At 70.0% G+C, this 47392-nt stretch carries 49 protein-coding genes and 1 pseudogene; 23 read left to right on the top strand and 27 right to left on the bottom strand.

Annotation, left to right across the window (positions count from 1 at the left end; translation table 11 throughout):
* Positions 1–35 precede the first annotated feature (35 nt).
* Positions 36–1076 (top strand): type III polyketide synthase, encoded by a 1041-nt coding sequence (locus ABTZ89_RS02615; protein WP_351039250.1) that lies wholly within the window; start codon positions 36–38, stop codon positions 1074–1076.
* Positions 1073–1780 carry a YqjF family protein gene (locus ABTZ89_RS02610; RefSeq protein ID WP_351039244.1) on the top strand — a complete coding sequence of 236 codons (708 nt, stop codon included), beginning with the start codon at positions 1073–1075 and terminating at the stop codon, positions 1778–1780. Before ABTZ89_RS02615 ends, ABTZ89_RS02610 begins: the two co-directional genes overlap by 4 nt.
* Positions 1781–1956: 176 nt before the next feature.
* Here the strand turns inward: ABTZ89_RS02610 and tnpA (ABTZ89_RS02605) are convergent.
* Positions 1957–2235 (bottom strand): annotated as a pseudogene (gene tnpA / locus ABTZ89_RS02605) (IS200/IS605 family transposase); the annotation flags it as partial.
* Here tnpA (ABTZ89_RS02605) and ABTZ89_RS02600 point away from each other — a divergent pair.
* On the top strand, positions 2186–3460 hold the full coding sequence (locus ABTZ89_RS02600) for an RNA-guided endonuclease InsQ/TnpB family protein (RefSeq protein WP_351039238.1): 1275 nt from the start codon (positions 2186–2188) through the stop codon (positions 3458–3460). The pseudogene tnpA (ABTZ89_RS02605) and the gene ABTZ89_RS02600 overlap by 50 nt on opposite strands.
* A 71-nt stretch (positions 3461–3531) precedes the next feature.
* Here ABTZ89_RS02600 and ABTZ89_RS02595 read toward each other — a convergent pair whose 3' ends face one another.
* Together ABTZ89_RS02595 and ABTZ89_RS02590 are read right to left on the bottom strand one after the other, a co-directional pair.
* A complete protein-coding gene (locus tag ABTZ89_RS02595) occupies positions 3532–4053 on the bottom strand; it encodes a lytic polysaccharide monooxygenase auxiliary activity family 9 protein (RefSeq protein ID WP_351039235.1) in 522 nt (173 codons plus the stop codon).
* 239 nt (positions 4054–4292) lie between these two features.
* Positions 4293–5063, bottom strand: coding sequence for an AraC family transcriptional regulator (locus ABTZ89_RS02590; protein ID WP_270950376.1), 771 nt, complete (start codon positions 5061–5063; stop codon positions 4293–4295).
* A gap of 58 nt (positions 5064–5121) precedes the next feature.
* Between ABTZ89_RS02590 and ABTZ89_RS02585 the strand changes: the two genes are divergently transcribed.
* Complete coding sequence (locus tag ABTZ89_RS02585; RefSeq protein ID WP_351039247.1) at positions 5122–6276, top strand: MFS transporter; 1155 nt, start codon at positions 5122–5124, stop codon at positions 6274–6276.
* Between the two features lies 1 nt (position 6277).
* Here ABTZ89_RS02585 and ligD read toward each other — a convergent pair whose 3' ends face one another.
* Complete coding sequence (ligD, locus tag ABTZ89_RS02580; protein ID WP_351039231.1) at positions 6278–7840, bottom strand: non-homologous end-joining DNA ligase; 1563 nt, start codon at positions 7838–7840, stop codon at positions 6278–6280.
* A 104-nt stretch (positions 7841–7944) separates the two neighbouring features.
* Between ligD and ABTZ89_RS02575 the strand changes: the two genes are divergently transcribed.
* A complete protein-coding gene (locus ABTZ89_RS02575) occupies positions 7945–9057 on the top strand; it encodes an NAD(P)/FAD-dependent oxidoreductase (protein ID WP_351039229.1) in 1113 nt (370 codons plus the stop codon).
* Between the two features lie 44 nt (positions 9058–9101).
* Here ABTZ89_RS02575 and ABTZ89_RS02570 read toward each other — a convergent pair whose 3' ends face one another.
* Together ABTZ89_RS02570 and ABTZ89_RS02565 are read right to left on the bottom strand one after the other, a co-directional pair.
* Positions 9102–9275, bottom strand: a complete 174-nt coding sequence (locus tag ABTZ89_RS02570; protein ID WP_351039226.1) for a DUF397 domain-containing protein — start codon at positions 9273–9275, stop codon at positions 9102–9104.
* A gap of 3 nt (positions 9276–9278) precedes the next feature.
* On the bottom strand, positions 9279–10010 hold the full coding sequence (locus ABTZ89_RS02565) for a helix-turn-helix domain-containing protein (protein WP_351039223.1): 732 nt from the start codon (positions 10008–10010) through the stop codon (positions 9279–9281).
* A 250-nt stretch (positions 10011–10260) separates the two neighbouring features.
* Between ABTZ89_RS02565 and ABTZ89_RS02560 the strand changes: the two genes are divergently transcribed.
* A complete protein-coding gene (locus tag ABTZ89_RS02560; RefSeq protein WP_351039220.1) occupies positions 10261–10764 on the top strand; it encodes a hypothetical protein in 504 nt (167 codons plus the stop codon).
* Positions 10765–10784: 20 nt separating this feature from the next.
* Here the strand turns inward: ABTZ89_RS02560 and ABTZ89_RS02555 are convergent, their stop codons facing one another.
* Positions 10785–11267: a YbaK/EbsC family protein gene (locus ABTZ89_RS02555; protein WP_351039217.1), complete on the bottom strand. Its 483-nt coding sequence runs from the start codon at positions 11265–11267 to the stop codon at positions 10785–10787.
* 143 nt (positions 11268–11410) lie between these two features.
* Between ABTZ89_RS02555 and ABTZ89_RS02550 the strand changes: the two genes are divergently transcribed.
* Positions 11411–12160: a lipoate--protein ligase family protein gene (locus tag ABTZ89_RS02550; protein ID WP_351039214.1), complete on the top strand. Its 750-nt coding sequence runs from the start codon at positions 11411–11413 to the stop codon at positions 12158–12160.
* Positions 12161–12225: 65 nt separating this feature from the next.
* Here ABTZ89_RS02550 and ABTZ89_RS02545 read toward each other — a convergent pair whose 3' ends face one another.
* Positions 12226–12705, bottom strand: a complete 480-nt coding sequence (locus ABTZ89_RS02545; protein ID WP_351039212.1) for a DinB family protein — start codon at positions 12703–12705, stop codon at positions 12226–12228.
* 13 nt (positions 12706–12718) lie between these two features.
* Positions 12719–13345: a class I SAM-dependent methyltransferase gene (locus ABTZ89_RS02540; RefSeq protein WP_351039209.1), complete on the bottom strand. Its 627-nt coding sequence runs from the start codon at positions 13343–13345 to the stop codon at positions 12719–12721.
* 87 nt (positions 13346–13432) lie between these two features.
* Between ABTZ89_RS02540 and ABTZ89_RS02535 the strand changes: the two genes are divergently transcribed.
* The 4 genes from ABTZ89_RS02535 (at position 13433) to ABTZ89_RS02520 (ending at position 16220) form a co-directional block, all read left to right on the top strand.
* Positions 13433–14038, top strand: coding sequence for a helix-turn-helix domain-containing protein (locus tag ABTZ89_RS02535; protein WP_351039206.1), 606 nt, complete (start codon positions 13433–13435; stop codon positions 14036–14038).
* A gap of 109 nt (positions 14039–14147) precedes the next feature.
* Positions 14148–14828: an MFS transporter gene (locus ABTZ89_RS02530; RefSeq protein WP_351039203.1), complete on the top strand. Its 681-nt coding sequence runs from the start codon at positions 14148–14150 to the stop codon at positions 14826–14828.
* Positions 14759–15271, top strand: a complete 513-nt coding sequence (locus tag ABTZ89_RS02525; RefSeq protein ID WP_351039201.1) for an MFS transporter — start codon at positions 14759–14761, stop codon at positions 15269–15271. Before ABTZ89_RS02530 ends, ABTZ89_RS02525 begins: the two co-directional genes overlap by 70 nt.
* 175 nt (positions 15272–15446) lie before the next feature.
* The gene (locus tag ABTZ89_RS02520) at positions 15447–16220 is read left to right on the top strand and encodes an endonuclease I family protein (RefSeq protein ID WP_270950387.1); all 774 of its coding nucleotides are present in this window, start codon (positions 15447–15449) and stop codon (positions 16218–16220) included.
* Positions 16221–16275: 55 nt separating this feature from the next.
* Here ABTZ89_RS02520 and ABTZ89_RS02515 read toward each other — a convergent pair whose 3' ends face one another.
* The 6 genes from ABTZ89_RS02515 to ABTZ89_RS02490 form a co-directional block, all read right to left on the bottom strand.
* Positions 16276–17118 (bottom strand): alpha/beta fold hydrolase, encoded by an 843-nt coding sequence (locus ABTZ89_RS02515; RefSeq protein ID WP_351039197.1) that lies wholly within the window; start codon positions 17116–17118, stop codon positions 16276–16278.
* Positions 17119–17156: 38 nt separating this feature from the next.
* Positions 17157–17702, bottom strand: a complete 546-nt coding sequence (locus tag ABTZ89_RS02510) for a PadR family transcriptional regulator (protein ID WP_270950389.1) — start codon at positions 17700–17702, stop codon at positions 17157–17159.
* A 63-nt stretch (positions 17703–17765) separates the two neighbouring features.
* The gene (locus tag ABTZ89_RS02505) at positions 17766–18746 is read right to left on the bottom strand and encodes an NAD(P)H-dependent flavin oxidoreductase (protein ID WP_351039194.1); all 981 of its coding nucleotides are present in this window, start codon (positions 18744–18746) and stop codon (positions 17766–17768) included.
* A 149-nt stretch (positions 18747–18895) separates the two neighbouring features.
* Positions 18896–19663, bottom strand: coding sequence for an SDR family NAD(P)-dependent oxidoreductase (locus ABTZ89_RS02500; RefSeq protein WP_351039191.1), 768 nt, complete (start codon positions 19661–19663; stop codon positions 18896–18898).
* A 9-nt stretch (positions 19664–19672) separates the two neighbouring features.
* The gene (locus ABTZ89_RS02495) at positions 19673–21238 is read right to left on the bottom strand and encodes a long-chain-fatty-acid--CoA ligase (RefSeq protein WP_351039188.1); all 1566 of its coding nucleotides are present in this window, start codon (positions 21236–21238) and stop codon (positions 19673–19675) included.
* A 76-nt stretch (positions 21239–21314) separates the two neighbouring features.
* The gene (locus ABTZ89_RS02490) at positions 21315–21941 is read right to left on the bottom strand and encodes a TetR/AcrR family transcriptional regulator (RefSeq protein WP_351039185.1); all 627 of its coding nucleotides are present in this window, start codon (positions 21939–21941) and stop codon (positions 21315–21317) included.
* Positions 21942–22098: 157 nt separating this feature from the next.
* Between ABTZ89_RS02490 and ABTZ89_RS02485 the strand changes: the two genes are divergently transcribed.
* The 4 genes from ABTZ89_RS02485 to ABTZ89_RS02470 all read left to right on the top strand — a co-directional run bounded on the left by ABTZ89_RS02485 (position 22099) and on the right by ABTZ89_RS02470 (position 26519).
* The gene (locus tag ABTZ89_RS02485) at positions 22099–23298 is read left to right on the top strand and encodes an acyl-CoA dehydrogenase family protein (RefSeq protein WP_351039182.1); all 1200 of its coding nucleotides are present in this window, start codon (positions 22099–22101) and stop codon (positions 23296–23298) included.
* Positions 23299–23348: 50 nt separating this feature from the next.
* Positions 23349–24428: an acyl-CoA dehydrogenase family protein gene (locus tag ABTZ89_RS02480; protein ID WP_351039180.1), complete on the top strand. Its 1080-nt coding sequence runs from the start codon at positions 23349–23351 to the stop codon at positions 24426–24428.
* Between the two features lie 136 nt (positions 24429–24564).
* Entirely contained in the window at positions 24565–25761 is a 1197-nt protein-coding gene (locus ABTZ89_RS02475; RefSeq protein ID WP_270950397.1) for an MFS transporter, read from the top strand.
* A gap of 101 nt (positions 25762–25862) precedes the next feature.
* On the top strand, positions 25863–26519 hold the full coding sequence (locus tag ABTZ89_RS02470) for an HNH endonuclease family protein (RefSeq protein ID WP_270950398.1): 657 nt from the start codon (positions 25863–25865) through the stop codon (positions 26517–26519).
* On the opposite strand, the gene ABTZ89_RS02465 is transcribed toward ABTZ89_RS02470, so the two are convergent.
* Positions 26491–27417: a DMT family transporter gene (locus ABTZ89_RS02465; protein WP_351039176.1), complete on the bottom strand. Its 927-nt coding sequence runs from the start codon at positions 27415–27417 to the stop codon at positions 26491–26493. The genes ABTZ89_RS02470 and ABTZ89_RS02465 overlap by 29 nt on opposite strands.
* A gap of 171 nt (positions 27418–27588) precedes the next feature.
* Between ABTZ89_RS02465 and ABTZ89_RS02460 the strand changes: the two genes are divergently transcribed.
* Together ABTZ89_RS02460 and ABTZ89_RS02455 are read left to right on the top strand one after the other, a co-directional pair.
* Positions 27589–28209, top strand: a complete 621-nt coding sequence (locus tag ABTZ89_RS02460) for an L-threonylcarbamoyladenylate synthase (protein WP_270950400.1) — start codon at positions 27589–27591, stop codon at positions 28207–28209.
* Positions 28210–28562: 353 nt separating this feature from the next.
* Positions 28563–28766, top strand: coding sequence for a cold-shock protein (locus ABTZ89_RS02455; protein ID WP_270950401.1), 204 nt, complete (start codon positions 28563–28565; stop codon positions 28764–28766).
* Between the two features lie 175 nt (positions 28767–28941).
* On the opposite strand, the gene ABTZ89_RS02450 is transcribed toward ABTZ89_RS02455, so the two are convergent.
* From ABTZ89_RS02450 to ABTZ89_RS02440, 3 genes are all read right to left on the bottom strand, one after another.
* Positions 28942–30378, bottom strand: a complete 1437-nt coding sequence (locus ABTZ89_RS02450; protein ID WP_351039173.1) for an MFS transporter — start codon at positions 30376–30378, stop codon at positions 28942–28944.
* A gap of 24 nt (positions 30379–30402) precedes the next feature.
* Positions 30403–30855, bottom strand: a complete 453-nt coding sequence (locus tag ABTZ89_RS02445) for a MarR family winged helix-turn-helix transcriptional regulator (protein ID WP_270950403.1) — start codon at positions 30853–30855, stop codon at positions 30403–30405.
* Between the two features lie 65 nt (positions 30856–30920).
* Positions 30921–31472: a heme-binding beta-barrel domain-containing protein gene (locus tag ABTZ89_RS02440; protein ID WP_270950405.1), complete on the bottom strand. Its 552-nt coding sequence runs from the start codon at positions 31470–31472 to the stop codon at positions 30921–30923.
* A 105-nt stretch (positions 31473–31577) separates the two neighbouring features.
* On the opposite strand from ABTZ89_RS02440, the gene ABTZ89_RS02435 reads away from it, so the two are divergent.
* Positions 31578–32207: a VOC family protein gene (locus ABTZ89_RS02435; RefSeq protein ID WP_351039168.1), complete on the top strand. Its 630-nt coding sequence runs from the start codon at positions 31578–31580 to the stop codon at positions 32205–32207.
* Between the two features lie 209 nt (positions 32208–32416).
* Positions 32417–32539, top strand: a complete 123-nt coding sequence (locus ABTZ89_RS02430; protein WP_270950407.1) for a hypothetical protein — start codon at positions 32417–32419, stop codon at positions 32537–32539.
* A gap of 13 nt (positions 32540–32552) precedes the next feature.
* Here ABTZ89_RS02430 and ABTZ89_RS02425 read toward each other — a convergent pair whose 3' ends face one another.
* Positions 32553–33461, bottom strand: coding sequence for a LysR family transcriptional regulator (locus tag ABTZ89_RS02425; RefSeq protein ID WP_270950408.1), 909 nt, complete (start codon positions 33459–33461; stop codon positions 32553–32555).
* Positions 33462–33569: 108 nt separating this feature from the next.
* Between ABTZ89_RS02425 and mdlC the strand changes: the two genes are divergently transcribed.
* From mdlC to ABTZ89_RS02410, 3 genes are read left to right on the top strand one after another with little or no spacing between them, the layout of a single operon-like run.
* Positions 33570–35156, top strand: a complete 1587-nt coding sequence (mdlC, locus tag ABTZ89_RS02420; protein ID WP_351039164.1) for a benzoylformate decarboxylase — start codon at positions 33570–33572, stop codon at positions 35154–35156.
* A gap of 38 nt (positions 35157–35194) precedes the next feature.
* The gene (locus tag ABTZ89_RS02415; RefSeq protein WP_351039161.1) at positions 35195–36526 is read left to right on the top strand and encodes an MFS transporter; all 1332 of its coding nucleotides are present in this window, start codon (positions 35195–35197) and stop codon (positions 36524–36526) included.
* A 14-nt stretch (positions 36527–36540) separates the two neighbouring features.
* Complete coding sequence (locus tag ABTZ89_RS02410) at positions 36541–38001, top strand: benzaldehyde dehydrogenase (protein ID WP_351039158.1); 1461 nt, start codon at positions 36541–36543, stop codon at positions 37999–38001.
* Between the two features lie 39 nt (positions 38002–38040).
* Here the strand turns inward: ABTZ89_RS02410 and ABTZ89_RS02405 are convergent, their stop codons facing one another.
* The 4 genes from ABTZ89_RS02405 to tnpA (ABTZ89_RS02390) all read right to left on the bottom strand — a co-directional run bounded on the left by ABTZ89_RS02405 (position 38041) and on the right by tnpA (ABTZ89_RS02390) (position 42849).
* The gene (locus ABTZ89_RS02405; protein ID WP_351039156.1) at positions 38041–39591 is read right to left on the bottom strand and encodes a WD40 repeat domain-containing protein; all 1551 of its coding nucleotides are present in this window, start codon (positions 39589–39591) and stop codon (positions 38041–38043) included.
* 74 nt (positions 39592–39665) lie between these two features.
* Entirely contained in the window at positions 39666–41573 is a 1908-nt protein-coding gene (locus tag ABTZ89_RS02400; protein WP_351039153.1) for a protein kinase domain-containing protein, read from the bottom strand.
* Between the two features lie 27 nt (positions 41574–41600).
* The gene (locus tag ABTZ89_RS02395) at positions 41601–42257 is read right to left on the bottom strand and encodes a DUF7019 family protein (RefSeq protein WP_270950444.1); all 657 of its coding nucleotides are present in this window, start codon (positions 42255–42257) and stop codon (positions 41601–41603) included.
* Positions 42258–42405: 148 nt separating this feature from the next.
* Complete coding sequence (gene tnpA / locus ABTZ89_RS02390) at positions 42406–42849, bottom strand: IS200/IS605 family transposase (RefSeq protein ID WP_351039150.1); 444 nt, start codon at positions 42847–42849, stop codon at positions 42406–42408.
* 23 nt (positions 42850–42872) lie between these two features.
* Here tnpA (ABTZ89_RS02390) and ABTZ89_RS02385 point away from each other — a divergent pair, with 23 nt between their 5' ends.
* Positions 42873–44027 (top strand): RNA-guided endonuclease InsQ/TnpB family protein, encoded by a 1155-nt coding sequence (locus ABTZ89_RS02385; protein WP_351039147.1) that lies wholly within the window; start codon positions 42873–42875, stop codon positions 44025–44027.
* A gap of 105 nt (positions 44028–44132) precedes the next feature.
* On the opposite strand, the gene ABTZ89_RS02380 is transcribed toward ABTZ89_RS02385, so the two are convergent.
* The 3 genes from ABTZ89_RS02380 to ABTZ89_RS02370 all read right to left on the bottom strand — a co-directional run bounded on the left by ABTZ89_RS02380 (position 44133) and on the right by ABTZ89_RS02370 (position 47277).
* Entirely contained in the window at positions 44133–45302 is a 1170-nt protein-coding gene (locus ABTZ89_RS02380) for a 4-hydroxybenzoate 3-monooxygenase (RefSeq protein WP_270950419.1), read from the bottom strand.
* Between the two features lie 235 nt (positions 45303–45537).
* Positions 45538–46341 (bottom strand): IclR family transcriptional regulator, encoded by an 804-nt coding sequence (locus ABTZ89_RS02375; protein WP_270950422.1) that lies wholly within the window; start codon positions 46339–46341, stop codon positions 45538–45540.
* Positions 46342–46401: 60 nt separating this feature from the next.
* On the bottom strand, positions 46402–47277 hold the full coding sequence (locus ABTZ89_RS02370) for a nuclease (protein ID WP_351039143.1): 876 nt from the start codon (positions 47275–47277) through the stop codon (positions 46402–46404).
* Positions 47278–47392 lie beyond the last annotated feature (115 nt).

The raw sequence follows: 47392 nt of genomic DNA, 5'->3' as shown, positions 1-47392 counted from the left end.
GGCGGCGATCCCGACCACGACACCGAAGCGCCGCGGTGGTGATCCCGGCGATCGTCGGATTCGGCTCGGCGCTGCCGCACTCCGCCGAGCAGCGAGAACTGTGGGACGGCTTCTTCGCGGCCCACTTCGGCGGCAGCGCCCTGGCACATCGGCTGTTCTCCGCGGTCGGCGTGCGCCGCAGGCACACGGTGGTGAACCCGGTCGAGGAAGACCTGTCCGGATGGACCACGGCGGCGCGGATGCGCCGGTTCGACGAACACGCGCCACCTCTGGGCCACGAAGCGGTGCGTGCGGCGCTGGACGACGCGGGCCTGGATCCGCAGGACGTCCGGCTGCTCACCGTTGCGTCCTGCACCGGCTACGGGACCCCTGGCCTGGACATCAAGCTCGCCGGGTCGCTGGGGCTTCGCTCCGACCTGCGACGGCTGTTCGTCGGGCACATGGGCTGCTACGCGGCCCTTCCGGCGCTCGGCGGTGTCGCGGACTTCGTCGCCGCGCGCGGACAGCCCGCTGTCCTCCTGTGCCTGGAGCTGACCTCGCTGCACATCCAGCCGCCCACCGCCGACCCCCAGCAGATCGTCTCGCACGCGTTGTTCGGTGACGCGGCGGTGGCAGTGGTCGTGGACCCGAGCGCTGCCGGGCTTGCCGTGGTCGACCTCGAGGCGTTCACCGACACCAGCGGACTCGACCACATGACCTGGGACATCACCGATCTCGGCTTCCGGATGGGCCTTTCCCCGCGTGTTCCCGACGTGCTGGGCCGCCACCTCGGTGCGGTGATCGGCGACCTGATCGGCCGCAACGGCCTGCGCCTGGCGGACATCGACGGTTGGGCGGTGCACCCCGGCGGGCCACGTATCCTCGACACGGTGGAGACGACGTTGGGCTTGCCCGCGACGGCGTTGCAGCCATCGCGGAACGTGCTGGCAGAGCGCGGGAACTGCTCCTCGGCGACGCTGCTGCTGGTGCTCGAAGAGCTGGTCTCCGACGGGCTGCGAGCCGGGAGCCACGTGGTGGCAATGGCTTTCGGGCCAGGTCTGACGCTCTACGCGACTTTGCTGCGGGTGACCGCATGACCGAACCGCTGACGCTCGCCGCCCCGCACCGGGTCCGCTGCTCCCTGACCGACCAGGTCTGGCGCGACGTCGTGTTCGCCCACTGGCCGTGCGATCCCGCCCTGCTCCAGCCGATGCTGCCGCGCGGTACCCGGCCCGACCTGTTCGCCGGATCCGGCTGGATCGGTCTGATCGGGCTGCGGATGACGGTCAGCTCGGTGCTGGGAGTGCCGACGCCGCCCGCATTCCGCGACTTCAACGAGCTCAACGTCCGGACCTACGCCGTGGACGAGCGGGGCCGCCGAGGGCTGGTGTTCCTGAGCATGGAGGCGTCCAACCGGGCATTCGTGCGGATCGCACGCGGTTCGGTGGAGCTGCCTTACCGGTACGCGCAGGTGGAGTTCACCCACCGCGGAAGCGAATTCGGTTACCAGGTGCGGCGAGGCGACGTCGGGCTGGAACTGCGGGTGCGGCGCGGTCCGCGCATCGCGGCGGGAGAGGCCGAGCGGTTCGACACCTCGCGCTGGCGGATGTTCTCCACCTGGCGAGGACGCGCCCTGCACACCCCGGCCGAGCACGAACCGTGGGCCCTGCACAGCGCAGAACCGCTGTCCTGCGCGGATTTCGGCCTGATCGCCGAACTCGGCCTGCCCGCTCCGGATCAGGTTTCGGCGCTGGTGGCGTCCAGAGTGGACGCCCGGTTCGGCTTGCCGAGCAGGCTCTGACGGGCGGCGGGCCCGCCTCCGGGAGCTGGAGTGCGGGCCCGCCTTGTCACCAGAGGTGGTCATCGGGGGGAGCGTAGCGCGGATGCCCCGTCCTCAGGGCGGGGAGGAAGCGCGACAACTCTCCGCCCGGCTGTTACGTCACAGGACGGGCCTGCCGCTCGATGTACTGGCGCACCGCGTAACAGTCGGGACGAGACGCCTTTCAGGCTGTTGATCAGCTTCGATACCGTGATCTTGGGTGGGAAGATGACCAGCAGGTGTACGTGGTTGGTTTCGCCGTTGAACCCTTCCGGCTCGGTTTCGAACTGGGCGTACACGCCGCACATGATCTCTTCTATGCGCCGGAGGTGAGTGTTCGGTGAACACGGGTGCCGGTACTTGGTGACGAAAACCAAGTGTGCGTGCATGAGAAACACCACGTGCCGACCTGTACGGAACCCGTTGCTGATCTCCATAAATCAACGCCCTATGGTGATTGTCATGCGAGCTGGTGGTAAGACGGATATCGGGCACGCCCGGTACACCTACCGTCTTCGCCTGTCCGCCACCGCCCGCCGATCGTTGGTGGCGGAGTGGGATCGGTGCCGGTGGGTGTGGAACCAATGCGTGGCAGAGTCCCGCCGCGCTCACCAGGCTGGGGAGAAGTGTGGACCCGCGTACTTGGACAAGCTCCTGACCGGATGGCGAGCGGAACGTTGCTGGCTGCGCCAGGGCGGTTCGGTGCCGCAGCAGCAGATCATCCGTGATTTCGCTAAGAGTCGTGCCAAGGCTCTGAAGGACATCAAGAACCGGCTTCCGATCAAGCAGCGGGCTGGGATGCCACGCTTTAAGAAGAAGGCTCTGGCGCGTCCGTCGTTGAACTACACCCAGCGCGGATTCCGGCTCACCGACGGTTGCCTGCATCTCGCGTGTGGCATTGCCGTCACCGTGGTGTGGTCCCGCTTCCTCCCGTCTCAGCCGTCCTCGGTGCGGATCTACCAAGACGCCTTGGGCCACTGGTATGCCTCGTTCGTGGTCGCTACCGAGGTCGAGCCACTTCCCGAAACCGGGCGCGTGATCGGTATCGACTGGGGCGTGGCCGAAACCGCTACCACCACCAGCGATGACCATGACCTGCCCCACGCGCAGCACGGCAAGAACGCTGCTGTTGGACTAGCGCGGTATCAGCGGATGATGGCCCGACGCCGCCCGCCCAAGGGGAAACCCGCGTCGAAGCGGTATCGCAAAGCCCAGAAGCAGGCAGCGCGGGCGCACGCGAAGGTCGTTCGGCAACGTCAGGATGATGCCCGGAAGTGGGCCAAGCGAGTGGTTGCCGACCACGATGCGATTGCAGTGGAGGACTTCCGGCCCAAGTTCCTAGCGAAGACCACGATGGCGCGGAAAGCTGCTGATGCGGCGATCAGCGCTACCAAGAACGAACTGATCAGCATGGGACGCAAGCACGGCCGCCTGGTGGTGCTTGTCGATCCCAAGCACACGACGATGGACTGCGGAACGTGCGGAGCGAGAACCAAGCACGCGCTACCGCTGTCAGAACGTACCTACATCTGCACCGCATGCGGCCGTGTGTCCCCGAGAGACAAAAACAGTGCGCATGTGATGCTGGTCCGGGCTGGGCTGTACCCGGCTGGTGTTGAGAGCACAAGACCCGACCGTCCGCAGGACGGTCGGGCAGCTTGAGCCAGGAATCCCCATCAACGCACTGCACGGCGAGGGACGAAGAATCCCCCCGCCTTCAGGCGGGGGAGCAGTCAATTGCCGCCGACGTTGAGGTCGACGCAGGCGTAGAAGGCGTTCGCGGTGTCGGCGACGTTCCACACCGCCAGCACCTTCTGCGGGCCGCTGACGCCACCGAGGTCCACGGTGTGCGACAGCTGGTTCGGCGGCTGCTTGCCGCCCTCGTCGAAGACCGCCACGCGGTTGCCGCCGATGAAGTACTCCCAGGTGCTGGTGGCGTGCGCCGCGGTGAGCGTCCAGTTGAACGTCACCGAGTTGCCGACCGGGGTGGCCGTCCAGCCCTTGCTGTCGTCGTCGAGCTCGGCGAAGGCCTCGTTGCCGCCGCTGCAGCTGGTCAGGCCCTTGGGGCCCTCGACGCTCTGCGGCTCGTACTTGATCGGCCCGCACGGGACGGTGCCCGCGGCGCACTGCGCCTGGCGGCTGGGCGGGGTGTCGATGTAGCCGTGCGCGCTGGCGGTGCTGGTCGGGATCGCCACCAGGAACGGCGCGATCGCGGCACCGACAGCGGCTGCGGCGAGCTTCGGCTTCTTGTTCATGTCAGCTCCTTGGGGGAGACCGCGCCCAGGAACGCCGGACGTCCTGGTGGCGGCGCTGGTGGAACATGGCCGAGGAAGGGGAGAGGGGGCATTCCGACGACCGCTGGTTCATCGACTCTTCACCGAGCCGTGGTCTGGACCATAAGTGCACGATTTGCCCGGGGTCAAGAATGTCCGATGCCCGGAAGCGGAACGCGATTTTCCCAAGCAGATTCCCGTTTTTCCCGAACGGGAGCTGATTACTGGCCGACGTCCGGCGGGTCGATGCTACCGGTGGGCGGCTTTCCCGGGGTGTGCCCGAACGTCCGGCGGAACACCTCGATGAACGCGCTGGCCGAGGACCAACCCGTCCGGTGCGCCACTGACGTGACCGCTTCGCCTTCGGCGAGCAGGCGAAGCGCGTGGCACAGCCGCAGCTGCGTGCGCCACTGCGGGAACGTCATCCGCATCTCGGCCCGGAACAGGCGGCTCAACGTGCGCTCGCTCGCCCCGACCTGCGCCCCCAACGAGGTCAGAGTCCGCTGGTCGGCGGGATCCTCGTCGAGGAGCGCGCAGACCTCCGCCAGGCGCGGATCCTTCGGGGTGGGCAGGCGAATCGGCTGCTGCGAGGTGCGGCGCAGCTGGTCGAGCAGGACGGAGTGCAGCCGCAGCCGTTCGGCGTCGTCGGCGAACTCGTTGCGGGTGCAGGCCAGGATCAGCTCCCGCAGCAGCGGGCTGACCGCCAGCACGGCCGGTGCCACCGGCAGGGAAGGATTTTCGGTCGTGGGCACGCCGACGGTGTGCAGATCGGTTTCGCCGTAGGCGCGGTGCTCGTGCACGACCCCCGCCGGGATCCACAGCGCCCGGGTGCCCGGTGCGATCCAGGTGCCGGCTTCGGTCGTGATCTGGAGGACGCCGCGTCCGGCGTAGACGATCTGGTGGTCGTCGTGCACGTGCGCATCCACCCCGGAACCGGGCGGCAGGCGGACCAGTGTGGTGGCGGCTCGCGGGGTGTGGCGGATTTTCGACACGAGGTGGCAGTTTATCGGAAGCGGGACAGCCGCTGCTCGTTCGAAGATCTCCTGCGTGATGCAGAAGGTGAACCGGCCCGTCGGCCTGCTCGCGGTCGGCCACGCCGGTGTGGACGTCTACCAGGGCGCGGTACCTGCGGTGATCCCGTTCCTGGTGTTCGAACGCCACTACGGCTACGTCGCGGTGTCCGGGATCGTGCTGGCCGCGACGTTGCTGTCGTCGGTGGTGCAGCCGCTTTTCGGTGCGCTCACCGACCGGTTCCGGATGCCGTGGCTGGTTCCGGTGAGCATGACGACCGCAGGGCTCGGCGTGGCGTTGAGCGGTGTTGGCGACTCCTACCCGCTGACCTGGCTCGCGGTCGCGTTGTCCGGGCTCGGGGTGGCGGCCTACCACCCGGAGGCGGCTCGGCTGGCGCGCGCGGCTTCGGGAGGTAGCCACCTGGCGATGAGCTGGTTCTCGCTCGGCGGCAACATCGGTTTCGCGCTGGCGCCGATCGTCGTCGCACCGATCCTGTCCGCAGGAGGGCTGGGCGCCACTCCGTGGCTGTTCGTTCCCGCGCTGCTGGGCGGATCGGTGACGGTGATCGCGCTCCGCTCGATCACCGCGGTCGGTCCCACGACGTCCGCGTCCAAGCGGGGCGTCGACGACTGGCCGGTGTTCCTGCGCCTGACCGCCGTCATCGTCTTCCGCTCCATCGTCTACATCGGACTGAGCGCTTTCGTCGCGCTGTGGGCGCAACAACGGGTCGGTGGCGGCGAGTTCACCGGAGCGGTGGCGTTGTTCGTGCTCTTCGCCGGGGGAGCGGTCGGCACCCTGCTCGGCGGCAGGCTCGCCACGTCCTGGGGTCGAATCCGGACGATGCGGATCGCGTACGCGGCGACGATCCCAGCGCTGGTCGGCGTGGTCTACGCGCCGGGTGCCCTGGTCCACGTCTTCGTCGCGCTCGTCGCGGTGCTGCTCTACATCCCGTTCTCGCTGCACGTCACGCTCGGGCAGGACTACCTGCCCAACCGCATCGGCACCGCCAGCGGGGTGACGCTCGGTGTGGCGGTGAGCGTGGGTGGCGTCGCCACGCCGTTGCTCGGCCTGATCGCGGAGCGGACCGACCTGCGGACGGCGCTGGGGTCCTTGCTGGTGTTCCCGGTGCTGGCCTGGCTGCTTGCCCGGACGCTGCCCGAGCCGGCAGCCCTGGAAACCGCGGCGAACCGATGAGTCACACCGGTGGGAGCTGCTGCTGCACTTCGAGCAGCGGGGCGAACGGGTCGCCGACCCGGGCCACGCGGTCCAGCACCGTTCGGATGGTCCAGCGGTCCGGGGCCAGGTCCGGGTCGTCGAGCTCGTCCCACTCCAGCGGGACCGACACCGGGGCCCCCGGTCGCGGTCGCGCGCTGTAGGGGGCGACGAGGGTCTTGTTGATGACGTTCTGGGTGTAGTCCAAGCGGGCCAGCCCGCGCCGCTCGGACTTCGTCCACGCCCAGCTGACCAGCTCCGGAACGGTGTTGCCGACCGCCCGCGACACCTGCTGCACCCAGGCGCGGGTCTCGACGTAGGTGTAGCGCGGTTCCACCGGGGCCCAGATCTGGATGCCGCGCTGGCCGGTGACCTTCGGCCGCGCCACCACCCCGAGGTGCTCCATCGCGGTGCGGTGCAACCGGGCCAGCACCAGCACTTCCTCGAAGGTGGTCCGGCTGCCCGGATCGATGTCGAACAGCGCCCACGTCGGGTGCTGCACGTCGGCGGCGCGCGAGGTCCAGGCGTGCAGCTCCAGCGCCGCGTAGTTGGCGAGCCAGGCCAGCGCGGCGACGCTGTCCGGGATCAGGTACCACTGGGTGTCGCCCGGGTCGGCGTCGGGATAGCGCCAGCGCTGCAACCAGTCCGGGGCGTGGCCGGGCACCTCCTTGTGCCAGAAGCCGGGTTCGGTGACGCCGTTGGGGAACCGGTGCGAGTTCAGCGGCCGCCCGTCGAGGTAGGGCAGCATCACCGGGGCGATCTGCGCGTAGTAGCGGATCAGATCGCGCTTGGTCACCGCCGCTTCGCCGGCCCGACCCGGGAAGAGCACTTTGTCCAGATTGGTCAGCGCGAGGTCGCGGCCGTCCACCCGCCATCGACCTTTGGCGCCGAGCTCGTCCAGCGCGGCGATTTCGGCTTCGCTGGGCGCTTTCCAGCCTCCGAGGTGGATCTCGGCCTGGGCGGGTGGGAGATCGCCGCGCCACATCGCCTCCGGTGCGGCGGCGACCTCTTCGTTGGTGCGCCCGGACTTCACCGACCGCGGATGCTCCTCCGGATCCCAGCCCGCCTGGGCGTGCTCGTCCTTCTTGTGCAGCAGCAGCCACTGCGTCTCACCGCGCCGCACCAGCACGAACCGGCCCACGAGCTTCTCGCCGCGCAGGTCGAAGTGCAGCGTTCCGGCCTCGATCGCGGCGGCCGGATCGTCCTCGCCGGGCGTCCAGGTGCCGCGGTCCCAGACGATGACGTCCCCGCCGCCGTACTCGCCGGCCGGGATGGTGCCCTCGAAGTCGGCGTACTCCAGCGGGTGGTCCTCGACGTGCACGGCCATCCGCCGGACCGAGGGATCCAGCGTCGGCCCCTTGGGCACCGCCCAGCTGACCAGCACCCCGTCCAGCTCCAGCCGCAGGTCGTAGTGGCGGCGCCGGGCCCGGTGGCGCTGCACGACGAACCGGTTCCCAGCGCCGGCGGTCGTCGTGGCACCGCGAGGCTCGGCGGTGCGGGTGAAGTCCCGCATCTCCCGGTACTTCGCCAGGCGCTCCTCGGCCACCACTCCCACCCCGGCTCGATCGGTGACGTGGGACACATGTTGTCACAGTTCGGCGGGGTGTTCCGTTCAACGACCACGAGGCATCGAACGGAGAGGACGGGGCCATGGCGCAGCAGATCGTGGTCGTCGGAGCGGGCTACACCGGACTGGCCGCTGCCAAGCTGGCAGCGCGGTGGACCGGTGCCCGGGTAACGCTGATCAACGCGGGGGACCGGTTCGTCGAGCGCGTCCGCCTGCACCAGCTCGCGGCAGGGCAGCACCTGCGCGACCTGCCGCTGGCGGACCTGGTCGAGGGCACCGGGGTGGAGCTGATCGTCGACCGGGTGGCCGACATCGACGCTTCGGCTCGGACCCTGCGGCTGGCGGGCACGTCCCGCGACGTCGGCTACGACCGCCTGATCTACGCCGTCGGCAGTGCTGCGGACACGACCTCGGTCCCCGGTGTCGCCGAGCACGCCTTCAGCGTCGCCACCAGCGACGATGCCCTGAGCCTGAAGCAGCGCCTGGCGGACAGCGAGGTCGTCGCCGTCGTCGGTGGCGGGCTGACCGGCATCGAAGCCGCGGCGGAGCTGGCCGAGACGCACCCGGCGCTGAAGGTTCGGCTGCTCACCAGGGGCGACCTCGGCGCCGGGCTTTCCGAGCTGGGGAAGGACCACCTGCGGTGCACCTTCGCCCGCCTGGGCGTCGAGATCCGCGAGAACGCGAGCGCGTCGGAGGTGCGCGCGGACGGACTGCTGCTGGCCGACGGCGCGCACGTCGCCGCCGACACCGTGGTGTGGACGGCGGGGTTCCGGGTGCCGGACCTGGCGGAGCGGGCGGGTTTCGCGGTCGACGACAGCGGTCGGGTGATCGTGGACGGCGAGTTCCGCTCGATCTCCCACCCGGAGGTGACGGCGATCGGTGACGCGGCAGCAGGCCGCACGCGCACCGGCCAGGAACTCCGCATGGCCTGCGCAACGGGCCTGCCCTCGACCCAGCACGCGGTCCGCGCGCTCGCCGCCCGCCTCGCCGGACGCGAACCCCGCCGGCTGCGTTTCCGCTACCTCAACCAGTGCATCAGCCTCGGCCGCAAGGACGCCCTCGTCCAGTTCACCCACGCCGACGACACCCCGAAGGAATCGGTCCTCACCGGCCGAAAAGCGGCCCTCTACAAGGAAATGATCGTCCGGGGAACGATCGTCTTCGAACGCCACCCCACCATCCCGACCTCGCTCTGAGAACCGATCGGCCCCGAGGTCCGGTCCTCGGGGCCGCTTTCTCTTCACCGATCGAACCGGCCGTCCTTGACCGCCCGGATGAGCACAGCAGCGTCGATCTGGATCCAGGGGCCGTCGGGGTCCTTGGAATCGCGGACCAGACCACGTGGACGGGACAGCTCAACGCAGTTCCCGTTCGGACCGGTGTAGCTGGACTTCTGCCAGGAATACCTGATCACTCTTCAACTCTCCCACTTCGCCTTCGCCTTCATGATGAACTCGACGGATTCCTCCTTGTCCAAGGCCAAGCTCTCGATCTGCTGGATTGCGCTGCGGTACTCGTTGACGTCGTGCTCGGTCGGGATGAAGGCACCAGAGCTGTAGTGCTCGAAGTGAACGACCGGCGTGATGTCGTCGAACTCGTACAGGACGAACGGCCCTAGGAGCCCTGGGTGCCAGCCCGCGCGAAGCGGTACGACACGTACAGCTACATTGCTCCGGCCTGCGAGCTCGGCGAGTTGGTCGAGTTGCTCGACCATGACGTCAGCCGATCCGATGGGCTCGAACAGCGCTGCCTCACCGATGAAGGCGTTGAAGCTGACCGGGGCGTTTCTGCGCACGATGACCTCGCGTCTGCTCGCGCTCAACATCACCCGGAGTTCCGTATCGGCTTCGGAGAGGCCGCTGGCCTTCTTCATCGATCGGTTGTAATCCAGCGTTTGGAGCAGGCCCGGCACCAGCATCGGTGCCCATTCGGCTATCGCAGATGCGGCTCGTTCGCACTCGACTGCTCCGGCGAGCTGCTGCGGAATGCCGTTCAGCCCGACTGTGAGCCAGTTCGGTTCGTGCACGTTGCGGGCTAGGTCGAGGATTCGATCACGTTCCGCTGCCGTGACGCGCAGCGTTGCGAGGATGGCCGCGACGGTCTCGATCTTCGGAACGCGCTTTCCGGTCTCCCAGTTCGAGATCTCCACGTGGGTGTACGAGTAGTCGACCCAGTTCGCGAACGCCGATTCCGGAGGAGACCCGGGCTTCTCGTAGCGCGGCCGACAATGCTCGCGCCCGTGGCGTACCTGCTGTGGCAGCCATGAAACACATCCCATCAGTAGCTGAAAGTCAATTGATCACCCGATTCGAGGAGTGGTGGAGCTGTCGTGCTACCAGACACGCTAACTCCTGTCTGAGGTCTGGTAGCACTACCAACATTGGGGAGAAGAAGTCGCGATGTGCAAGGAAGAAGCGGCAACAGCACCCGTTTGCGCGGAATCCGGTTGGCAGGTCCGGTACTTCCAGTACCGGGACGGGATGGTGCCCGAATGGTCCAGGTTCGCCCACATCCGTCGTGATGAGACCGGATCGCAGGTTCGGTCCTGGTGTTGGCAGACGTTCCGGCTCGAGGAGGTCGAGGACTGCTCTGCGCCGCGAGTGATGGCGATGGGATTGCCGTATGCGGCAACCGAGTGCACGGACTGCTTCGTGCGCTTCGCCTTCCGGGAATCGCCGGATTCCGCGTTCGATGTGGGGCAGGGGCTCATCCCCGCTCGAATCGACACTCCTGACCAGATGGCCTCTGCGATGCGTGTCCTGCAGCGGGAGCTGGTGGATGAAGCGGGTCGAATTCCTGGTGGGGTGGTCGATCCAGACCGGCTGGGACGGCTCGCGGGGGAGGTGGAGCGGTTCGGTCGAGCGCTGCGGCGATTTGGTTGGTTGGCCGCTTGCCGCTCATGACTCCGCGTCTGCGGTTGGGGTCAGGGGGTGACGGGGAGTTCGGTGGCGTTGGTGATGTGGCGGAGTTCTGCTGCTGTGGTGGGGAAGACCGTTCGGGGTGTTCCTGCTGCTGCCCAGATCTGCGGGTAGTCGGACAGGGCTGCGTCGACCACGGTGGGCAGCGGGGTCGGGTGGCCCACCGGGGCCACTCCGCCGATGACCTGGCCGGTGGCTGCTCGGACCTGGTCCGGGGTGGCTCGGTGGAGCTTGCCGCGGCCCCAGCGCTCGGCGAGGGCTGCGGTGTCCACTCGGTGGCGGCCGCTGGTGAGGACTAGCACCGGTTCGTCGTCGGAGAGGAAGACCAGGCTGTTGGCGATCGCGCCGATGTCGCAGCCGAGCGCTGCCGCGGCTTCTGCGGCGGTGCGGGTCGAGTCCGCCAGTTCGCGGACCTCGCCTCGGACACCTGCGGCCGCCAGTGCGCGGGCGACCTCCTGGCTGCGGGCTGGGAGGTGGCTGGTCGTCATGCTTGTCCTGTTCAACGAGCTTCGTTCTGTATGTGGAACGATAGGTCAGGGCTGTTCAGTCGGTCAACGCGAGGGTCGGAACGCCCATAGTGGACATTTGGCGCAGGGGTTGGTCGTGAGTGCGACCGATTAGGATCGTCGCCGTGGAGCTTTATCGCGGTGCGCTCGGAGCGGATGCGGATCAGGCCTTGGAGGTCGCGGTCGCGCACGCGATGCTGCGCCAGGTCAGCGAAGGCGATGCCGGCGCCGGCGTGCGGATCTACCGGCCCAGCGGGCGCGTGGTGGCGTTCGGGCGCCGGGACACCTTGCTGCCCGGCTTCCGGGATGCCGTCCGGGCGGTGCGCGACGCCGGGTTCACCCCGGTCGTTCGGGCGCCCGGCGGGCGGGCGGTGGCCTACACCGAGCGCTCCCTGGTCGTCGACCACGTCGGCCCGGACCCCGGCTACCTGTCCGGGATGGAGGAGCGGTTCACCGGGTACGCCGAGCTGTGGGCCGACGTGCTGCGCAAGCACGGCGTCGAAGCGCAGATCGGTGCCGTGCCCGGCGAGTACTGCCCCGGGGCGCACAGCGTCAACGCGCGGGGGCGGGTGAAGCTGGTCGGCACGGCGCAGCGGTTGGTGCGCAGTGCTTGGCTGTTCAGCGCGGTGGTGATCGTCGACGACACCGAGGTGCTGCGGCCGCTGCTCACCGAGGTCTACCGGCTGCTGGACCTGCCCTTCGACGACGACTCCGTCGGATCCGTCGTCGACGAATCCCCGGGGCTGGAGCTGGACGCGCTGGAAGCCGAGGTGATCGCCACCTACGACGACCGCTACGGCCTGGAACCCTCCCCGCTGCCGGAGGACTTGCTGTCCCGCGCTCGGGACCTGGCCGCCGACCACCGCGTCGGCTGAGCATCAGGCGGATCGCCGCTGGACGGTCCTAAGTGGACTAGTCCCGTGCTCGGGCGGTGGGGATGTCAGCGCCCGATCGTGCCGTCGATCAGCTCGCGGAGGATGTCCGCGTGACCCGCGTGACGGCCGGTCTCCTCGATCATGTGGGTCAGGGCCCACCGGACGCTGGGAGCCGGACGGTCCGATCGAGGGCGGGGCACCGGTGCGCCGAGGTCTGAGCACCCGTCGAGGACCTCGTTCGCACAGTCGACAGCCTCCCGGTAGCGGGCGACGACATCCGCTGCGCTGTCCTCCGGTGCGGCCCGGAACGTCGCCTGCCAGTCGGCGACGCGGTCCCCGAGGAACATCGCGCGCTCGACGGACGTGAGGTGGTTGAGCAGGCCGAGCAGGTTCGTGCCCGAGGGCACACCGGCCGTCCGCACCTGCGGTTCGGGCGCACTGTCGACCTTCGCGGCGATCGAGGACCGGAGGTAGTCGAGGAACCCGCGCAGGACCTCGGCCTCGCTGTTGCCGGTCCGGGGCGGTGGGGAATCGGTGCGGGGCAAGGCGATCCTCCGATCAGGCAGTGCGACGGACGAGCAGGACGTGGTCGACGACCTCGGCGGTGCGCCCGCCCGGGCCGGTCGCGATCCGGCGAGCTGCCTCAGCCCGCTCGATCACCCACGTAGTCAGGTCCAGGTCGATGCCTTCGGCGACCTCCTGCGCGCTCGGGTACCGGACGTCGGGGTCCTGGTTCCACGACCACGGTGCGGTCGAACCGTGGTCGACGACCAGCAGCCGCCCGTGCGGGCGCAGGGCGTGCGCGGCAGAGCGAAGGACGCTCGCGCGGTCCAGGGGCGCGGGGGTTTGCAGGTAGTGGGCGCAGATCAGGTCGAACCGACCTCGCGGGAAGGACTCCTGCAAGTCGTGGCGCGCGGGGCTGATGCGTTCGGCCAAGCCGGTTGAGCGGGCGAGGTCGACGAGACGCTCGACGGCCACTGCGGAGATGTCGACGGCGGTGACGCGCCATCCCCGCCTGGCCAGCCACAGCGCGTCACCGCCATCGCCGCACCCGAGATCCAGCGCGTCGCCTGGCGGGAGGTCCGCGACGACTTCGGTGAGGCGGGCGTTCGGCTGGGGGTCGGTGGCCGGTGTCCGGGCCGCGTGGACGTCGTCCCAGAACGCGACCGCTTCGGTGGTGCTCATCAAGACTCCTTCGCTCGGTGGGTCCTCAGTCTTGCCGGGCTCGCCACCGCCTGGCACGAGATCTTGCTGTTCCGGCAAGATGGCCGCGTGGGGCGGAAAACGGACGACGACGTGCTCGGCTCGGTGGGACCGCGACTCCGCGCGCTGCGCCGCGACCGCGGCATCACCCTCGCTGAACTCGCGGCGAGGACCGGCGTATCGGAGAGCACCCTGTCCCGGTTGGAGAGCGGGCAGCGCCGGGCGACCCTCGAATTGCTGCTGCCGCTGTCCCGCACCTACGACGTGCCGCTGGACGACCTGGTCGGCGCCCCGCGCACCGGGGATCCCCGCATCCACCTCAAGCCGATCCACCGGTTCGGGATGACCTTCCTCCCGCTGTCCCGGCGGCCGGGCGGGGTGCAGGCGTTCAAGATGATCATTCCCGCCCGGCCCGAACCGCTCGAGCCGACGCCGCAGACCCACGACGGTTTCGAGTGGTTGTACGTGCTGAACGGACGCCTGCGGCTCGTGCTGGGGGAGCGGGACCTGACGTTGCCGCCCGGCGAGGCGGCCGAGTTCGCCACGTCCTCGCCGCATTGGCTGGGCAGCGCCGACGGCGGTGCGGTCGAGCTCCTGATCCTGTTCGGCGTGCAGGGCATGCGCGCGCACGTGAGCCCCGACGCGGGCCGCCGAGGCTCGGCGAAGGGGCTGTGACGTGCGGCGGGACCGGCTCGACTTCGCCGGTGGGGTGTGATCCACTGCCGGTGGATAGTTCGCTCGGCGAAAGGTCTAGGTCTGTGGCTCCCACCGGGGAGACCGGGCGGTGAACTCCCGGATCCCGCTGTACGTCGGCGGTCTGCTCGGACCGTTCGGCGGCGGCATCGTGTCCGCGATGCTTCCGGAGCTCGGCCGGAGCTTCGGGGTCTCGGAAGGTGCAGCGGCGACGTCGTTGACGGCCTACCTGCTGCCGTTCGCCCTCGTCATGCTCGTGTCCGGCAGCCTCGGCGAGCGATGGGGGCTGGCGCGCAGCATCCGGTTCGCCTACGTGGGCTACGTGCTGGCCGCGCTGCTCGCGGTGGTGGCGCCGTGGTTCTGGGCGTTCCAGGTCAGCCGGGCGCTGCAGGGCGTCGCGAACGCCTTCACCACCCCGCTGCTGCTGGCCAAGCTCGCCGCGGTGACGCCGAAGGACCGGCTCGGCCGGGCGCTGGGCACCTACGGCGCGATGCAGGCGATCGGCCAGACCACGGCGCCGCTGGTCGGCGGACTGGCCGCGGAAGGGGCGTGGCAGTGGGCCTTCGTCGGACTGGCCGCGGTCGCAGCGGTGCTCGCGGTCGGCCCCTTGCCCGCTGACGAGCCCGACGGCGAGCGGCGGGAGCCGGCGAGGCTGCGAGACGCGTGGCGTTCGCCGGTCTGCTGGTCGGCGGGGTCGCGTTCGTGTCCTGGGCATCGCTGGCCGGTCTGCCGTTCCTGGTCTCGTTCCGCCTCGACGACGCGTTCTCGCTGAGCCCGGGGGCGCGGGGCCTGGTCCTGACCGGCTTCGGCTTCGCCGGGGCGATCACGGCTCGGTTGACCGGTGGGGCGGTGGACCGGTTCGGGCCGCGCTCGATCGTCGGCGCGGGCCTGCTGATCTCGGCCTTCGCGGTCGGGTCGATCGGGCTGGCCGCCTGGCTGCCCGCGGTGGTCGTGGCGTGGGCGGTCAGCGGGATCTGCGCGCAGCTCGTGCTGGTGGGAATTCACGCGACGGTGCTCGTCGGCGGTTCCTCCGGGGGAGGCGGCGTCATCTCGGTGGTCACCGCCTTGCGCTTCCTCGGGATGTCCGTCTCACCAGCGGTGTTCACCGGGATCTACCGGTACGACGCGGCGCTGGGCTTCCTGGCGCCGGCGCTTCTGCTGGCACTGACTATTCCCGTTGTTCACGTTTGGTGGCCGCGCCGGGACCGCGCGTGACGACGCGATCGCGGCGCGTTTTCCCAGTTTGGGCGGCCTTCGGCGGATTCGGCGCAATCCGCCGTTCGCGAACTTGATCACTGTCCGACACTGAGCTCCCCCAATTGGTTCACCCAATGGTGATCGTTGGTGTGGCACGCTTCCCCCGGTTGCACACGGGGAGAGGACCACACCGATGAAAACCACCCGATGGAAGCCGTTATCCCTGTTATTAGGCGTCGCCCTGGTGGCGATCCCGGTTCCGTCGGCGGGCGCGTCCACCGCCGACGACTACTACCAGGACGCCGAGGGCAAGACCGGCCAGGAGCTCAAGACCGCGCTGCACGGGATCATCAGCAGCGGCACCACCACCCTGGACTACGACCAGGTGTGGGACGCGATCAAGGTCACCGACGAGGACCCGAACAACCCGAACAACGTCGTCCTGCTCTACACCGGCCGATCGCAGGGCAAGGACACCAACGGCGGTGACGCCGACAACTGGAACCGCGAGCACGTCTGGGCCAAGTCGCACGGCGACTTCGGCACCTCGCCCGGTCCCGGCACCGACGTCCACCACCTGCGCGCGACCGACGTCTCGGTCAACTCCGAGCGCGGCAACAAGGACTTCGACATGGGCGGCGAAGAGGTCGGCGAGGCGCCGGGCAACTTCACCGACGGCGACTCCTGGGAGCCGCGCGACGAGGTCAAGGGCGACGTCGCCCGGATGATCTTCTACATGTCGGTCCGCTACGACGGCGGCGACGGCTTCCCGGACCTCGAGGTCAACGACCAGGTCGACAACGGCAGCGCGCCCAACATCGGCAAGGTCTCGGTGCTCAAGCAGTGGAACGAGCAGGACCCGCCGGACGCCGGCGAGCAGCGCCGCAACCAGGTCATCTTCGACCAGTTCCAGCACAACCGGAACCCGTTCATCGACCACCCGGAGTGGGTGTCCGAGATCTGGTGACCCGGAGCGAGGGGGTATCCGCGGCGGTGTTCGCGGGTGCCCCCTCGTCGTTTGGTCAGCGCAGGAAGTCGGCCAGCACGTCGTTGAGGTGCTCGGCGCGGTGGCCGGGAATCGAGTGGTGGCTGACGTCCGGCAGCACCTCGGTCCGGACATCGGGAACGGTGCGCTGCGCCTCGGCGACGAGGCTGTTGACGTCGTGCGCCTTGGACTTCTCCGCGGCCAGGACCAGCGTCGGCACCGACAACCGGGTGGGATCGGGTTTCGGGCCGGTGATCACCTTCGACCGCGGGAAGGTCGCCGCGCGGGCCAGCAGCCCCAGCTGGGTGGCGTCGATCCCGGATCCACCGGTTTCCCACCGCAGGAACTTGCGCGTTCGCCGGGGATTCGGGAGCAGCAGCATCGGCACGGCGCGCAGCAGGTACTTCCGGTTCCACCCGGTGAAGCAGTCGGTCGGGTCCAGCACGGCGAGTCGGCGCACGCGGGGCGAGCGAACCGCGTGGTGCAGCGCGATCCAGGCGCCGTAGGAATGCCCGCACAGGTCCGCGGATTCCAGGCCGAGCTGGTCGAACACGTCGTCCAACCAAGACATCAGGTCGTCGATGTCCCGGATCGGCTCGCCGTCGGCGACACTGCGCCCGGCCTCTCCAAGCAGGTCCACGGCGTGGATGCGGTGCGTCTCACCGAGCTTTTCGACGTTGGCCGCCCAGATCGCCGAAGTCGCACCTCCACCGGGCAGCAGCACCAGGGGTGTTCCGTCGGCGTTGCCGCAGGTGTGGACGCGAGTGGTTCCCCAGGCGGACGCGAGGTCACGTGCTTCGAACGGGATCGGCCACTGCGCGAGCGCGGCGTCGTAGGCGGTGAAGAAGTCCTCGGCGTCCTGCGGGTTCTGGAAACCCATGTGCACCTCGCTCGTCGATCAGCTCGATGATCGAGAGACTAGCTGCCGGCATCGGCCTCGAGTGCGGCGATGACCTCGTCGCACCAGTCCACCATCGACTGCTCGGTGCGGATTCCGCCGCTCAGCACCAGGAACTGGTGCAGCGGCTGGCCGGACAGCCGCGTCCGGTCCGGGAAGTCGCGCTGCTCGATGGCCTGGTAGACCGCCCGGCGCTCGGCGTGCAGGGTGCGGTGGCGGCGGACCTCGGCGAGGACCTGCTCGATCTCGCCGTAGGAGGCACCGCGGATCTTTACCGACAGCTCGTTGCGCACCGTCGGCGGATCCGCCGGCTCGGCGAGCCAACGGGCCAGTTCGGCAGTTCCGGAATCGCTGACCCGGTAGACCTTCTTGTCCGGCCGCTTCTCCTGCGCCACCTCGTCGGCGGAGACCCAGCCGAGTTCCACCATCCGCTTCAGGCTCCGGTAGATCTGCTGGTGGCTGGCGCCCCAGAAGTACCCGATCGACTTGTCGAACCGCCGGGCCAGCTCGTACCCGGATCCCGCGCGTTCCTGCAACGACACCAGGATCGCGTACTCCAACGACACCGCGCACTCCTCAGCTCAGGTGGCACTGCTGGTGCCGACGATAGTCCGCAGTGGACTCCGGGATCACGCGAGCAGGCTCCCGAGCCGGCCGCGGATCAGCTCGGTCGCCTCGCCCACGATCCGCTGCACGAGCTCGTCGACGGTGGGGACGTCGTCGATCAGGCCCTGCACCATGCCGACGCTCCAGATGCCCAGCTCGGTGTCGCCCTGCTCGTAGACCTGCCGCCCGCGCGCCCCGGCGACCAGCTCGCGCACGTCCTCGAAGGCGCCGCCGGCGTCCAGCCGGGACACCACTTCGCGGCTGACGGAGTTGCTGGCCACGCGCGCGGTGTTGCGCAGCGGCCGGAAGATCAGCTCGGTGTCGAGCTCGCTGGCCTCGGCGATCTGCTTCTTGACCTGGTCGTGGATCGGCGACTCGGCGGTGCACATGAACCGGGTGCCCATGTTGATGCCGTCGGCGCCCAGCGCGAGCGCGGCGACCAGGCCGCGGGCGTCGGCGAACCCGCCGGAGGCGATGATCGGGATGCTTAGCTCGTCGGCGGCCCGGGGGATGAGGACCAGCCCGGGAACGTCGTCCTCGCCGGGATGTCCGGCGCATTCGAAGCCGTCGATGCTGACCGCGTCGACGCCGAGCTTCTGCGCCTTGAGCGCGTGCCGGACGCTGGTGCACTTGTGCAGGACCTTCACCCCGGCCGGTTTGAAGGCGGCGACCTGCTCGGCCGGGTTGGCGCCCGCGGTCTCCACGATCTCGATGCCGGACTCGATGATGGCCTGCCGGTACTCCGCGTAGGGCGGCGGCGTGATGGTCGGCAGGATCGTGATGTTGACGCCGAAGGGCTTGTCGGTCAGCTCGCGGCAGCGCGCGATCTCCTTGACCAGGTCCTCGGGCGTGGGCTGGGTCAACGCGGTGATCATGCCCAGCGCCCCGGCGTTGGCGACGGCGGCGACGAGCTCGGCCCGCCCGACCCACTGCATCCCGCCTTGCACGACGGGGTGCTCGACCCCGAACTCCTCGGTGAACCTGGTCCGAATCGCGCTGCCCATGACTCGCCTCCCGAAGTGCGCTGCTCACGGGCAACCTACTATGCACAAAGTTGCAATGCAACAAGTTGCATATCGTCGCGACCCGGCAAGACCCGTGAGCACTTCCTGGTGCCATAGCGCCGGAAAGTGCTCACGGGCCTCGTCCGAGGTCAGAAGGAGACGTAGCCGCCGTCGACCGTGATGGCATCCGCGGTGTGGAACGCGCTGGCGGGGCTGGCCAGGTACACCGCGAGCGCGCCGAAGTCCGACGGCGCACCCCAGCGGCCCGCCGGAACGCGGGGGAGGACCTTGCGCTCGAAGGCCTCCGAGTTCAGCAGCGGATCCGCCAGCGGTGTGCTCACCCAGCCCGGGAGCACGGCGTTGGCCCGGATGCCGTGGCGGCCCAGCTCGACCGCGATCGACTTGATCATGGAGATCAGCGCGGCCTTCGACGCCGCGTAGGCCTGACCGCGCGGCTGGCCCTGCTGGGCGGCGAGGCTCGACGTGCCGACCAGGCTGCCGCCTTCGCCCTGCGCGAGGAGCCGGCGGGCGGCGGCGCGCAGGGTGAGGAAGGCGCCGTCCAGGTTGACCCGGGTGACCCGGCGGAACTCGCTGAGCTCGGTCTCGGTGAAACGGGTTGCGGCGCCGCCGATCCCGGCGTTGGCGAAGCACGAGTCCAGCCGGCCGAACTCGGCGGTGGTCCGCGCCATCGCCTCGTCGACCTGGTCCTCGTCGCCGACGTCGCAGCGCAGCGCGAGCACCTGACCGCCGTGCCGCGCCAACTGCTGCGCGGCAGCGTCGTTGCGCTCGCCGTTGGTGCCCCAGATGCACACGGCCGCTCCGGCGGCGGCCAGCGCATCGGCCATCGCCAGGCCGATGCCGGAATTGCCGCCGGTGACGACGGAGACGTGCCCGCTGAGGTCGAACGGGTTGGTCATGTCAGCGCTTCACTCCTCGATGGAGAGCTGGCCTGCTGCGTGTTCGGTGCGCAGTTGGGTTTTGAGGACCTTGCCGCTGGGGTTGCGGGGCAGCTCGGTGACGACGGCGAGCCGGCGGGGGCGCTTGTAACCGGCCAGCCGGTCGCGGCACCAGGTCGAGATGTCCTCGAGGGACGGGGGATCGGCGGGGTCGCGGGGGCTGATGACCGCGAGCGGGGATTCGCCCCAGCGGTCGTCCGGGACGCCGATCAGGGCGACTTCGGCGATCCCGGGGTGGGCTGCCAGGACGTCCTCCACCTCGGCGCAGTAGATGTTCTCGCCACCGGAGATGATCATGTCCTTCTTGCGGTCCACCACGTAGAGGTAGCCGTCCTCGTCCTGGCGCACCAGGTCGCCGGAGTGGAACCAGCCGCCGCGGAACGCCTCGGCGGTCTCGGCCGGTTTGCCCCAGTACTCCCGCATCACCGTCGGACCCCGGTAGACGATCTCGCCGACCTCGCCGGGTGCCACGTCGTTCATGTCGTCGTCGACGATCCGCACCTCGACGTTGATCATCGGCGTGCCCACGGATCCGATCTTGTGCAGCGCGTCCTCGGCGCGCAGTACGGTGGTCACCGGGCAGCACTCGGTCTGCCCGAACGCGGTGGTGATGTCGGTGTCCGGGAACTTCTCGAACATCGAGCGCAGCAGCGTGGTCGATGCGGGCGCCGCGCCCCAGGTGATCCGCCGCAGCGCGGACAGGTCGTGGTTGGCGAGATCGGGCAGGTCGCAGATCGCCTGCCACTGCGCGGGAACCAGGAAGCAGGCGGTGATCCGCTCCCGGGCCATCAGCTCGACGATCTCCGCCGGGTCGAACCGGCCCGATGCGGTGAGCACGATCCGGCCGCCCTGCAGCAGGTAGGGCAGCATCCCGGACACCCCGGCGATGTGGAACAGCGGCACCCCGACCAGCCAGACCTGGTCCTCGCCGGTGATGCCGTGGTGCACCATCGAGCTGAACGTGTGCATCAGCAGGTTGTGGTGGGTCAGCACGGCGCCCTTGGGGCGGCCGGTGGTCCCGGAGGTGTACATGATGAACGCCGGGGACTGCTCGTCCACCGCGATCTCGACGTGCTCCGGTGAGGCGGCGGCCAGCGCCGATTCGTAGTCGCCGGAGTCCCCGACGACCAGCCGGACGTCCACGTCGGACGCGGTTTCCCGGGCCTTGTCCAGGGTTTCGGCGAACAGCTCGTCGACGATCGCGGCACGAGCTCCGCTGTCGGTCAACGCGTAGGCGACCTCGTCGGCGACCAGCCGGAAGTTGATCGGCACGCAGATCGCGCCCAGCCGGGCCACGGCGAGGTAGGACTCGACGACCTCCAGCCCGTTGCGGCCGAGCACCGCCACCCGGTCGCCCGGCTCGACACCGCGATCGGCCAGCGCGTTGGCCAGCCGGCTGACGCGTTCGTCCAGTTCGCGGTAGGTGCGTCCGGTGCCTGCGAAGCGCAGTGCGATCTCGTCGGGGATCTTGCGGGCGTGGCGGGCGAGCTGGTCGCTGATGGTCATGCCTCGGCCGGACTGCGCGAATGCTGGCATCGCTACCTCGTCGGTGAGGGTGACGTGACGCGCCTCATACTGCGTCGGCCGGACACCGGTGGTCAACCGCGACCGGTCAGCCGTCGAACAGCAGCCGCCGGGTGATGGACTTCCAGACGTCCAGGTGCGCCGACCTGGAGGGGGAGCGGTCTTCGAAGGCGTAGGCCAGTGCCGCGCCGCGCATGCTGGTGAACAGCATCTCGCGCAGCTGCGGGTACACCGGGTGGTCGCACACCGCCGGGCCCCAGATCCGGTCGGACACCGATCGGATCGCCCGGCGCAGCCGCCGTTCCTCCGGGCGGAGGGCCGCGCTGAGCGCCGGATTGGTCCGGGCGGCTGTCCACAGCTCCATCGCGGCCCAGAAGTGCGGCTCGTGGAAGGTCTCCCACAGCAGGTCGATGCAGCGGTCGACGCGGCGGGGCCCTTCGGGCATGTCCGCGAGCCGTTCGGCGACCCGCTGCTCGGTCTGCACCAGGCGGTCCCGGGCCAGGTGCTGCGCGGCCGCGACCAGCAGTTCGTCGCGGGACGGGAAGTGGTGCAGCAGCCGCCCCCGGGAGACCCCGGCCTTGGCCTGGATGGCCAGCGTGGAGGCGCCCGCGTAGCCGTGCTCGACCAGGCAGTCGACGGCGGCTTCGAGGATCAGCGTGCGGCTGTCGGCTGCCCGTTCCTGCCGGGTCCGCTGGTCGTTCCGGGTCTGGTCCACGCGAGCAGGGTACCGCCGACCAGGAGCATCCACAGTGGACTCCGCTGGAGCACGGGCCGCTGCTGCATTCGACGGGTGTTCGCGGCGCGTCCGATCGGTTACAGTCAGCGTTGACTGATCGGGTTGCCGCCGCGCCGCCGGGCTGGAGGGAGACCACATGAGCGTCGACGAGTTCCGCGCCGGTGCGCGGGAATTCCTGGCCCGCAACGCACCCGGACCGCTCGCGGAGCTGGAACCCGCCGAGCAGCTGCGGGCCGCGAAGCGGTTCCAGGCCGCCGCCTACGACGCGGGGCTGATCGGCATCACCTGGCCCACCGAGTACGGCGGCCGCGGGCTCAGCACCGCCGAACAGCAGGCCTACAACGAAGAAGCGGTGCACTACGACCTGCCCAGCGCGCCGTTCATGGTCGGCATGGGCATGTGCGGACCGACGCTGCTGGACCTGGGCAGCCACGAGCAGAAGACCCGCTACCTGCCGCCGCTGCTGCGCGGCGACGAGATCTGGTGCCAGCTGTTCTCCGAGCCCGGTGCCGGCTCGGACGTGGCTAGCCTGCAGACCCGCGCGGTCCGCGACGACGACTCCTGGGTGATCAACGGCCAGAAGGTGTGGACCTCCGGGGCGCAGTTCTCCGACTTCGGCGCGCTGCTCGCCCGCACCGATCCGGACGTGCCGAAGCACCGCGGTATCACCATGTTCATCGTGGACATGCGCAGTCCGGGCGTGACGGTCCGGCCGCTGCGGGACATGACCGGACGCGCTCCGTTCAACGAGGTCTACTTCGACGACGTGCGCATCCCGGCCGACGCGGTGATCGGCGAGGTCGGTGGCGGCTGGCTGGCCGCGCTCACCATGCTCGGCCACGAGCGGATCTCCATCGGCGGATCGGTCCGGCGCGGCAGCGACCCGCTGGCCTACGACAACCTGGTCGAACTCGCCCGGCGGCAGAACCGCGCGGACGATCCGGTGGTGCGCGATCGGCTCGCCGAGATGTACGCGCACGAACGGGCTTTGGCGCTGTTCAACACCAAGCTCCGGCAGGAGGCCGCGGCGGGCTCGTCGCCCGGGGCTCGCGGATCGGTCGCCAAGCTCGCCGGTGCCGAGCTGCTGTGGCGTGCCGTGGACACCGCCGGGCTCATCGCCGGATCGGCGCTGACCTCGTGGGAGGACGGCGATTCGGAGGCCGAGGAGATGGCGATCGCCATCAACGGCACCCCGGCGATGAGCATCGCCGGCGGGTCCAACCAGGTGCAGCGCAACATCATCGGGGAGCGGATCCTCGGTCTGCCGAAGGAACCCCAGGTCGACCGCGACGTCCCGTTCCGCGAGCTGAAGGTCGGCACCCAGCGGACCCCGTGACCCCCCGCACTGCGAGAAGAGTTCGCCTGAAGTCCACTGAGGAGTGTGCGATGCAGCTGGTGCTGGACCCGGAGCAGCAGGAACTGCGGTCCGCGGTGCGGAAGTTCCTCGCGGAGCACGCACCGTCGCAGCGGGTGCGGGAACTGGCGGAAGGCGACGGCCACGACGCCCAGCTGTGGCGGCGGCTGTCGACGGAGCTGGGGCTGACCGGGCTCGTGGTACCGGAGGAGTACGGCGGTTCCGGTGCTGGTCACGTGGAGCGGGCAGTGGTGCTGGAAGAGCTGGGCGCAGCGCTGGCACCAGTGCCGTTCCTGGCCTCCGCGGTGCTGGCCACCGACGTGCTGCTCGCGGTGGACGACGAGGCCGCCCGCGCGGAACTACTGCCCGCGATGGTGTCCGGTGAGCTGATCGCGGCGGTGGCGTGGGACCAGGAGTCGGTCCCGACCGCGACGCCTCGCGATGGCAGGTGGGTGCTGGACGGGCGCGCGCAGCGCGTGGTGTCCGGTGACATCGCGGATGTCGTGCTGGTGCAGGCCAAGACCGGGCAGGGCACCGCGTGGTTCCGCGCGCGGGCCGAGCACATCGCGAAAACGCCGCTGCGCACGCTGGATCCGACGCGGCGCCTGACGAACCTCGACTTCACCGCCGCACCGGCCGAGCTCCTGGCGTCGTCGGACCCGGATGCGGTGCGCGCCCGGGTACGGGACCTCGCCGCCGTGGCGCTGTCCGCCGAGCAGCTCGGCGGCATGGCGCGGGTGTTGGAGATGACCGCCGAGTACACCAAGGTCCGGGTGCAGTTCGGCCGCACCATCGGCTCCTACCAAGGTGTCAAGCACCGGCTGGCCGACATGTACAGCGCACTCGAGCAGGCCGGTGCGGCGGTGCGCTACGCGGCGTGGACGGCGGACTCCGATCCGGAAGAGCTCCCGCTCGCCGCAGCGCTGGTGCAGGTCCTGGTCTCACCCGCCAACTTCCAAGCAGCGGCCGACACCGTCCAGCTCCACGGCGGCATCGGCTACACCTGGGAGCACGACGCGCACCTCTACTACAAGCGCGCCAAGACCTCGCAACTCCTGCTGGGCACCCCGGACGAGAACCGCGCCCGCCTCGCCGACCTGCTCCAGATCTGACCGCAGCCGGCAACTCTCCTCGCGCAACGGGTGAAATCCGGGCGCACGTGACGGATCTCTCGCTGGCAGCGCCGGAAACTCTGCCAAGCTGGGAAGGTTCGGAACTCGGGCTCGCGCGGCGAGGAGTGAACGGCAAGTGCAGGTCGATGACCGCCCCTTCGAACTGAGAACCGTTGCGCTCGCGGCATTCGGGCCGACCCTGCTCTTCGCCATCGGCGAGGGCGCCATCATCCCGATGATCCCCCTGGTCGCCGCCGACCAGGGCGCGAACCTCGGGGTGCTCGGGCTGATCGCGGCGATGCTGATGGTCGGCGAGCTGATCGGCGACGTGCCCAGCGGAGTGCTCGTGCACCGGCTCGGCGAGCGCACCGCGATGATCGGTGCCGCGATCGTCTCGGTGCTGGGCCTGCTCGGCTGCTACTTCTCCACGGATCCGTGGATGCTGGGCGCCTGCGTGTTCGTCGTCGGCCTGGCCACGGCGGTCTTCGCGCTGGCCAGGCACGCGTTCATCACCACCACCGTCCCGCTGCGGTACCGGGCGAGGGCGTTGAGCGTGCTCGGCGGGCTGTTCCGGGCGGGGTACTTCATCGGCCCGTTCCTCTCGGCGCTCGTGCTGCTGGCGACTCCGGACAAGCGCGCGGTCTTCCTGCTGCACATCGGATTCGCCGCGGCCGCGATCATCCTGCTGCTGTGCACGAAGGACCTCGGCTCCGCGGAGAAGGACGGCGTCGAGCAGTCGCACCAAGGTCTGGTCACCACGCTGGTGGAGCACCGCGGCGTGCTGGTGCGGATGGGAACCTGCGCGGCCCTGATCGGCGGACTGCGCGCATCGCGGATGGTCGTGCTGCCGCTGGTGGCCGTGGCCTCCGAGCTGCCGCCGTCGACGACCGCCCTGATCATCGGCATCGCCGGCGGGGTCGACTTCGCGCTGTCCTACAGCTCCGGCCAGATCATGGACCGCTTCGGCCGGATCTGGGCGGCGGTGCCGTCGATGGTCGGCCTGGCGGTGGGCCACCTCCTGCTGTTCGTCGTGACCGATGTGCCCACTTTCGCCGCTGTCGCAGTGCTGTTGGCGCTGGCGAACGGGACCAGCTCCGGAATCCTGATGACCCTCGGCGCCGACCTGGCGCCGCAGCCGGGCCCGGCGCCGTTCCTCGGAGCCTGGCGCTTCACCGCCGATTTCGGGCAAGCGGTCGGCCCGGTCACCATCTCCGGCCTGACCGCGCTGCTGGGCGTCGGCCTGGCCGGAGCGGGCATGGGAGTGCTCGGCCTGCTCGGTGCCGGTCTGCTGATGCGCTACGTGCCCCGCTACGTCCCGCGGGGGAGCGGCTGAACCCCCGTGCGCTTGGCCACATTCCCCGCGTGGCGGAGTGAACCCCGGCTACTCCGGATGATCGAATGTCCGGAGCGCTGTCGTCGAACCGGGAGAATGCCATGAGCGGGGCTGTTGCGAAGAAATCGGCGTGGACGTCGGTCGTGGCGGCCGTGCTGCTCGCCCTGATGTGGGTGGTGTTCGAGTCCGGCTTGCTCGACGCGCGCGGCAGCAGCCAGCCCACCGGCGCGGCCGCCGACCAGCTCGAGCAGCTGAAGGTCGCCCCGGCCGGATCGATGGACGGCTACTCGCGCGAGCGCTTCAAGCACTGGACGTCGAAGCCGGAAGCCGGGAAGAACTGCAACACCCGGGAAGCGGTGCTGGTCCGCGACGGCGAGAAGGTGCAGACCAACAACTCCTGCGAAGCGGTCTCCGGCAGCTGGACCTCGGTGTACACCGGCGACAAGCTGACCAAGCCCTCGGACATCGACATCGACCACATGGTCCCGCTGGCCAACGCCTGGCGCAGCGGTGCGAACAAGTGGGACGACGCGCGGCGCGAGCAGTTCGCCAACGACATGGACCTGCCGCAGCTGGTCGCGGTCGACTCCAGCTCCAACCGCAGCAAGGGCGACCAGGACCCGTCGACGTGGAAGCCGACGGAGAAGGCCTGGTGCGACTACGCGACGAAGTGGGTGACGGTCAAGAACGGCTACGGCCTGACCGTGACCGAAGCGGAGAAACAGGCGCTCAAGGAAATGCTCGCGACCTGCTCCTGACCGCGCGAACCCCGGCGATGACCAGGACGCCGCCCAGGATCAGCGCGCAGCCGACGAGTTGGAGCGGTGTCGGACGTTCGGCGAGCACCACGGCGCCGAGGACGAGCGCACCGACCGGGGTGAGCAGGAGCAGGACGGCGCCGACCTGGCTGGACAGGTGCGGGAGGCACACGGCCACCAGCAACCAGCCCAGGACCTGTCCGCACACCGCGACCAGCAGCAGCCAGCCGACCGCAGCCCAGCCGGGGAACAGGTCGACGCCGGTCCACACCGCTCCCAGCACTGCTGACACCAACGCGGCCGAGGCCATCATCGCCAGGTAGGACCGCACGGTCTGACCACGACGTCCCGAACGGCGCAGCAGGAACAGGAATCCCGAGTAGCAGAGCGCGGCGAGCGCCGCGTGGATCGTCCCTGCCACCGGATCCGCGCCCGTGCCACCGCCGTCCAGCAGGCCCGAGGTCAAGACGACTCCGAGCAGCACGACGGGCATCGCGAGGAGGTAGCGCCGAGTCACCGGCTCGCGATCCACCAGCCACGCCAGGGCGGGAACGAGAACGACCTGCAGGTTGACGATGACCGCGCTCAAGCCCGCGCCGACCTCGGCGATGGCTTGCGTCCAGAGCAGCATGTCGACGCTGAACAACGTCCCGGCGGCCAGGGCCAGACCTGGTCTCCGCTGCGACGGCGGGGTTTCCCCGCGGCGCTCCCGAAACGCCAGCAGGGCCAGGAAAGGCAGCGCGAGGGCGCACCGGTAGACCGAAGCAGTGCCCGGAGAGGTGCCCGACAAGCTGACGAACACCCCCGAAGTCGCGACGAAGAGCGCGCCGACCGCGGTGCCCAGCCAAGGGGCGCGGTGCTTCGGCAGGTGGTCGGTGGCGTGGATCAACCGGGACAACTTTCGGAAGGAGTGCCCGCAGCGACCTCTTCGCCGGGCGGTCGTGCGGAGGACGGTAGGACCAACGCCGCTGGTCCCGCCAGCGATTTAACGGGCACGCGCCCGCAGCGGGGTTCCGCCACCCGCACCGCAATGCGGGGTGGGCGCGGAGGCAGGCTTTAAGCTCGGGGCATGGCGAAGTACTTCGACGTGCACCCGGACAACCCGCAGAAGCGCTCCATCGGGCAGGTGGTCGACATCCTGCGCGAGGACGGGTTGATCGCCTATCCGACGGACTCCTGCTTCGCCCTCGGGGCGCAGCTGGGGAACAAGGAGGGCATGGAGCGGATCCGCTCCATCCGGCACCTCGACGATCGGCACCACTTCACCTTGGTGTGCCAGAACTTCGCCCAGCTGGGCCAGTTCGTGATCATCAACAACGCGGTGTTCCGCGCCATCAAGGCCTCCACACCGGGCAGCTACACCTTCATCCTGCCCGCCACCAAGGAGGTACCGCGCCGGCTGCTGCACCCGAAGAAGAAGACCGTCGGCGTCCGCATCCCGAACCACGTGGTGGTCCAGTCGCTGCTGGCCGAGCTCGGGGAGCCGATGCTGTCCAGCACGCTGCTGCTGCCGGGGGAGGAGGAGCCGATGACCCAGGGCTGGCAGATCAAGGACGAGCTGGACCACGTGCTGGACGCGGTGATCGACTCCGGCGACTGCGGCACCGAGCCGACCACGGTCGTCGACTTCTCGGGCCCGGAACCCGAGGTCGTCCGCTACGGCGCGGGCGATCCGTCCCGCTTCGAATGATCACCGCCCCCGTTTCGCCAAGAGCTGAACACCCGCGGTTCACCCGGTAGGCGGTCGACGCGACCGGATCCGGCTCGAAGGGGTCGGGAAACCCGAGGTCGCCGACGGGCGGGGTGGGTTGTCGGCTGCGACACGCTGGTGGAAATGGCAGGGGCGCGATCTTGATGAACCGTGTAGTGTCGGCACTGGTCGTATTTTTCTGGGGTCGTGTTCGCGCACACTCGCAGGATGGTGATGCGGGCGTGCTGCTATCTGGTTGTAGCTGGAGTAGTCGCCGTTCGAGATCCGCGACCCAGGTGGTCACGCAGTGTGACTGCCTGATGTAGTACCGGCTCCCAGAAGGAGAGAAGAGCATGGCACAGGGAACCGTGAAGTGGTTCAACTCGGAGAAGGGCTTCGGCTTCATCGCTCCGGACGACGGTGGCCCGGACGTGTTCGTCCACTACTCGGCCATTGACTCGCGCGGCTTCCGCACCCTCGAAGAGGACCAGAAGGTCACCTACGAGGTCAGCCAGGGCCCGAAGGGCCCGCAGGCCGCGGACGTCCGCACGGTCTGAGAACGGTGAGCCAGCTCGTTCCGCTACCACGGCACGGGCCAGCTTGACCGCAAGTCGATGAAAGCCCCGCACTCCGGTGCGGGGCTTTCTCGCGTTACCGGCCCCGGTGGCTGATGTGCGGGGCGGTGCGGCTGCGAGGGTGGGCTATGCACCTGCGGCGCATACAAGCAAAAGATCAAGACCTTGGTCGGCGGCGTTCGCGGTGGGCTGCGAACAGGGACGTTGCGAGCAGGATTGCCGCCAGGGCTGCGATGGACAGGCCCATGTGGTGCAGGCCGATGTCGTCGGCGTGGTCGCCGATCACGAGCGCGAGGAGCGCTGCTGCCAGGTTCGCCCCGACGTACTGGGAGGTGCGGTAGAGGCCGGAGGCCGCTCCCATCCGCTCCGCCGGGGTCACCGCGTACATCGCCTGCTGGTTGCCGATGTTGTTGAAGCCGTTCGGGACGCCGAGGACCGCCGCGATCAGGAGCAGCAGCAGGATCGGGGAATCGGCTCGCGGAACGGTCAGCAGCAGGCCTCCGACGCACAGCGCGGCGGTGCCGGCGATCAGCGCTGCGCGTGGGCTGCGGCGTCGCTGCAGCCGGTTCGCCAGGAGCGTCGAGACCACGCCGACCGCGGAGATCGGGAGGACCACCAGGCCGGCGCCGACCGGGCCGAGGTCCCGGGTTTCCTCCAGCCACTGGGGGAGGCCGTAGAAGACGCAGTAGAACGCCGTGTAGGTGACGATCGTGCGCACGTAGGTGAACGACAGCGCGCGCTTGCCCAGCAGTCGCACGTCCAGGAACGGGTCGCGAACGCGCAGGCACCACCACGCGGCGAGAGCGGTAGCGGGCACCGCGACCGCCAACCACCACCACTGGGGGACGTCGGCCAGCGAGAGCAGCCAGAACATCAACGCGGTGATCGCCGCCGCGAACAGGACGATGCCGATCGGGTCGATCTGCCGCAGCGCGGTGAGACGTCCGCGGCCGCGCTGCACCGGTGGGTCCGCCGGTCCGCGCCAGATGATCACCAGGGCGCCGATCAGCGTCAGGGGCACGTTGACCCAGAAGACGCCGGACCAGCCGAACACGCCGACCAGCAGACCGCCGAGGGTGGGGCCCAGCGCTGCCGTGACCTGCGAGCAGACCGCGATCGCGGCGAGCGCGTTGTTCGGGCGGGCGCGCAGCTGGTCCGCGGCGCGGCGGATCATCGCGACCCCGCACGGGTACTGGGCCGCGGTGCCGATGCCGATGAGGATGCGGCAGACCACCAGCGTCGCGATGTTCGGCGCGAACGGGGCGATCGCCGAGGTGATGCCGACCAGTAGCAGCCCGGCGAGGCTGGTGCGGCGGGGGCCGAGGACGTCGGCGATGCGCCCCATCGCGGGAGCGGCCACCGCCGTGGCCAGGTAGAGCGCGGAGACCAGCCAGGTCACCGAGGTGCCCGCGTCGAACACGTCGCGGATGCTGACCAGCGCGACCGCGATCATCGAGGAGTTCAGGGGCTGCAGGATGGTGCCGAAGGCGATCGGCGTGACGAACTTGCCGGGCAGTTCGCGCGCCGGGGAATCCGCAGCGCTTCGTTCAGCGTTGCTGTCCTTCTCCGGTGAGGTTTCGTGCGTTCGCGTCATCGTCGGTACTCCTGCGGCGAGCGGTCAGGAGTCGGCCAGCCGGTCCAGCAGCCGGGCCGCCAGCACCAGCAGGTCCTGTTCCACATCGCTGAGTTCGGTCATCGCCTGGGCCAGCCACGCCTCGCGCCGGTCCCGGTCCTGCTGCACCCGCTCGCGGCCGGTGTCGGTGATGCGGATGATCGCGGCGCGGCGGTCGTCCGGGTCGGGTGCGCGTTCGGCCAGGCCAGCGGAGATGAGGTGTTGCACCATGCGGGCCATCGACTGGGGCGTGACCCGTTCGGCGACGGCCAGCCCGCTGGTGGTGGCGGGCCCGTCGCGCTCCAAGCGGCCGAGCACCGCCATCCGGCCGAGGGTGAGCTCGCCGGGGTCGCGCTCGGAACGCAGCCGTCGCGCCAGCCGCATCACGCCGGTGCGCACTTCGGCGGCTGCGTTGGCGACCCCGGCGGTGTTCTCGGTGGCGGGGTCGTCGCGGCTCATGTGTTCAGCATAGCTGTCTTTATTATCGATGCGAACGACCGCCCGGGTGTCCTCGCTCGCTGCTGCTAGCGGACGCGGCGCAGGCGCGCGGCCACGTGCGGGGTCATGGCCACGCCGACCATCGCGCGGTGCTCGGCGTAGTCGAGCACGTCGTCCTCGCTGAGCGCGTAGCTGCGCTGCGCGGCCTGGACGTCCTTGGCCGTCCTGGTCCGGACGACGGAGTCGGTGGCCAGCTCCCAGCTCCGGTCCGCCGCTTCGCCGTAGAAGAGCTCCTGGATCCCGGTGCAGTGCGACAGCAGCAGCTCGAGACTCCCGTCGGGCTGCGGGCGCCACCACCCCGTCTCCCACGCGGCCGGGCGGAGCACCGCGCCGTCGGCGTCGAGCAGCCAGGCGCGCGCTTCGTGCCGCAGGAACGGCCGCCCGTCGTGGGAGATCGTGAGCTGCTGGCCGAACCGGTACGGCCCGTCGATCGTCGGGTAGTCGACCTCGCCGCCGCCGCGCCACACACCGACCAGGGCGCGCAGCGGCCGGCACGCGTCGTGCAGCGGTGGGCCGGTGGTCAGGTCCGCGGTGTCGGCGGGGATGGGCGGTGCGGCGAGGTCGTCAGGGGTACCCATGCGTGGCAGCGTAGGTGGTGCCCGGGTTCGCCGGGCCGATCCCGGAGGCGTTGATCTTCCCGGCGCCGGGTGGTGGGATCGGGAACCGGGTCTTCGGAGGTGCGGATGACGAACGTCGAGTCGCGGCTGGACCACCTGGTGTACGGGGTGCCGGACCTGCTCGCCGGGGTGCGGGCGGTCGCGGACCTGCTCGGCGTCGCCCCGGTGCCGGGCGGTCGCCACCCGGCCAACGGCACGCAGAACTACCTCGTCGGTCTCGGCGGCCGGGCCTACCTGGAGATCATCGGCCCGGACCCCGAGGCGACGCGCCCACCGACCGTGTTCGGCCTGGCCGCGCTGACCGTCCCGAGCCTGGTGACCTGGGCGATCACCACCACCGACCTGGACCGCGCGGTGGCCGATGCGCGCGCCGCCGGGTACGACCCGGGTGATGCGGAGTCGATGTCCCGGCGGACGCCGAGCGGGGAGCTGCTGGAGTGGCGACTGGCCAAGCGCGAACCGAGGCCGCGCGACGGACTCGTGCCGTTCCTGATCGACTGGGGCAGTGCGCCGCACCCGGCGGAGTCGGGGCTGCCGGAGGTCCGGTTGCTGTCGCTGCGCGCCGAGCACCCGGATCCGGAAACCGTTCGAGCGGACCTGCGCGCCGTTGGTGCGCACTTGGACCTCACTCGTTCGGATGCCCCGGCGCTGCGCGCCGAAATCGAAGGCCGCGGCGGTCGGGTCGAACTGCGCTGACGTCCGGTGAACTGGCGTCGCCCTACCGCGCGGTAGTCCTCTGTGGACGGTTGCGTTGCGTGTTCGGTCTTGTGCGGGGCGGTGTGGTCGGCCGTTTCACCGGGCGTTATCGTCTTGGCAACGGCGCTGCCATCCGGCGGGTTGAGCATCGGGGTGAACCTGTTAGGCCGGGGTTTGGTGATCCGGCGCCGCGGAGAAGGGGAACTCCCATGGTGCGTGCTGTTGGAACGCTGGCCGTCGTCGGTGCCGGTGTTGTCGGTTTCTGGGTCGGCTACTTGTTCGACGTGCGCCGCCACTCGACCAGCGCCGAGCTCGACCAGGTCGCCGCCTGATCCCCTTTCCGTCTCAAGTGGACGGTTCCGCTCGCCGGAGGGTGCGCCGGATGAGCTCGCGGAGCCAGTCGGTGCCGGGCGCGGGCAGCGCTCGCCGGTAGGTGTAGAGCGAGACCTCCACCGTCGGAACGTCGAACGGCAGCTGGAAGGTCGCCACCTGCGATGAGCGGGTGAACAGCTCGGCCACTCCGCCGGGCACCGCCGAGAGGTAGTTCGTCCGCGCCAGCAGTTCGGGCAGCGCGGTGAAGTGCGGTACCCGGGCGGCGACCGCGCGCCGGTGCCCGAGGCGGGTGAGCTCCACGTCGGCGTCGACGTGCCCGGCCGCCGGGTCGACCACGATGTGCCGCTCCCGCAGGTAGTCCTCGAACGTCGGGCGCTCGCCGATGCGCGGGTGCGCCCGGGCGCGCAGACCGACGTAGTGCTCTTGGAAGAGGGCGTCGCGCCGCAGGTCCGGGGCGTCGATGCGGGGCGTGCAGATCACGGCGTCGGCGCGACCTTGGCGCAGGTGCTGCGGGGCGGCGGTCATGTCGAGCGGCAGCACCTCGACCGCGCAGTTCGGTGCGTTCCGCTCGAGGCGGGCCAGGACCGGCGGCAGCAGGCTGATCTCGCCGAGGTCGGTCGCGCAGATCCGGAACGTGCGTTCCGAGGTGGCCGGGTCGAACCGGCCCGCGCCCGACACCGTGTCCTCGATGACCTCCAGCGCCTGCTGCAACCGCGGGTACATGCGCTCGGCGATCTCGGTCGGGGCGAGGCCGTCGGGGGAGCGGGCGAACAGCTCGTCGTTGAACTGGCGGCGCAGCCGCCGCAGCGCGTGGCTCACCGACGGCTGCGTGATGAACAGCGCCTCGGCCGTCTTGGTGACGCTGCGCGTCTCGTAAAGGAGCACGAACGTCTTCATCAGGTTCAGGTCCACGTCGACCACGCAGCGAGAATAGATCTGGGCCATATCCGGATCAACAACATTCATTAGGCCTATGAGCGCTGCGCTCCCTATGGTGGCGGACATCACCGACACGGGGAGCGAACATCCATGGCCGACGTGCGCGACGTGACCTACGACCTGCTGCGATCGCATGACTTGACGACGATCTTCGGCAATCCGGGCTCCAACGAGCTGCCGTTCCTGGCCGGGATGCCGGAGGACTTCCGCTACGTGCTGGGCCTGCACGAGGGCGCGGTGCTGGCGATGGCCGACGGCTACGCGCTGGCCCGCGGCAGCTCCGCGCTGGTCAACCTGCACGCGGCGGCCGGAACGGGCAACGCGCTCGGGGCGCTGACCAACTCGGTCTACTCGCACAGCCCGCTGATCATCACCGCCGGGCAGCAGGTGCGCTCGACCATCGGCCAGGAGGTCATGCTGGCCAACGTCGACGCCGCGGAGCTGCCGAAGCCGCTGGTGAAGTGGAGTTGCGAGCCGTCCTGCGCGCAGGACGTGCCGCGCTCGATCAGCCACGCCATCCACATCGCGAACCTGCCCGCCAAGGGACCGGTGTACGTCTCGGTGCCCTACGACGACTGGGCGCAGGAAGCACCGGACGGGGCGCAACACCTGCTCGCGCGCAAGACTGCCAGCGCGGGGGCGCTGAGCGAAGCGCAGCTGGCCGAGCTGGCCGAGGCGCTGGACGGCGCGCAGCGTCCAGTGCTGGTGCTGGGCCCGGAGGTCGACGCCGAACACGCCAATGACGACGCAGTGCGCCTGGCCGACCGGTTGGGCGCGCCGGTGTGGATCGCGCCCTCCGCGTCGCGCTGCCCGTTCCCGACCCGGCACCGCAGTTTCCGCGGCGTGCTGCCCGCTGCGGTCCAGGGCATCACCGACGCGTTGCGCGAGCACGACCTGATCCTGGTGGTCGGAGCACCGGTGTTCCGCTACCACCAGTTCGTACCCGGCGAGTACCTGCCTGCAGGTGCGCGGCTGGTGCAGCTGACCAGCGATCCCGGCGAAGCCGCGCGCGCACCGATGGGGGAGGCGCTGGTCGGCGACGTCAAGGACGCGTTGTCCCGGCTCTCCGGTGCGGTCACCCCCGGCCTCCGGCCCGAGCTGCCGCCGCTGCCGGAACGGCCGCCCGCGCGGACCGCCGGCGAACGGCTGCACCCGGAGGAGCTGTTCGCGCTGCTGCGCGAGCACGCCCCGGAAGATGCCGTCTACGTCAAGGAATCCACCGCGACCACCGGTGCTTTCTGGGCGCAGATGGACCTCTCCGCGCAGGGCAGCTACTTCTTCCCGGCCTCCGGTGGGCTCGGCTTCGGGCTGCCCGCCGCCGTCGGGGCGCAGCTGGCGCACGACGAGCGCCAGGTGATCGGGCTCATCGGCGACGGATCGGCCAACTACGGGATCACCGCGCTGTGGACCGCTGCGCGGTACCGCATCCCGGTGATCGTCATCATCCTGAAGAACGGCACCTACGGCGCGTTGCGCTGGTTCTCCAAGGTCCTCGACGCCGGTGAGGTGCCCGGCATGGACGTGCCCGGCATCGACTTCGCGCAGATCGCCAGGGGGTACGGCGTCGACGCGACGTCGGTGCGCACCGGTGCGGAGTTCGCCGCTGCGTTGAAGAGCGCGCTCGGCGCGGGCAAGCCGGTGCTGATCGAAGCGGAAACCGAGCTCACCGAACCCTGACCGGCCCTCCCCGACGAAGTGGAACCGGAGGAACCCAGTTGCCCCAGCACACCGCGGGGGCCGTGGTCGGCGCTGCCCGGCTCAACGGCTTCCACCTCAAAGTCCTGACCCTGTGCTCGCTGCTGATGATCGTCGACGGCTACGACATGGTCAGCTACGGCACCGTCATCTCCCAGCTGATGGACGAGTGGCACATGGACCCGGTCGCCGCCGGGACGCTCGGGTCCGTCGCGCTGGTCGGCATGCTCGTCGGCGGGCTGTTCATCTCGCCGCTGGCCGACCGCCACGGGCGGCGGCCGCTGATGATCACCTGCGTGACCATCGCCAGCATCGCCTCGTTCGGCTGCGCGTTCGCCACCGGCCCGGAGGTGCTGGGGGTGCTGCGGTTCGTCGTCGGGGTGGCGCTGGGCGCGCTGGTGCCCAACTTCACCGCGCTGGCCGGGGAGATCGCACCGCGCCGGGCGAAGGCCCTGTTCGTCACGCTGGTGTCGTCGTTCTACTCGGTGGGCGGCATCGGTGCGGCGGTGTTCGCCATCTACATCGAACCGGTGTGGACCTGGCGCGGCGTGTTCTACGTGGCGGGCCTGCCGCTGCTGCTGGTGCCGTTCCTGCTGCGCCACCTGCCGGAATCACCGGACTACCTGGCCGCCCGCGGTGACCGGGAGCGGTTGCTGGTGGTGCTGCGCCGGATCGCCCCGGAGCGCGACGACCTCGACGAGGTGTCGCTGGACCGCCGCTCCGGGCAGGCCGATGTCGGGCTCCGGCAGCTGTTCACCGGTGGGAACGCGCTCAACAACGTGCTGATCTGGGTGTTCTTCGCGATGTGCATGCTGCTCAGCTACGGGCTCAACACCTGGCTGCCGAAGCTGATGCAGACCGCGGGCTACCCCCTGGGCTCGGCGCTGTGGAACCTGGTGGTGCTGAACCTGGGCGGCATGGTGGGTGCGATCGTCGGCGGTCGGGTGGCCGACCGCTGGACCTACCGCGGCACCCTGGTGCTGTACTTCGCGCTCGCCTCGCTGTCGCTGATCGGGCTGTCGTTCAACCCGAATTCGTTGGTGCTCAACACCTTGCTGTTCATCGCAGGGGCGGCGACCGTCGGCGTGCTGGCGATCATCCACGCGTTCGCGGTGGAGTACTACCCGGCAGCGGTGCGCTCGACCGGCGTCGGCTGGGCGGCCGGGATCGGCCGCATCGGCGCCATCGGCGGACCCGCGCTCGGCGGCGCGCTGCTGGCGCTGGAGCTACCGTTCCAGCAGAACTTCATCGCCGTCGCGGTGCCCGGCGTGATCGGCGCGATCGCCGTCGCGATCGTGGCCAAGAAGGAGTTCCGCCTCCCCGAACCGCAGCGGACCTCCGCACAACCCTGAAGAAAGGTCGATGCATGACGATCCTCGACGCCGAACGCTGGTCCAAGCAGGTGTTCACCGGGCGTTGGACCCCGGCCGGCGGCACGCCGACCGAGGTGGTCGAGCCCGCGACCGGGCAGCAGCTCGGGCACGTCGGCTGCGCCACCCCGGCCGACATCGCCGCGGCCTGCTCGAAAGCGGCTGCGGCGCAGCGGGATTGGGAGGACAAGCCGTTCGAGGAGCGGGCGGCCGTGCTGCGGCGGGCCGGGCAGCTGTTCCTCGATCACGCCGAAGAGGTCCGCAGCTGGCTGATCCGCGAGGGCGGTTCGATCCCGCCGAAGGCCGACATCGAGGTGCGGACCGCGGCCAACGAGTGCTTCGAAGCCGCCGGGCTGACCTCGCACCCGGCGGGATCGCTGCTGCCGTCGGCGGACGGCCGGCTCAGCTTCAGCCGGCGGGTCGCGGCCGGGGTCGTCGGGGTGATCGCGCCGTTCAACTTCCCGCTGATCCTGTCGATCCGCGCCGTGGCACCGGCGTTGGCGCTGGGCAACTCGGTGGTGCTCAAACCCGACACGCGAACCGCGGTGTGCGGTGGCCTCGCGCTGGCGGCGATCTTCGAAGCGGCCGGGGTGCCGGAGGGCGTGTTCCAGGTGCTGCCGGGCGGGGCCGACGCGGGAGCGGCGCTGGTGGCCGACGAGCACACCCGGGTCATCGCCTTCACCGGATCCACCGCGGCCGGTCGCAAGGTCGGGGAGGCCGCTGCCGCGCACCTCAAGCGCGCGCACCTGGAGCTGGGCGGCAACAACGCGATCATCGTGCTGCCCGACGCCGACATCGCCGCTGCCGCGTCGGCCGGTGCGTGGGGCTCCTTCCTGCACCAGGGGCAGATCTGCATGGCCGCCGGGCGGCACCTGGTGCACGAGTCCATTGCGGACGAATACGTCGCGGCGCTGGCGGAGAAGGCGCGCACCCTGCCGGTCGGGGACCCGAACACCGCGGAGGTGGCGCTGGGGCCGATCATCGACGCCAAGCAGCGCGACGGGATCCACCGGTTGGTCACCGAGAGCGTGGCCGCCGGCGCGGAACTGGTCGCCGGTGGTGAGTACGACGGGCTGTTCTACCGGCCGACCGTGCTCGACCACGTCAAACCCGATACACCCGCGTTCAGCCAGGAGATCTTCGGCCCGGTCGCGCCGGTCCTCCGGTTCAGCACGGTGCAGGAGGCGATCTCGATCGCCCGCGACACCGAGTACGGGCTGTCGCTGAGCGTGCTCGGCGGGGACGCCATGCAGGCGTGGGAGATCGCCAAGCAGATCCCGAGCGGTCTGGTGCACGTCAACGACCAGACCGTCGGGGACCACGCGCACATCCCCTTCGGCGGGGTGAAGGCCTCCGGCAACGGCGGCCGCGTCGGGGGAGCGGAGGCGAACCTCGAGGCCTTCACCGAAACCCAGTGGGTCACGATCCAGGGCCCGATCCAGCAGTACCCGTTCTGAGGCCGTGCGGGTCGTGAGCGCGAACGCCGGTCCTCGCGCTCACGACCGGTCGGCCGCCAGTTCCCAGTCGAGTTCCCAGACCCGGACCTCCCCGGACGTGCTGCCGGTGAGCAGGAAGCGGCCGTCGGGCGTCATCGCCAGGCAGCCGATGCCTTCGCCGTGACCGTCCAGGGAACGCAGGGGACGCCCGGAGGTGACGTCCCAGACGACAGGTGGTGTCCAGTACCCGCCGGAGACCGCGAAATCGCCCTGCGCGGTCATCTGGAGGAAGGTGTTGCGATCCCGGCCCGCACCCAGCGGGTCGCCCGTGCTGAACGACCGGACGACCTCTCCGGACGTGGTGTCCCACAACCGGATTCCCTCGGCTTCGCCGGTCAGCGCGAGGCGTCCGTCCGCGCTGAGGCACACCGCTCGCATCGTGCTCAGGAACTCGCCGCGCAGGGAGTGAGCGGGCGCAGCGCGCTCCAGGTCCCAGAGCTGCACCATGCTGCCCCTGGCCAACGCGGCGAGACGGCCGTCCCGGGCCAAGGCGATGTCGTAGACGCGGTGCGGCAACAGCGGTCGAGGCTCACCTCCGGCCAGGTCCCAGATCCGGACCCTGCCGTCGCAATGGCCGACCACGGCCTGCCGTCCGTCGGCGCTGAACCGGACCGGGGCGGATTCACCGCGCCCGGTCGGTGCGCCCAGAACCCGTTGGCACTCACCGGTTTCGACGGACCACAGGCGCACCGTGCCGTCCCTGCTGCCGGACAGGACCTGCCGGCCATCGGGGCTCAAGCAGACCGACTCGACCATGTGCTCGTGGCCTTCGAGCACTTGGGTGCAGGCGCCCGTGTCGACCGACCACACCCGCACCGTGCCGTCCCCGCTGCTCGACACGGCGAGGCGCCCGTCGTCGGACACGTCGACGGCGCCCACGTGGTCGCTGTGCCCGCGGAGGACCCGGGCCGACCATGCTGCGCGCAGCCCGGTCTTCCGGGCGTGGCGGCTCAGCGCCCACCACGCGGACAGGACCTTCGGCTCCCGCTCGTAGCCGGGCGTCGTCCTGGCCCGGGTGAGCAGGTCGAGCGCTGACTGCACGCTGCCGTCCGACATCGCCTGCTCCGCCTCGGCGACCAGCGAGTCCACCCGTGCGCCCAGCCTGCTCAGCTCGGTCTCCGGGCGCGGGCGGGTCAGGCTCGGCGCGGCGTCGTAGCTCGCGGGCAACCGCCATCGCCGGACTGCTCTGTCCTGACCAGCGGAGAACCCGAACCGGCCGTCGGGGTCCAGGGTGACGGCAGCCGTCCTGCTGCGGTGGCCTTGGAAGGTCCGCAAGCATCGGCCGGTGCTGATGTCCCAGAACCGGACGGTGCCGTCGAAGGCGTCCCCGGAGAGCAGGGACTTCGCACCGGCGCTGAGCGACAGGGCGTCGGCCGTGTGCCCGGTCAGGACGCGGACGCAGCTGCCGTCGGCCAGATCCCAGATCCGGATGGTCCGGTCGTGGCTCCCGGTGGCCGCGAAGCGCTCGTCGGCGGTGACGCAGATGGCGGTGACGTACGACGTGTGCCCGGCCAGGACGTGGTGGCGGCGGCCGGTGTCCAGGTCCCACACGCCGACCGACTCCGAGCGGCTGGTCGGCCCGTCGCCGCTGCTGCCGCCGGCCAGCAGCCAGCGCCGCTGCGGGCTCAGCCGGACCAGCCGCGCGTGCCCGAAATCCGGTGCCGCGACCCACCGCTGCTCCCCGCGGACGGTGTCGAGGAACCGGAATCCGCCGTCCGAACCGGGCCAGCACGCGACGGACCGTCCTGGCTCAGGCTCACCCGGGCCAGTTGCATGCCGGAGCGCTCCACGTCCGCACCGGCGACCGCGCAGCGGCTCGAAGCGCGGTCGTCGTCGAGGTCCCAGAAGCAGACGGTCCCCTCCCGGTCCGCGGAAGCCGCGAACCTCCCGTCCGGGGTGAGGTCGACGGACTGGATCGGCTCGCTGTGACCGTTGAGGACCACCACGCAGCGCTCGGCGCCCACGTCCCACAACCGCACCTTGCCGTCCCAGGTGCCGGTCAGCGCCAGTTGCCCGTCGGGGGTGAGCGCGATCGCGGCGTCGTCGTGGAACGACGCGGGAACGCGCGCGATGCTGGCGCCGGGAGGCGCGGAGAGGACGGCCGCCCGCGAGCTCTCCAACGCGGCTGGTTCCGCCGTGGCGGGCTCACCTCGGCTGCCCAGCTCGTGCTCCGGGTACGAGGGCCACGGGAGCTGCCACTCGTCGACGCACCGGGCATCGGTGATCTCACCGGACCGGATCGCGCGCAGCGCCGCCTGGACGTCCGGCTCGTCACCCCATTCCCGCGCCACGTCCGCCAGGAGCGCGCGAGCCGAAACGAGATCGCCCCGCTCCATGTGCACCTGGGCGAGCAGGTAGCTGGCCTCCCGGGCGTCGCCCCTGTCCACCCGGAGCGCTTCCAGCTCGGCGACGAGTTCCCGGTCGGTGATGGCACCGGCCCGCCACTGCGCGAGTCGCGCGTTGTAGCGGGCTGGCACGTTCTGCGGATCTGCGGCCAACGCCTTCCGCAGCGCCTCCTCGGCTTCGCCCGGCCGACCGAGGTCCACAAGGGACAGTGCTCGGTTGTTGTACTCGTCGGCCCGCAGGTCGGCTGCCGCGGGAACCTGGCGAGGATGCGGTTCGCCCAGCACGGCTCGGTAGACGTCGGCCAGTGCGGCGGCGACCTCGGCCATCGAACCCGGCCGCCGGGCGGGATCCTGGTGCAGGCACCTCGCCAGCAGGTCGGCCAGCGCGGACGGCATGGCGGGCAGCCCACCGGCGTGACCGGTCCGGCAGCCGTCCAGCGCCGCACCCGCGTCCGGGCCGCTGTCCCAGGCAGGCCCACCGGTGAACATCTCCAGCACCGACACCGCGAAGCTGAAGACATCGGTGCGCCGCCCCAGCGGACGGTTCGCCACCTGCTCGGGCGAGGCGTACCGCAGCGTTCCGCCACCACCGCCCGGCAGCAGGACGCTGGTTCCAGGCGGGGCGTCCGGATCGAGCGCGGCCAGCTCCTCGCGCGCCAGCGCCAGCCCGAAATCGGTGATCTTCGCGGTGCCGGAGCCGTCCAAGAGCACGTTGTCCGGCTTGACGTCCTGGTGCACCAGGTGCCGGCTGTGCGCGTGCTCGATGCCCCACGCCATCTGGACGGCCGTGTCGATCACCCGCGCCAGCACCGCTCGCTCATCGCCCCGGTACAGCCGCCCGTCGTCGATCCACTCGCGCAGGCTGCCGCCCGGGACGTACTCGGCGAACACCCGGGGGACACCGCCGAGCGTCCGGACGTAGTGGCAGCCGCACACGTGCGGGTGCAACCCCAGCGCCACCCACGTCTCGGCCTCGGTGATGAACAGCTCGCGGGCGGCTTCGGTCCGGAACAGGGCCGGCCGCGGGCACTTCACCGCCAGGTCGACGTCCCACACCAGGTGCCGCGCCCGGTGGACCACACCCATGCCGCCGCGCCCGATCACCTCCGCGACCTCGTAGAGGCCGTCGATCACGTCACCGACCCGCCACTCGGACGGTGTCCCCGCGTGCTCCTGCGGCGCATCCATGCCGGCCTCCGTCGGACGTGCTGGCGGCTAGTCGACCTGGGCCACGTAGATCGGTGAGCCGAGCACCACGGACTCGTCCCCGCCGGGACCGGTGCCGTGCAGCAGCCGCTTGGCGATGAACTCGACGTTCTGGGCGGGCGTCCGGAGCTCGCGGACCGCCCGGTGCACGGCGGCGAGCGCCGAGTGGTCGGTACGGTCGAGATCGTCGCCGACCGAGTCCAGGACCAGCTCGTCCTCCAGCTCGGACGCCGTGCCCAGCTGGTCGAGGATGGCCGGCAGCAACGACGACGAGGGGCGGGCGTCGTCCACCCCCGGGACCGAACCCAGCAGGTGCCGGGCGGATCCGCCGAGCCCCACCACGTTCCGGCCGTCGCAGCCGCCCAGGAACACCAGCGACGGATCCGCCGCACCGGGCATCGACGTCCACCGCATCGGCAGCAGACCGCCGAAGAACTGGCCCGGTTCGTCGACCGTGCCGACATCGCCGTGGTCCTGCAGGTAGCGCACGACCCGCTCCAGCCGGAGGAAGCGGTCGTCGGTCGGCGCGGTGCTGCGCTTCGCCGAGACCATCTGCAGGTTCACGCCGACCTCGGTGCTGCGCTTGGCGGCGAACCTCGGGTCGATCTGCGACAGCAGCATGTCCACCTTGCTGTCGCTGACGTACAGGTAGTACCGGAACGTCATGGCCACCCCGTCGCAGACTCGGCCACGCCCGGCAGCGTGGATCCCGTTGATCAGAGTATGCCCGCAACTCCGATCAACGGGACGCGAATCGATCAACTCCGGGGTTCCGCCACCGGCACCGCGCAGAACGAGCGCGTCGGACGGGGTTTCAGCGATCTAATCGCAGGAACCCCGGCCGTTTATGGCCGGGAGGAATGCGATCCCTAGGGAGCGGTGCCCCGGCGCAGGACCCTGCGAAGTAAGACGGAGACCAGAAGTGGCTTCCCCAGAGGTATTTGCGGATGCGTTCGGGGAATTCGCGGCGCAGACGACGGGAAGAGACACCTTTGAGGCTGTTGACCAGGCGTGAGAGGGCTACTTGCGGCGGGTAGTGCACGAGTAGGTGGACGTGGTCGGTTTCGCCGTTGAACTCGCGTAGCTCCACGTCGAAGTCCGCGCAGACTTCGCGCATGATCTCTTCACACCGGGTACGGATGTCGCTGGTGAACGGACCCCTCCGGTACTTAGGGGTGAAGACCAAATGAGCATGCGGCGTGTAGACAACGCTGCGACCTCTGCGAATATCGGGATTTGGCTCCCATCGAGGTGGCATAGACCACTGCTATGGTGCGCGGTGTGAAGATCGTTGTGCAGGTGAAGCTTCTACCGGCGCCGGAACAGGCGTCGGCACTGGAGGCGACCCTGCACGCGGTCAATCAGGCCGTGAACGACGTGTCGCGGGCAGGGTTCGAAGCACACGGCCTTCACGGTGACGTGAAGCGACTGCGGTCAGCGTGTTATGCCGACCTCAAGGGGTGCGGCTTGGGTGCGCAGGCAGCGCAGCACGTCATCAAGCGTGTCGTGGACGCCTACACCACCCTGCGCAGCAATATCCGTCACGGGAACCTGGGTAGGCCGGGCTCGAAGCGACGGGTTAAGGCCGAGTCGAAGCCGGTCGAGTTCCGGCCTGATGCGGCGCACACCTTTGATGATCGGTGTTTGTCGTGGAACTACGATGCCCGCACCGTGAGTATCTGGACCATGCACGGCCGCATGAAGAACGTGCAGTTCACGGCCTCACCGCAGGATCTGAAAACCCTGGTCGAGCACCGCCAGGGCGAGTCGGATCTGGTGTTGCGGGACGGTAAGTGGTTCCTGATCGCCACCTGCGACGTTCCCGAGAAACCGCAGTTTGAGCCGGTGGACTGGATCGGGGTCGATCGGGGCATCAACAACCTGGCCACCACGTCGGACGCAACCCACTACTCGGGGCGCCGCCTGAGCCGGTATCGGCGTTGGCAGGCACGCAAGAAGGCCGAGATCCAGGCCAAGCGCACCCGCTCCGCTGTCCGCCTGCTCAAGAAGCGTGCCAAGAAAGAAGCGCGGCACGCTAAGCACATCAACCACGCGATCGCTAAGGATGTTGTGGCCGTCGCCCAACGCACCGAGCGCGGTATCGCCCTGGAGGAGCTGGGTGGTATTCGTGAGCGGGTCACGGTTCGACGCGACCAGCGGGCCGCACAATCCTCCTGGCCGTTTGCCCAGCTCGGGACGTTCATCGCCTACAAAGCGCAGCGTGTAGGTGTGCCGGTGCTGTCGGTGGACGCGGCCTACACCTCGCAGCACTGTCCGCTGTGTGGTCACACTGAGCGGGCCAACAGGCCCACTCGGGACGATTTCTGTTGTCGTCGGTGCGGTCTCGCTGGACCAGCCGACGTCGTCGCCGGGGTCAACGTGCGTGACCGCGCACGCTCGGCGTGGGTATTCGTAAACATGCCCCAACCCGCATAAGCGGGCGATGCGACCCGCACCGCCACACCCGGTGGCGACGGGAGCGCAAGCCCGGCCCAGCAGGACTGAGCCGTCTCAAAGCTCGGTCCTTCAGGGCCGAGTTGTTTACTCGAACGGCGTGCCGACGTAGTTCTCGGCGAGGAGGGTCCGGCCCGCGCGGGAGCGGGTGACCGTGTCCAGCTCGGCGAGCTGGCGGTTCAGGTCGAAACCGGTCGCCTCGGGCATGCGGTGCAGCATCGAGGTCATCCACCAGGAGAAGTGCTGCGCGCGCCAGATCCGGGGCAGGGCGGTCGCGGTGTAGGCGTCGAGCGCGGTGCGGTCGCTGTTGGCGAAGAACTCGGCCATCGCGCGGGAAAGCACGTGCACGTCGGCGATCGCGAGGTTCATGCCCTTCGCGCCGGTCGGCGGCACGGTGTGCGCGGCGTCGCCGGCCAGGAACAGGCGGCCGTGCTGCATCGGCTCGCACACGAAGCTGCGGAAGTGCAGGACCGACTTGGAGAAGATCGGGCCTTCCTTGACGTCCGCGCCCGCCACCCGGGTGTGCAGCTCCGACCAGATCCGGTCGTCGGACCAGTCCTCGACGGTGTCGTTGGGATCCACCTGCAGGTAGTGCCGCTGGACCGTCGCCGAACGGGTGCTCATCAGCGCGAACCCGTTGCGGTGGTGGGCGTAGACCAGCTCCTCGGAGGACGGCGGCGCCTCGGCCAGGATGCCGAACCAGGCGAACGGGTACTGGCGGAAGTGGTCCTGCCGGGGGTTCGGCGCCGGGATCAGGAAGCGGGTCGAGGTCCGCGAACCGTCGCAGCCCGCCACCAGCTCGCAGTCGAGCTCATGCTCGGTGCCGTCCTGGGTGAACCGGATCCTGGGCCGGTCACCGGTGACGTCCTCGACCTGCACGTCCGAGACGCCGAAGCGGATGTCGCCGCCGTCGGCCAGGCGTTGGGCGATCAGGTCCTTGAGCACCTCGTGCTGCGGGTAGATGGTCACCCCGCGGCCGCCGGTCAGGTCGGCGAAGTCGATCCGGTGCCCCTTGCCGCCGAAGCGCAGCTCGATGCCGTGGTGCACCATGCCGAGCTCCTTGACGCGCGCGCCGACCCCGGTGTCGACCATCAGGTCCACCGAGCTCTGCTCCAGCACACCGGCCCGGATGGTGCCCTCGATCTCCTCGCGGGTCCGGGTGTCGAGCACGACCGACTCCACGCCGCGCTGGTGCAGCAGGTGCGAGAGCATGAGCCCCGCGGGCCCCGCTCCGACGATCCCGACCTGGATCTGCATCGACCGATTCCTCCCTCGGACCTGCTGCGGGCGGTGCACCCCGATGTGACCGCCACCTCAGCCTCACGGTCCACGATCGGTGCGGGCCGGGCGAAGCGGAACGCCCCTTTCCGTTCACCGGAAGGCCGGATCTCGCGCCGAGAGCCGCAGTTTCCATTGAAACTGTGATCCGCCGTGGGTGGGATTCACAGTTTCAATGGAAACTGTGGTGCTGTACCAGGCCGCGGGCCGGGGCTCAGGGGAGGTTGCGGCGTTCGAGGTGGGCCGTGGGCGGGAGGGCCTGGGCGTTGGGGGAGCCGAGGGTTCTGGAGAGGCCTCGGGCCGCGGCGCGGACCGCCGGGACCAGGGTCATCGGGTCCGTTTGATCTGCGGGGACGACGATGGACAGCGCTGCGACGACGGCGTCCGAGTCGTCGTGCACCGGGGCGGCCACCGACAGCGTCGACAGCTCGATCTGGCGGTCGCTGATCGCGAAGCCCTGCCGCCGGACGTCGGCGAGGACGCTGCGCAGCTGCCGGGCATCGGCGATGGTGCGTTCGGTGAACCGCTTCAGCGGCGCGTCGAGCACCGCCTCCTGCAGTTCGCGGTCCGCGTGCGCGAGCAGCACCAGGCCGACGCCGGTGGCGTGCAGCGGGAGCCGGCCACCTGGCCGCGACACCACCGGCACTGCCTCACGACCTGAGATGCGTTCGACGTAGACCACCTCGTCGCCGTCGCGGACGCCGAGCTGGACGTTCTGGTGGGTGGCCTCGTAGAGGTCGCCGAGGAAGGGCATCGCGACCTCGCGCAGGAGCGTGCCGCGAGGGGTCAGCGCCGCCAGCTCGTAGATCCGCAGCCCGATCCGGTAGCGGCCGTCGTCGGCGCGTTCCAGCGCGCGCCAGCCGGTGAGCTCGCCGACCAGGCGGTGCGTGGTGGTCAGCGCCAGGCCGCTGTGGCGGCTGATCTCCGACAGCGTCAGCGACGGGCGTTCCGGGGAGAAGGTCTCCAGGATCCGGAACAGCCGGGACGCCACCGTCGGCGCAGCCGCATCGTCGCTCATCGCACCCCCACGCACCTTCGACCGGCCCATCTCATCACGGCGGCGGGTGGTTCGGGCGGGTCAGGCCTCGACGAACACGATGCGCTCCGGTTCGACGGTCAGGCGCAGGGTCTGCCTGCGGACCTCGACCAGGGTCTCCAGCTCGGTGGCGTGCCCGTCGGGCACGGTGAACAGGCGGTCGTCCCGGGTGTCGAGGTAGTGCGCGAAACCGCCCAGCGACACCCCGCCGGACTCCTCCAGCTCGAGGTAGTCGGCCAGCCGGCGGAACAGCTTCGGCAGCAGCACCACCTCGTCGCGCAGCTGCTCGCGGGAGCGCGCCCGCACGCCTTCGAGGGTGACGTCTTCGGCCCACAGACCGGTGCGGGCTTCGCGCGCCGCGACCGCGACCTCGGCCATCGCCTGGCGCAGGTCGGGGAAGAGCTTCGAGTAGAACGTCGGGTAGACCAGGCCGGCTGCGAGCAGCGCGTGGTTGGCCGAGTTGACCAGGCCGTCGGGTTCTAGGCGGACGTCGGCGCCGTCGGTGGAGCGTCCGGGCCGCTGACCTGGGAAGGCGAACGCGACGGCGCGGCCGTACTTGTCCGCGAACCGGGTCAGGACGTGACCGGGCACCTCCTCCGGCGTGCTGGCGGTGACCCGGCCGTTCTCGTCGCGTTCGACGCTGGTGAAGCCGAGGTGGTCCAGCAGTGCCTCACCGGCTGCGTTGGCGAGCTTGCTCGGCTGGTGCCAGAGCTCGGCACCGCGCGCCTGCGGCCGGTAGTGGGTTTCCAGCGCGTCGATGCCCTCTAATCGCAGCTGGACGCCGCCGCGGGAGTTCAGCCGCACGGACAGCCCGGCCTTGCGGAACGTCTTCGGGTCGGCGGGGTAGAAGCGGATCGAGTCGCCGTCGGGTGAGCTGCCCGCGATCCGGAAGGCGCCCTTGATCAAGGTGAAGGTCATGTCACCGACGCTAGTGACGCGAGCCCCACCGATCGGTGGTTCTCACCCGGAAAGCCCAGTGCGCACCCGCAGTTGCGGACAATTCCGACGTTCCGGGGGCTGCTGCCGCAAATTC

The organism is Saccharopolyspora sp. NPDC002686, assembly GCF_040295745.1.
GTDB classification, from domain to species: Bacteria; Actinomycetota; Actinomycetes; order Mycobacteriales; family Pseudonocardiaceae; genus Saccharopolyspora; species Saccharopolyspora oryzae.
Note: the sequence above shows the minus strand (reverse complement) of the source record. Positions and strands in the feature narration are given on the sequence as shown.

Excerpts from the sequence above, each read along its gene's own strand:
- ABTZ89_RS02375 (WP_270950422.1), bottom strand. The coding sequence starts at position 46,341 with ATGAGCGACGATGCGGCTGCGCCGACGGTGGCGTCCCGGCTGTTCCGG.
- ABTZ89_RS02575 (WP_351039229.1), top strand. The coding sequence starts at position 7,945 with ATGGCGCAGCAGATCGTGGTCGTCGGAGCGGGCTACACCGGACTGGCC.
- tnpA (WP_351039150.1), bottom strand. The coding sequence starts at position 42,849 with ATGCCACCTCGATGGGAGCCAAATCCCGATATTCGCAGAGGTCGCAGC.
- ABTZ89_RS02585 (WP_351039247.1), top strand. The coding sequence starts at position 5,122 with ATGCAGAAGGTGAACCGGCCCGTCGGCCTGCTCGCGGTCGGCCACGCC.
- ABTZ89_RS02395 (WP_270950444.1), bottom strand. The coding sequence starts at position 42,257 with ATGACGTTCCGGTACTACCTGTACGTCAGCGACAGCAAGGTGGACATG.
- ABTZ89_RS02455 (WP_270950401.1), top strand. The coding sequence starts at position 28,563 with ATGGCACAGGGAACCGTGAAGTGGTTCAACTCGGAGAAGGGCTTCGGC.
- ABTZ89_RS02595 (WP_351039235.1), bottom strand. The coding sequence starts at position 4,053 with ATGAACAAGAAGCCGAAGCTCGCCGCAGCCGCTGTCGGTGCCGCGATC.
- ABTZ89_RS02435 (WP_351039168.1), top strand. The coding sequence starts at position 31,578 with ATGACGAACGTCGAGTCGCGGCTGGACCACCTGGTGTACGGGGTGCCG.
- ABTZ89_RS02440 (WP_270950405.1), bottom strand. The coding sequence starts at position 31,472 with ATGGGTACCCCTGACGACCTCGCCGCACCGCCCATCCCCGCCGACACC.
- ABTZ89_RS02445 (WP_270950403.1), bottom strand. The coding sequence starts at position 30,855 with ATGAGCCGCGACGACCCCGCCACCGAGAACACCGCCGGGGTCGCCAAC.
- ABTZ89_RS02555 (WP_351039217.1), bottom strand. The coding sequence starts at position 11,267 with ATGACGACCAGCCACCTCCCAGCCCGCAGCCAGGAGGTCGCCCGCGCA.
- ABTZ89_RS02470 (WP_270950398.1), top strand. The coding sequence starts at position 25,863 with ATGAGCGGGGCTGTTGCGAAGAAATCGGCGTGGACGTCGGTCGTGGCG.
- ABTZ89_RS02370 (WP_351039143.1), bottom strand. The coding sequence starts at position 47,277 with ATGACCTTCACCTTGATCAAGGGCGCCTTCCGGATCGCGGGCAGCTCA.
- ABTZ89_RS02520 (WP_270950387.1), top strand. The coding sequence starts at position 15,447 with ATGAAAACCACCCGATGGAAGCCGTTATCCCTGTTATTAGGCGTCGCC.
- ABTZ89_RS02495 (WP_351039188.1), bottom strand. The coding sequence starts at position 21,238 with ATGCCAGCATTCGCGCAGTCCGGCCGAGGCATGACCATCAGCGACCAG.
- ABTZ89_RS02610 (WP_351039244.1), top strand. The coding sequence starts at position 1,073 with ATGACCGAACCGCTGACGCTCGCCGCCCCGCACCGGGTCCGCTGCTCC.
- ABTZ89_RS02460 (WP_270950400.1), top strand. The coding sequence starts at position 27,589 with ATGGCGAAGTACTTCGACGTGCACCCGGACAACCCGCAGAAGCGCTCC.
- ABTZ89_RS02480 (WP_351039180.1), top strand. The coding sequence starts at position 23,349 with ATGCAGCTGGTGCTGGACCCGGAGCAGCAGGAACTGCGGTCCGCGGTG.
- ABTZ89_RS02485 (WP_351039182.1), top strand. The coding sequence starts at position 22,099 with ATGAGCGTCGACGAGTTCCGCGCCGGTGCGCGGGAATTCCTGGCCCGC.
- ABTZ89_RS02430 (WP_270950407.1), top strand. The coding sequence starts at position 32,417 with ATGGTGCGTGCTGTTGGAACGCTGGCCGTCGTCGGTGCCGGTGTTGTC.
- ABTZ89_RS02515 (WP_351039197.1), bottom strand. The coding sequence starts at position 17,118 with ATGGGTTTCCAGAACCCGCAGGACGCCGAGGACTTCTTCACCGCCTAC.
- ABTZ89_RS02400 (WP_351039153.1), bottom strand. The coding sequence starts at position 41,573 with ATGGATGCGCCGCAGGAGCACGCGGGGACACCGTCCGAGTGGCGGGTC.
- ABTZ89_RS02600 (WP_351039238.1), top strand. The coding sequence starts at position 2,186 with ATGAGAAACACCACGTGCCGACCTGTACGGAACCCGTTGCTGATCTCC.
- ABTZ89_RS02410 (WP_351039158.1), top strand. The coding sequence starts at position 36,541 with ATGACGATCCTCGACGCCGAACGCTGGTCCAAGCAGGTGTTCACCGGG.
- mdlC (WP_351039164.1), top strand. The coding sequence starts at position 33,570 with ATGGCCGACGTGCGCGACGTGACCTACGACCTGCTGCGATCGCATGAC.
- ABTZ89_RS02450 (WP_351039173.1), bottom strand. The coding sequence starts at position 30,378 with ATGACGCGAACGCACGAAACCTCACCGGAGAAGGACAGCAACGCTGAA.
- ABTZ89_RS02380 (WP_270950419.1), bottom strand. The coding sequence starts at position 45,302 with ATGCAGATCCAGGTCGGGATCGTCGGAGCGGGGCCCGCGGGGCTCATG.
- ABTZ89_RS02500 (WP_351039191.1), bottom strand. The coding sequence starts at position 19,663 with ATGACCAACCCGTTCGACCTCAGCGGGCACGTCTCCGTCGTCACCGGC.
- ABTZ89_RS02540 (WP_351039209.1), bottom strand. The coding sequence starts at position 13,345 with ATGAGCACCACCGAAGCGGTCGCGTTCTGGGACGACGTCCACGCGGCC.
- ABTZ89_RS02505 (WP_351039194.1), bottom strand. The coding sequence starts at position 18,746 with ATGGGCAGCGCGATTCGGACCAGGTTCACCGAGGAGTTCGGGGTCGAG.
- ABTZ89_RS02560 (WP_351039220.1), top strand. The coding sequence starts at position 10,261 with ATGTGCAAGGAAGAAGCGGCAACAGCACCCGTTTGCGCGGAATCCGGT.